The 57671-nt window shown below is 31.8% G+C and carries 59 protein-coding genes and 1 riboswitch (2 of these 60 cut by a window edge); of the genes, 19 read left to right on the top strand and 40 right to left on the bottom strand.

What is annotated here, in order from left to right; genetic code table 11:
* The 3 genes in view from MHH94_RS05825 to MHH94_RS05815 are tightly spaced (at most 15 nt apart) and all read left to right on the top strand, a layout consistent with a single transcriptional unit that may run on beyond the window.
* Nucleotides 1-172, top strand: partial view of a GNAT family N-acetyltransferase gene (locus MHH94_RS05825; RefSeq protein WP_078355911.1) — the end only. The gene continues 464 nt to the left of window position 1, outside the view; only the last 172 of its 636 coding nucleotides appear in the window; its start codon lies off the left edge, out of view; it ends in the stop codon at nt 170-172.
* A gap of 15 nt (nt 173-187) precedes the next feature.
* A complete protein-coding gene (locus MHH94_RS05820) occupies nt 188-832 on the top strand; it encodes a CBS and ACT domain-containing protein (protein WP_075578034.1) in 645 nt (214 codons plus the stop codon).
* Nucleotides 825-1970, top strand: coding sequence for an acetoin utilization protein AcuC (locus MHH94_RS05815; protein ID WP_058592024.1), 1146 nt, complete (start codon nt 825-827; stop codon nt 1968-1970). The genes MHH94_RS05820 and MHH94_RS05815 overlap by 8 nt, the downstream gene beginning before the upstream one ends.
* Nucleotides 1971-2157: 187 nt before the next feature.
* Here MHH94_RS05815 and ccpA read toward each other — a convergent pair whose 3' ends face one another.
* From ccpA to MHH94_RS05745, 14 genes are all read right to left on the bottom strand, one after another.
* Nucleotides 2158-3147: a catabolite control protein A gene (ccpA, locus tag MHH94_RS05810; RefSeq protein ID WP_107609297.1), complete on the bottom strand. Its 990-nt coding sequence runs from the start codon at nt 3145-3147 to the stop codon at nt 2158-2160.
* Nucleotides 3148-3405: 258 nt separating this feature from the next.
* Nucleotides 3406-4485, bottom strand: a complete 1080-nt coding sequence (locus MHH94_RS05805) for a bifunctional 3-deoxy-7-phosphoheptulonate synthase/chorismate mutase (RefSeq protein WP_232202287.1) — start codon at nt 4483-4485, stop codon at nt 3406-3408.
* Nucleotides 4486-4742: 257 nt separating this feature from the next.
* Entirely contained in the window at nt 4743-5405 is a 663-nt protein-coding gene (locus MHH94_RS05800) for a YtxH domain-containing protein (RefSeq protein ID WP_048539567.1), read from the bottom strand.
* A 92-nt stretch (nt 5406-5497) separates the two neighbouring features.
* Nucleotides 5498-6049, bottom strand: coding sequence for a DUF948 domain-containing protein (locus MHH94_RS05795; RefSeq protein WP_048539566.1), 552 nt, complete (start codon nt 6047-6049; stop codon nt 5498-5500).
* Between the two features lie 84 nt (nt 6050-6133).
* Entirely contained in the window at nt 6134-7447 is a 1314-nt protein-coding gene (murC, locus tag MHH94_RS05790; protein WP_048539565.1) for a UDP-N-acetylmuramate--L-alanine ligase, read from the bottom strand.
* A 22-nt stretch (nt 7448-7469) separates the two neighbouring features.
* A complete protein-coding gene (locus MHH94_RS05785) occupies nt 7470-10688 on the bottom strand; it encodes a DNA translocase FtsK (protein WP_445668860.1) in 3219 nt (1072 codons plus the stop codon).
* Between the two features lie 7 nt (nt 10689-10695).
* Complete coding sequence (gene ytpR, locus MHH94_RS05780; RefSeq protein WP_058592020.1) at nt 10696-11301, bottom strand: YtpR family tRNA-binding protein; 606 nt, start codon at nt 11299-11301, stop codon at nt 10696-10698.
* A 12-nt stretch (nt 11302-11313) separates the two neighbouring features.
* The gene (locus MHH94_RS05775; RefSeq protein ID WP_078355912.1) at nt 11314-12192 is read right to left on the bottom strand and encodes a DUF1444 domain-containing protein; all 879 of its coding nucleotides are present in this window, start codon (nt 12190-12192) and stop codon (nt 11314-11316) included.
* A gap of 155 nt (nt 12193-12347) precedes the next feature.
* On the bottom strand, nt 12348-12662 hold the full coding sequence (locus MHH94_RS05770) for a thioredoxin family protein (protein ID WP_037588574.1): 315 nt from the start codon (nt 12660-12662) through the stop codon (nt 12348-12350).
* The gene (locus MHH94_RS05765) at nt 12659-13675 is read right to left on the bottom strand and encodes a PTS transporter subunit IIC (RefSeq protein WP_048539562.1); all 1017 of its coding nucleotides are present in this window, start codon (nt 13673-13675) and stop codon (nt 12659-12661) included. The genes MHH94_RS05770 and MHH94_RS05765 overlap by 4 nt, the downstream gene beginning before the upstream one ends.
* An 87-nt stretch (nt 13676-13762) precedes the next feature.
* On the bottom strand, nt 13763-14491 hold the full coding sequence (locus MHH94_RS05760) for an amino acid ABC transporter ATP-binding protein (RefSeq protein ID WP_340840079.1): 729 nt from the start codon (nt 14489-14491) through the stop codon (nt 13763-13765).
* On the bottom strand, nt 14488-15207 hold the full coding sequence (locus tag MHH94_RS05755; RefSeq protein ID WP_048539560.1) for an amino acid ABC transporter permease: 720 nt from the start codon (nt 15205-15207) through the stop codon (nt 14488-14490). The genes MHH94_RS05760 and MHH94_RS05755 overlap by 4 nt, the downstream gene beginning before the upstream one ends.
* Nucleotides 15188-15967 carry an amino acid ABC transporter substrate-binding protein gene (locus tag MHH94_RS05750; RefSeq protein ID WP_048539559.1) on the bottom strand — a complete coding sequence of 260 codons (780 nt, stop codon included), beginning with the start codon at nt 15965-15967 and terminating at the stop codon, nt 15188-15190. The genes MHH94_RS05755 and MHH94_RS05750 overlap by 20 nt, the downstream gene beginning before the upstream one ends.
* Nucleotides 15968-16054: 87 nt before the next feature.
* Nucleotides 16055-17131: a M42 family metallopeptidase gene (locus MHH94_RS05745; RefSeq protein WP_048539558.1), complete on the bottom strand. Its 1077-nt coding sequence runs from the start codon at nt 17129-17131 to the stop codon at nt 16055-16057.
* Between the two features lie 79 nt (nt 17132-17210).
* Between MHH94_RS05745 and MHH94_RS05740 the strand changes: the two genes are divergently transcribed.
* Nucleotides 17211-17525 (top strand): hypothetical protein, encoded by a 315-nt coding sequence (locus tag MHH94_RS05740; RefSeq protein WP_078355915.1) that lies wholly within the window; start codon nt 17211-17213, stop codon nt 17523-17525.
* 63 nt (nt 17526-17588) lie between these two features.
* On the opposite strand, the gene MHH94_RS05735 is transcribed toward MHH94_RS05740, so the two are convergent.
* From MHH94_RS05735 to MHH94_RS05695, 9 genes are all read right to left on the bottom strand, one after another.
* Nucleotides 17589-18788, bottom strand: a complete 1200-nt coding sequence (locus MHH94_RS05735; protein WP_106417884.1) for a MalY/PatB family protein — start codon at nt 18786-18788, stop codon at nt 17589-17591.
* Entirely contained in the window at nt 18778-19620 is an 843-nt protein-coding gene (locus MHH94_RS05730) for a YtnP family quorum-quenching lactonase (RefSeq protein ID WP_228065235.1), read from the bottom strand. The genes MHH94_RS05735 and MHH94_RS05730 overlap by 11 nt, the downstream gene beginning before the upstream one ends.
* Nucleotides 19621-19753: 133 nt before the next feature.
* Nucleotides 19754-20389, bottom strand: coding sequence for a tRNA (guanosine(46)-N7)-methyltransferase TrmB (gene trmB, locus MHH94_RS05725; protein WP_058611993.1), 636 nt, complete (start codon nt 20387-20389; stop codon nt 19754-19756).
* A gap of 13 nt (nt 20390-20402) precedes the next feature.
* Nucleotides 20403-21194 carry a phosphotransferase family protein gene (locus MHH94_RS05720; protein WP_025905270.1) on the bottom strand — a complete coding sequence of 264 codons (792 nt, stop codon included), beginning with the start codon at nt 21192-21194 and terminating at the stop codon, nt 20403-20405.
* A gap of 263 nt (nt 21195-21457) precedes the next feature.
* Nucleotides 21458-22306, bottom strand: coding sequence for a D-amino-acid transaminase (dat, locus tag MHH94_RS05715; protein ID WP_048539554.1), 849 nt, complete (start codon nt 22304-22306; stop codon nt 21458-21460).
* Nucleotides 22303-23721 carry a dipeptidase PepV gene (pepV, locus tag MHH94_RS05710; protein WP_340840070.1) on the bottom strand — a complete coding sequence of 473 codons (1419 nt, stop codon included), beginning with the start codon at nt 23719-23721 and terminating at the stop codon, nt 22303-22305. The genes dat and pepV overlap by 4 nt, the downstream gene beginning before the upstream one ends.
* 252 nt (nt 23722-23973) lie before the next feature.
* Nucleotides 23974-24399 carry a YtxH domain-containing protein gene (locus tag MHH94_RS05705; protein WP_048539552.1) on the bottom strand — a complete coding sequence of 142 codons (426 nt, stop codon included), beginning with the start codon at nt 24397-24399 and terminating at the stop codon, nt 23974-23976.
* A 63-nt stretch (nt 24400-24462) separates the two neighbouring features.
* On the bottom strand, nt 24463-25170 hold the full coding sequence (locus MHH94_RS05700; protein ID WP_058592092.1) for a pseudouridine synthase: 708 nt from the start codon (nt 25168-25170) through the stop codon (nt 24463-24465).
* A 3-nt stretch (nt 25171-25173) separates the two neighbouring features.
* The gene (locus MHH94_RS05695) at nt 25174-26808 is read right to left on the bottom strand and encodes a putative polysaccharide biosynthesis protein (RefSeq protein ID WP_049318619.1); all 1635 of its coding nucleotides are present in this window, start codon (nt 26806-26808) and stop codon (nt 25174-25176) included.
* A gap of 122 nt (nt 26809-26930) precedes the next feature.
* Between MHH94_RS05695 and MHH94_RS05690 the strand changes: the two genes are divergently transcribed.
* Both MHH94_RS05690 and MHH94_RS05685 read left to right on the top strand, forming a co-directional pair.
* Nucleotides 26931-28190: a BaiN/RdsA family NAD(P)/FAD-dependent oxidoreductase gene (locus MHH94_RS05690; protein ID WP_078355919.1), complete on the top strand. Its 1260-nt coding sequence runs from the start codon at nt 26931-26933 to the stop codon at nt 28188-28190.
* A gap of 321 nt (nt 28191-28511) precedes the next feature.
* A complete protein-coding gene (locus MHH94_RS05685) occupies nt 28512-29864 on the top strand; it encodes an IS1182 family transposase (RefSeq protein WP_232202269.1) in 1353 nt (450 codons plus the stop codon).
* A gap of 141 nt (nt 29865-30005) precedes the next feature.
* Here MHH94_RS05685 and MHH94_RS05680 read toward each other — a convergent pair whose 3' ends face one another.
* The 3 genes from MHH94_RS05680 to MHH94_RS05670 form a co-directional block, all read right to left on the bottom strand.
* A complete protein-coding gene (locus MHH94_RS05680; protein ID WP_048539549.1) occupies nt 30006-30317 on the bottom strand; it encodes a rhodanese-like domain-containing protein in 312 nt (103 codons plus the stop codon).
* Nucleotides 30318-30338: 21 nt separating this feature from the next.
* Nucleotides 30339-32723 (bottom strand): leucine--tRNA ligase, encoded by a 2385-nt coding sequence (leuS, locus tag MHH94_RS05675; protein ID WP_078355920.1) that lies wholly within the window; start codon nt 32721-32723, stop codon nt 30339-30341.
* A 291-nt stretch (nt 32724-33014) separates the two neighbouring features.
* Entirely contained in the window at nt 33015-34190 is a 1176-nt protein-coding gene (locus MHH94_RS05670) for an MDR family MFS transporter (protein WP_078355921.1), read from the bottom strand.
* A gap of 119 nt (nt 34191-34309) precedes the next feature.
* Here MHH94_RS05670 and MHH94_RS05665 point away from each other — a divergent pair, with 119 nt between their 5' ends.
* Both MHH94_RS05665 and MHH94_RS05660 read left to right on the top strand, forming a co-directional pair.
* Complete coding sequence (locus MHH94_RS05665) at nt 34310-35269, top strand: TIGR01212 family radical SAM protein (protein WP_048539546.1); 960 nt, start codon at nt 34310-34312, stop codon at nt 35267-35269.
* Nucleotides 35266-35823, top strand: a complete 558-nt coding sequence (locus MHH94_RS05660) for a class I SAM-dependent methyltransferase (RefSeq protein WP_340840062.1) — start codon at nt 35266-35268, stop codon at nt 35821-35823. The genes MHH94_RS05665 and MHH94_RS05660 overlap by 4 nt, the downstream gene beginning before the upstream one ends.
* A gap of 755 nt (nt 35824-36578) precedes the next feature.
* Here the strand turns inward: MHH94_RS05660 and MHH94_RS05655 are convergent.
* Entirely contained in the window at nt 36579-36986 is a 408-nt protein-coding gene (locus tag MHH94_RS05655) for a transcriptional regulator, SarA/Rot family (RefSeq protein ID WP_025905249.1), read from the bottom strand.
* Between the two features lie 81 nt (nt 36987-37067).
* Nucleotides 37068-37886, bottom strand: a complete 819-nt coding sequence (locus tag MHH94_RS05650; protein ID WP_025905248.1) for an alpha/beta fold hydrolase — start codon at nt 37884-37886, stop codon at nt 37068-37070.
* 84 nt (nt 37887-37970) lie between these two features.
* On the opposite strand from MHH94_RS05650, the gene MHH94_RS05645 reads away from it, so the two are divergent.
* On the top strand, nt 37971-38480 hold the full coding sequence (locus MHH94_RS05645) for a gamma carbonic anhydrase (protein ID WP_106417427.1): 510 nt from the start codon (nt 37971-37973) through the stop codon (nt 38478-38480).
* Nucleotides 38481-38522: 42 nt separating this feature from the next.
* Here the strand turns inward: MHH94_RS05645 and MHH94_RS05640 are convergent, their stop codons facing one another.
* Nucleotides 38523-38858, bottom strand: coding sequence for a hypothetical protein (locus tag MHH94_RS05640; protein ID WP_048539542.1), 336 nt, complete (start codon nt 38856-38858; stop codon nt 38523-38525).
* 861 nt (nt 38859-39719) lie between these two features.
* Here MHH94_RS05640 and MHH94_RS05635 point away from each other — a divergent pair.
* A complete protein-coding gene (locus tag MHH94_RS05635; protein WP_048539540.1) occupies nt 39720-40724 on the top strand; it encodes a proline dehydrogenase family protein in 1005 nt (334 codons plus the stop codon).
* 40 nt (nt 40725-40764) lie between these two features.
* On the opposite strand, the gene ribH is transcribed toward MHH94_RS05635, so the two are convergent.
* The 5 genes from ribH to MHH94_RS05610 form a co-directional block, all read right to left on the bottom strand.
* Entirely contained in the window at nt 40765-41235 is a 471-nt protein-coding gene (gene ribH, locus MHH94_RS05630; RefSeq protein ID WP_058592006.1) for a 6,7-dimethyl-8-ribityllumazine synthase, read from the bottom strand.
* A 20-nt stretch (nt 41236-41255) separates the two neighbouring features.
* Nucleotides 41256-42428: a bifunctional 3,4-dihydroxy-2-butanone-4-phosphate synthase/GTP cyclohydrolase II gene (locus MHH94_RS05625; RefSeq protein ID WP_058592005.1), complete on the bottom strand. Its 1173-nt coding sequence runs from the start codon at nt 42426-42428 to the stop codon at nt 41256-41258.
* 11 nt (nt 42429-42439) lie between these two features.
* Nucleotides 42440-43072 (bottom strand): riboflavin synthase, encoded by a 633-nt coding sequence (locus tag MHH94_RS05620; protein WP_340840060.1) that lies wholly within the window; start codon nt 43070-43072, stop codon nt 42440-42442.
* Between the two features lie 4 nt (nt 43073-43076).
* Entirely contained in the window at nt 43077-44123 is a 1047-nt protein-coding gene (gene ribD, locus MHH94_RS05615; RefSeq protein WP_058592003.1) for a bifunctional diaminohydroxyphosphoribosylaminopyrimidine deaminase/5-amino-6-(5-phosphoribosylamino)uracil reductase RibD, read from the bottom strand.
* A 143-nt stretch (nt 44124-44266) separates the two neighbouring features.
* Nucleotides 44267-44399, bottom strand: a riboswitch (FMN riboswitch).
* A 242-nt stretch (nt 44400-44641) separates the two neighbouring features.
* Nucleotides 44642-46156, bottom strand: coding sequence for an FAD/NAD(P)-binding protein (locus MHH94_RS05610; RefSeq protein ID WP_340840059.1), 1515 nt, complete (start codon nt 46154-46156; stop codon nt 44642-44644).
* A 252-nt stretch (nt 46157-46408) separates the two neighbouring features.
* Here MHH94_RS05610 and MHH94_RS05605 point away from each other — a divergent pair, with 252 nt between their 5' ends.
* The 5 genes from MHH94_RS05605 (at nt 46409) to MHH94_RS05585 (ending at nt 50873) form a co-directional block, all read left to right on the top strand.
* Nucleotides 46409-47563, top strand: coding sequence for a betaine/proline/choline family ABC transporter ATP-binding protein (locus MHH94_RS05605; protein WP_048539534.1), 1155 nt, complete (start codon nt 46409-46411; stop codon nt 47561-47563).
* Between the two features lie 13 nt (nt 47564-47576).
* Nucleotides 47577-48212: an ABC transporter permease gene (locus MHH94_RS05600; protein ID WP_025905237.1), complete on the top strand. Its 636-nt coding sequence runs from the start codon at nt 47577-47579 to the stop codon at nt 48210-48212.
* 15 nt (nt 48213-48227) lie between these two features.
* On the top strand, nt 48228-49181 hold the full coding sequence (locus MHH94_RS05595; RefSeq protein WP_058592001.1) for an osmoprotectant ABC transporter substrate-binding protein: 954 nt from the start codon (nt 48228-48230) through the stop codon (nt 49179-49181).
* Nucleotides 49181-49870: an ABC transporter permease gene (locus MHH94_RS05590; RefSeq protein ID WP_058592000.1), complete on the top strand. Its 690-nt coding sequence runs from the start codon at nt 49181-49183 to the stop codon at nt 49868-49870. Before MHH94_RS05595 ends, MHH94_RS05590 begins: the two co-directional genes overlap by 1 nt.
* A gap of 169 nt (nt 49871-50039) precedes the next feature.
* Nucleotides 50040-50873: a DUF6612 family protein gene (locus MHH94_RS05585; protein ID WP_048539531.1), complete on the top strand. Its 834-nt coding sequence runs from the start codon at nt 50040-50042 to the stop codon at nt 50871-50873.
* 403 nt (nt 50874-51276) lie between these two features.
* On the opposite strand, the gene MHH94_RS05580 is transcribed toward MHH94_RS05585, so the two are convergent.
* Together MHH94_RS05580 and MHH94_RS05575 are read right to left on the bottom strand one after the other, a co-directional pair.
* Nucleotides 51277-52206: an N-acetylglucosaminidase gene (locus MHH94_RS05580; RefSeq protein ID WP_048539530.1), complete on the bottom strand. Its 930-nt coding sequence runs from the start codon at nt 52204-52206 to the stop codon at nt 51277-51279.
* A 187-nt stretch (nt 52207-52393) separates the two neighbouring features.
* On the bottom strand, nt 52394-52615 hold the full coding sequence (locus tag MHH94_RS05575) for a hypothetical protein (RefSeq protein WP_025905232.1): 222 nt from the start codon (nt 52613-52615) through the stop codon (nt 52394-52396).
* A 278-nt stretch (nt 52616-52893) separates the two neighbouring features.
* On the opposite strand from MHH94_RS05575, the gene MHH94_RS05570 reads away from it, so the two are divergent.
* Both MHH94_RS05570 and MHH94_RS05565 read left to right on the top strand, forming a co-directional pair.
* Nucleotides 52894-53370 (top strand): sigma-70 family RNA polymerase sigma factor, encoded by a 477-nt coding sequence (locus MHH94_RS05570; RefSeq protein WP_084755485.1) that lies wholly within the window; start codon nt 52894-52896, stop codon nt 53368-53370.
* A gap of 74 nt (nt 53371-53444) precedes the next feature.
* Nucleotides 53445-53933 carry a competence protein ComK gene (locus MHH94_RS05565; protein ID WP_232179746.1) on the top strand — a complete coding sequence of 163 codons (489 nt, stop codon included), beginning with the start codon at nt 53445-53447 and terminating at the stop codon, nt 53931-53933.
* A gap of 25 nt (nt 53934-53958) precedes the next feature.
* Here MHH94_RS05565 and MHH94_RS05560 read toward each other — a convergent pair whose 3' ends face one another.
* Complete coding sequence (locus tag MHH94_RS05560; RefSeq protein WP_084755484.1) at nt 53959-54780, bottom strand: DUF5996 family protein; 822 nt, start codon at nt 54778-54780, stop codon at nt 53959-53961.
* Between the two features lie 24 nt (nt 54781-54804).
* Entirely contained in the window at nt 54805-55260 is a 456-nt protein-coding gene (locus MHH94_RS05555) for a hypothetical protein (RefSeq protein ID WP_078355930.1), read from the bottom strand.
* A gap of 97 nt (nt 55261-55357) precedes the next feature.
* On the opposite strand from MHH94_RS05555, the gene MHH94_RS05550 reads away from it, so the two are divergent.
* Nucleotides 55358-56029 (top strand): helix-turn-helix domain-containing protein, encoded by a 672-nt coding sequence (locus MHH94_RS05550; RefSeq protein WP_158258787.1) that lies wholly within the window; start codon nt 55358-55360, stop codon nt 56027-56029.
* Here MHH94_RS05550 and MHH94_RS05545 read toward each other — a convergent pair.
* Together MHH94_RS05545 and MHH94_RS05540 are read right to left on the bottom strand one after the other, a co-directional pair.
* Complete coding sequence (locus MHH94_RS05545) at nt 56020-56652, bottom strand: HAD family hydrolase (RefSeq protein ID WP_058591995.1); 633 nt, start codon at nt 56650-56652, stop codon at nt 56020-56022. The genes MHH94_RS05550 and MHH94_RS05545 overlap by 10 nt on opposite strands.
* Nucleotides 56653-56718: 66 nt before the next feature.
* Nucleotides 56719-57108 carry a hypothetical protein gene (locus tag MHH94_RS05540; RefSeq protein WP_058591994.1) on the bottom strand — a complete coding sequence of 130 codons (390 nt, stop codon included), beginning with the start codon at nt 57106-57108 and terminating at the stop codon, nt 56719-56721.
* Nucleotides 57109-57319: 211 nt separating this feature from the next.
* On the opposite strand from MHH94_RS05540, the gene MHH94_RS05535 reads away from it, so the two are divergent.
* Nucleotides 57320-57671, top strand: partial view of a PepSY-associated TM helix domain-containing protein gene (locus MHH94_RS05535; RefSeq protein WP_107609569.1) — the 5' end (the start) only. It continues 998 nt past the right edge of the window; only the first 352 of its 1350 coding nucleotides appear in the window; its start codon is at nt 57320-57322; its stop codon lies beyond the right edge, outside the window.

Genomic DNA, 57671 nt, shown 5'->3' with positions numbered 1-57671 from the left:
AATCATGCATAAAATGATGGCTGAAGGTGGATTAGAAGTGTTTGCAACAGACGACCCTGAAATAATTAGTCATCCAGCTAATAGCCTAATGGCAAGGATTGGACAAAATATTCAACAAGAACAAATGGAAGCATTTGATAAACTCAGATTTATGAATAGATTTTTCTTTTAGAGGGGGTTTGAATTTATGTTAGTTGAAAAAATTATGACATCACCTTGTACAACAATACAAAGTGATAAATCTATTGAAGATGCTTTAGTATTAATGACACAAAAAGAAATTAGACATTTACCGATTGTTGATGAAGAAGATCATTTACTCGGTATTATTTCTGATAGAGATATAAAAATGGCTCTGCCTAGTATATTATCTGATGACGAGCCCAACAAAAGTTTGTCATTATCTGTTTCAAAAATAATGAGACGTAATGTGATACGTTGCCATCCACTTGATTTCGTAGAAGATATTGCACTAGATTTTTATGAAATGTCTATTGGTTCAATTCCAGTTATTCGAGATAATAAAGTAATTGGTATCGTTACCCAAAAAGACATGCTCAATACATTTTTAGAACTTACAGGTGTGACTATGCCTGGTTCTATTATTGAAGTACATATTGATGATAAAGTTGGCGCACTTCATGATATTACTAGAATATTTAAAGAACAAAATATTGATATCTTAAACGTTTTGGCTTATGCAGATCAACAAGATATTAATAAGAGATACCTGATGTTACGAGTGAAATCAATGAATCCAGAGAAAATATACAAATTATTAGAAGAACAAGATTACCATGTCATCTATCCGTTTGGTATAAAAAATGACTAATGTTAAATATGTATATTCTGAAGATTTATTGAAATATCGTTTTTCAGATAGTCACCCTTTCAATCAAATGAGACTTAAATTAACAACTGATTTACTCTTTGATTTAGGTGTATTAACCGAAGCACATATTATTTCACCTCGGGTAGCGACTGATGAAGAACTTCAACTCGTACATGAACCAAATTATATAGAAGCAATAAAGAAAGCTGGTAATGGTGATTTACCATTAAAAGAATATGATAAATACGGATTAAATTCTGAAGACACGCCACAATTTATAAATATGCATGAAAATAGTGCACGTGTTGTTGGTGGAACTTTAAGTGCAGTAGATGCCGTTATGACTGGAGAAGCAACAAGAGCATGCCATCTTGGCGGTGGCTTACATCATGGCTTTAAAGGTAAAGCGAGCGGATTTTGTATATATAATGACAGTGCTGTTGCCATTCAATACATGCAATCAAAGTATAATCAACGTGTCTTATATATTGATACAGACGCACATCACGGCGATGGCGTACAATGGTCATTTTATACAAACGAAGATGTCATGAACTATTCTATACATGAAACTGGTCGATACCTATTTCCAGGCACTGGTGCGTTAACAGAACGCGGTGATGGCAAAGGATTTGGAACGACTGTCAATGTACCATTAGATGCTTATACAGAAGACGATTCATACATAGACGTTTTTAAAGATACAGTAGAAGCAGTTTGTAAAGCATATAAACCAGATGTCATACTAAGTGTAAATGGTGTGGATATACATTATTTAGATCCACTCACACATTTAAGTTGCACACTTGATACATTGTATAAAATACCATATATCGTTAAAGGTTTAGCTGATAAATATTGTGATGGCAAAATCATTATGATTGGAGGCGGTGGCTATAATATATGGCGCGTTGTACCTAGAGCGTGGTCACATGTATGGTTTGCACTAAATGACCTAGAAACACCTCAAGGATCAATACCAGATTCATGGTTACAAAAATACCAACCACACGCACCATTACCACTACCTTCAACTTGGATAGATGAAAAAGAAGACTATACTGACATACCTAGAAGAAAAGAAATAACAGAAAAAAATAATAATACTAAACTAAGAATATTAGATTGGTTTGATTAAATGTTAAAAAAGACGAGACTGGGACATAATGTAATGTCTCAGTCTCTTTTTGCAACTTGGCAGTAGATGTCTGAACCCGAAATGCGCTTGTACCAAGCTTTTTTCAACTCTAGTCATCCTTGCCGGGGCGGGACTACGAAATCATTTTATATAAATTAGATTTCTGTCCCGCTCTCGTCTTTCTATATTATTTAGTTGTACCTCTATATTCTACTCTATAAGGTAGAATCACATTAGGTTCATCAATTTGTTCATCATTCATATATTTAGTTAATAATCTCATACCAACTGCACCAATATCATATAATGGTTGTGTCACACTTGATAATTGAGGTCTAACCATATGAACTAATCTTGTATTATTGAAACTTACAACTTGTAAATCATTTGGTACATTAACGCCTACATCTTGTGCTGCGTGTACAATACCAATTGCTTGTTCATCACTAATACATAAAATAACATCCGGCTTATCTTGAGAAACAGCCTCATAAGCACGACTACCATCTTTATATGTTTCATTACCAACAAATTTAGCATTGTCTTCGATTTCAAGTCCAGCTTCTTGAAGTGCAAGTTCTAATCCTTTAAAAGCATCATCTTGCGCTTTTTCTGAATATCCTCCACCTACAAATGCAAATTTCTTAGCACCTTTCTTAATCAATGACTCAGCAATTTCTTTACTAGCTTCTGTATAGTTAATGTTAACTGAAGCAAGTTTAGAGTCTTTATCATTCGTACCTGATACGACTACTGGTACTGATGATTTATCAATAAGGTCTACTGTTTCATCTGTTAAAGTACCACCTAAGAAAATAATGCCGTCAACTTGTTTACTTAATAAATTATTAAATATCTCTTGTTCTTTTTCACTATCATTATCAGAATTTGAAATGATTGTATGATATTTATACATAGTAGCAATATCTTCTAAACCACGAGCTAATTCAGAATAATAAACATTTGAAATGTCAGGAATAATTACCCCAACAGTTGTTGTTTTCTTACTTGCTAAACCTCTAGCTACAGCATTAGGTCTATAATTTAATCTTTTAATTACTTCATTTACTTTATCACGTGTTGAAGGCTTTACATTTTGGTTGCCATTCACGACACGTGAAACTGTTGCCATTGATACTTTTGCTTCTCTTGCAACATCATATATTGTTACAGTCATAATATCCTCCTATCTTGAAAACGTTTTCTACTTTATTCTAGCACGTTTTCATAATGTTTTCAAAATATATGAAAGCGAACTCACAATTAACAATTATAAAAGATTATAGAGGTGTTGTCGATACAATTGCTCTAATATTTTTGAGTATTGTGTAAATTGTAAATAGTTTTTCAGAAAACAAACGAACATGTATTGATTTACAACATAAAAACTGGCGAAAAGTTATGATAACTTTTCGCCAGTCGATGTATATGAAAATTATTTTTCGTATAATTTAGCAGCTTCAACGATTTCTTTGTAGAATGCGTCAAATTCATTTAAGTCCATTTGTTGTCCAGCGTCACTTAACGCTACTGATGGATCAGGATGTACTTCTGCCATTACACCGTCAGCTCCAACTGCTAATGCAGCTTTAGCACATGGTAGCATGATGTCTTTACGACCAGTACTATGCGTAACGTCTACCATAACTGGTAGATGTGTACCTTGCTTTAAAATTGGAACTGCTGAAATATCTAATGTGTTTCTTGTAGCTTTTTCATATGTTCTAATACCACGTTCACATAAGATAATATTATTGTTACCTTGTGAATGAATATATTCTGCAGCGTAAATGAATTCTTCGATAGTTGCAGAAAGACCACGTTTTAATAAGATAGGTTTGTTTGTTTTACCTGCTTCTTTTAATAACTCAAAGTTTTGCATGTTTCTTGCACCAATTTGGAATACATCTAAGTATTCATCAGCCATTTCAAAGTGTGCAGGATTTACAATTTCACTTACGATATTTAAACCGTATTTATCTTTAGTATTTTTAAGAATTTTTAATCCTTCTTCACCTAAACCTTGGAAGTCATAAGGAGAAGTACGTGGTTTAAATGCGCCACCTCTAATGAATTTTTCGCCTCTATCAGCTAATTCTTTCGCAACAGTATCAACTTGTTCTTGTGATTCTACAGAACATGGCCCGAATACGAATGATTTTTTATTATTACCAATAATTGCACCATTGTCGAATTGTACAATAGTATCTTCTGGTTTTAATTTACGAGAAACATATAAATGTTTTTCATTTTCAGATTTTTGTAAGTCAGTAGAAGCTTTAAAGATCTCTTTAAATAATTGCTTAATAGTATTGTCGTTATATGGTCCTTGGTTAATATCAATTAAATGATTTAACATTTCTTTTTCACGTTGTGGATCATATACTTGAGTACCTTGTTTACGTTTTTCTTCACCAATTTTTTTAGCTAAAGTACCACGCTCTTGTAATAAAGCTAAAATTTCATCATTAATACCTTCAATTCTTTTTCTTAAATTCTCTAATTCATTTGACATCCTTTTCACCTCATGTAAACAATTTAACTCACATACTTTAAAGCGATAAAATATATAAGTAATTAGATGTTAGTATAACAATTAAAATGATCTGATTCAACCCCAATATCTCAAAAATATTAAAGTTTATTACTAATCAGACTAATAAAGTATATTTTAATTTATAATGGTGTTCATTACAATATAAAAAACTACCGAAAAGTTATGTTATAACTTTTCGGTAGTACAAATAATATGCGTTATACATCACTTATTTATTATTTTTTATCGAAAGTTTTTTTCTCTACAACTGTTTTTGGACCTTTTAAGTCTTCATTTTCTACTTCAGATTTAATCGCACCTTTTTGTGCTTTTAATTCTTCATCGCCTACATCGTCAGCTGTTACAACGCCTTTGTTAGCTTTCTTTTCAGCTTGTTTAGATTTTACTTCTTCTGCTTTTTTCTTAGTTTCTGTTTTCTTTTCTGAAGCTTTTGTTTTAACTTCTTCTTTTTTATCTGTAGCTTTAGCTTTTACTTCTTCCGCTTTTTGACTAGCTTCTTCTTTTTTATCAGCAGCTTTAGCTTTCACTTCTTCTGCTTTTTCGCTCGCTTGTGCTTTTTTATCTTCAACTTTAGTTTTGACTTCTTCTTTCTTTTCTTCAGCTTGTGTTTTGATTTCTTCAGCTTTAGATTGAGCTTGAACTTTTAAGTCGTCAGTTTTAGTTTTAACGTCATCGATAATTTTGTTTGATTTCTCACTTAAATCATCTTGTAGTTCTTTCCCTGATTTAGGTGCTAGTAATAAACCAACAATTCCACCTACTACTGTACCTAATACTACACCAAATACAAAATCTCTACCGTTTGTATTTTTTTCATATTCAGCTTCATATGTTTCTAGACCATGTGTATATAAATCTCTATTGTATTTGTTTTCCATTTTATTTTCCCCCTAATTTTATTAAAGAAATCAGGCTGTGACATTTTTTATATGCCTCAGCCTGAAAAGATTGTTATTTGCTTCCATGCACTTTATTTTTTCAAGCCTGCACCAATTTTATCTTCATCTAAGTTGTCACCTGATGTTGTTTTTTCATTGTAGTCTTTCGGCACTTGCGCTTCAAAATCTTTAGAAGCATTTACATTATTTTTGTACGATACATTACTTCTACGATCTCTTCTTAATTGCCATTTATCTGCAACTTCCATTGCAACATTTGACCATTGAATAACTTGAGAAATCTTATCTTCATTTTGTGAGATATTGTGTGTAATAGAGTTTGTAACTCTATCTACTGAATTATTAAGTGTTTGTACAGAATCTCCAACACCTTTAACTGCATCTACTACTGAGTTTAAGCGTAATGATTTATCTTGAATATCTTCAGTTAAACGATTTGCTTTATGAAGTAAATCTGTAGATTCACGAGTGATACCTTGTATTTGGCCTTGAATGCCATCTAAAGTTTCATTAATTCCTTTAACTGTTTTTAATAATTGCATTAAAAATAGTGCTAAGACAACACAAATAATTAAAAATGCAACCGCAGCAATTATGCCTGCTATTGGTAAAATCCAATCCATACTGAACGCCTCCTAATAATTATAAAACTATTCTTTATTCGATTTACTAATATTTAATACCCTCACTATTAAAGTATAAACATATTATATTAAATGTGATAGTGAAGTAACATAGGCTTTTTGAACTTTTTGAATATCTCCAGCACCCATAAATAGTATAACACCATTATCATGCTTTTGTAGCTGAGAAACAGATTCTTCACTAATTAAATCCGCATTAGGAATTAATGCTTTTAAATCATGTATTGTCAGCTCACCTTGTTGTTCTCGAATAGAACCAAAGATGTCACACAAGTATACTTTATCAGCAAGGTTTAAACTTTCAGCAAATTCGTTTAAGAAAGTTTCTGTTCTTGAAAATGTATGTGGCTGAAATACTGCAACTACTTCATTTTCAGGATATTTTTTTCTAGCTGATTCAATTGTAGCATTTATTTCTCTCGGATGGTGAGCATAGTCATCGATTAAGATTTGATTATCGTAAAAACTTTCACTAAATCTTCTTTTTACACCACCAAAAGTTAATAATGCTTCTTTAATATTTTCAATATCAAGTTTTTCTAAATGGCAAATTGCAATAACAGCTAATGCATTTAGAACGTGGTGATCACCATACATAGGTGTTGTAAATGTACCTATGAGTTCGTTTTTAGATTTGAAGTATACATCAAATGTTGTACCTTTAGAAGACGTTTGAATATTTTCAGCATAGACATCATTGTCGTGTTCGAAACCATAAAAGTAAATTGGAACATCCGCTTTAATTTTTCTAAGTTCAGCGTCATGTCCCCAAGCAACGATTGCTTTTTTTACATTACTAGCCATCTCTTGGAATGCATTTGTTACGTCTTGTAAATCTTTAAAATAGTCTGGATGATCAAAATCAATATTTGTCATAATCGCATAATCTGGATAATAACTTAAAAAGTGTCTTCTATATTCACAAGCTTCAAAAGCAAAGTATGAGCTATCAGGTAATCCCATACCTGTTCCATCACCTATTAAGAATGATGTCTTTTGATCACCATTCATGACATGTGATAATAATCCAGTTGTCGATGTTTTACCGTGTGCACCTGTAACAGCGACTGATGTATATTGAGACATAAATTCACCTAGGAATATATGATATCTTTTTACTTCAAGTCCCATGTCGTAAGCTTTTGCTATTTCAGGGTGTGTATCTGGAAAGGCATTACCTGCTATAACAGTCATGCCTTCTTGAATATTTTCTACATCAAAAGGTAATATTTTAATGCCTTTATTTTTTAATGCTATTTCAGTAAATACTGTATTCTCTATATCAGAACCTTGTACTTTATGTCCCATGTCGTGCATGATTTGTGCAAGTGAACTCATACCTGCACCTTTTATGCCGACAAAATGAAATAATGTCATTTCATGTCACTCCTTCTATTTCTTAAATGTTAGTTTCTCTTTCTTCTATCATATCTTTAGTAATAAGTACATCTCTTGGTTTAGAGCCATTAGGTCCTGATATATAACCTCTCTCTTCAAGATTATCAATCATTCTCGCTGCTCTATTATATCCAATTTGGAAATGTCTTTGTATAAGTGAAGTTGAAATATGACCTTCGTTTAACATAAATTCACAAACTTCATCAAATAGTGCATCAGCAGGTTGTTCATTTACCTTTTTCAACAATGTTTCTTCTTTGAATAGATAATTAGGTTTCATTTGACTACTAACATTTTCTACTGTTTCATCAATTTCATCATCTGATACAAATGCACCTTGAACTCTTATCGGTTTATTCATACCGTTACCAAGATATAACATATCACCATTACCAAGTAATTTCTCTGCTCCACCAACATCAAGAATTGTTCTAGAGTCAATAGAAGACGATACCATGAATGATATTCTTGTTGGTACGTTTGCTTTAATTAAACCTGTAATCACATTGACGGATGGTCGTTGTGTCGCAAGAATCATATGTATACCACATGCTCTAGCTTTTTGTGCAATTCTAGCAATAGATTGTTCAACTTCTTGAGGTGACATCATCATTAAATCAGCTAACTCATCTATAACTATAATGATTTTTGCCATTCTTTGCTCGTAATTTGCTTTCTTATTAAATGCAGTAATATTTCTGACATGTAATTCAGCAAAACGCTTATATCTACGTTCCATCTCTTCAACTGCCCATTTTAAACTAGCAGTTGCTGCTTTAACATCCGTAATAACTGGCGCAACTAAATGCGGCAAATTATTATATGGTGCAAGCTCTACCATTTTCGGATCAATCAGTAATAGTTTCAGCTCATCTGGATGATTTTTATAAAGTAAACTTGTTAAGATAGCATTAATACATACTGACTTACCAGAACCTGTTGCACCAGCAATGAGCGCATGAGGTGTCTTAGCAATATCCATTAATAGCGGTTCGTTATTAATTTTAAAGCCCATTGCTACAGTCAGTTTACTTTCTGCTTGTTGAAAAGGTTTAGACGTGATCATTTGGCCTAATGGAATCTTTTTAGGACTTTGATTAGGCACTTCGATACCTACTAAACTTGTACCTGGAATAGGCGCTTCAATACGAATATCTTTAGCAGCTAATGCCATCTTAATGTCATCTTGCAACGCAGTAATTCTAGATACTTTAACACCTTTTTCAACAGATAATTCAAACCTTGTAACAGTTGGCCCTTGTATCATATTGACAACATGTGCAGGCACATTAAAATGATAAAAAGCTTCATCTAGTTCTTTTTTCTTTTCCTCTAACCATTCACTATTATCTTCTTCCTCAACTAGATCATCTAATATAGATACTGGTGGAAGTACATAAGATGGTCCTTTACGTTTAACAGCTTGGTTAGACTCATTTTGTTCAGTGTTGTTTTCATTTTCTGTTTCTTGAATGTTAGATGTTTGCGTCTTGTTGATATTTGATGAATTCTTAAATGCTTGATGTTTGCGTTTATCTGAAGGTGTCATCATCACGTTAAATGGTGAAGACTTTCTAACAGACTTAGGTTTCAAGATAGGTTCGTGAGAAGTTGTTTCTTTAGGTTCTTCAGGTTCTTGAATCGTGTCTTCAGTTTCTATTGGATTATTATTTGATTCTTCTTCTGCAATAACATTATCCGCTTCTTGTTTTTCTGTATCACTTTCCACTTCAAAATGATCAGACTCGAATAAGTTTTCATTATTATCTTCTTCATTTTCATCAAATGTTAATACTTCTTCAGCATGATCGATTTTTTCTATTTCTTCATCTTCAGAATCTTCTACTTCTTCAAAATGTATATCATCCTCGACAAATTGATCAGATTGTGTAATCGATGCATGATCATCTTCTTCAAGAGAATCATGCGTCTCTATTATTTCTGATGGTTCGATAACTTCTTCATTTGAAACTTCATTATCTTCTTCAAAATGTTGTATTGCTTCAGCTTCAGTAATATTTTCGGCTCCAATAATGTCTTCTACTACATTGCTCGATTCTACTTCTTCAACCTCTGAAGCTTCCTCTTCAATTGAATCATGAGTTGAATTGTCTTCTTCATGTTCAGTCTCAACTTCTTCAATGATATCATCAACATTGTCTTGTTTAATGTCATCTTCTGTATCATCAAAATCTAAGTCTATCTCTTTAAATTCATATGTAGTTAAATCATTGACGTCTGGCTGTAACGCATTAGAATTAACCGTCTCTTCTTGAGAGTCGCTTGATTCTTCTTGGGGTATGTCATTTTGTAATTCATCTTGCAATTCATCTTCCACGTCTTGATAATCTTTTGGATCTTTTTTAATATATGAAGCTTGTTGTTTTAAGTAATAGTCTTGGTTTTTAATTTGTGACTTTGTTTCTTCTGAATCAAGACTGTTAAGTTCTTGTTCTCTTTTTTCTCTTAAAGCTTTTTCAAATTGTTTTTTCTTTTGAAGTTTCTTCTCGCGTTCTTTTCTAATTTCAGAAACAATTTGTGAAGCATAAATATTTTCAATGTTAATCGTATTATCCGTCTTTGAATAAGTAGGGACTTCTTGTACGATTTCACTACTTGGTTTACGTTTATTTTCTTTTTCAGTATCATTATCTGATTTAGTTGAATAATCTTTCAAACCACTATTAGGAACTTCTTTTTGTTTTCTCATACCGAATATTGCTGAAGGCACTTCAGAAGCTTTAAATTTTGGTTGATGTAATGCATTCAATCTTTCTTCAAATTGATAGTCATCATTATAACGTTTACTGTTGTCGTAGCGTTGAGAAGATTGTTTACTTTTCGTATCGTAATGATGTGTTACATCCTGATCATAACTTCTTGACTTCTTAGCAGGTTCATATGCATCCACATTACGATTTCTTCTACGTCTTCTTCTATTTGTTGGAAAAGAAGCTGAGCTTTCATCATAAAATCTACTATCATGATATTTCTCTTCTCGTTGACTTGTTTCATTATCATGTTGATGGTGCTCTTCATTAGATTGTTCTTCATATTCCATTTGTATTGGAAATCTAAATTTGCCTTTAGGTCTTCTATAAATTTCTTCATTAGTTGAATCGTCATCTGGATGATGATCAAAAGACACTTGATCGCTTTTTTGCTTTTCATTTTTTTGTTCATTTTTCGATTGCCCGAATATATCATCAAACCAACTCATAGGTTCACTACCTTTCGTCTTCAAAGAATGGTGTTCCTACAGTATAACTATCATCTAGTACCATTATACCTTTTTCTTTTGGAGCACCTTCTAAATCAAGTTCTTTCATTGAACAAATCATACCACTAGAAGGAACACCACGTAATTCTGCATCTTTAATAATCATTCCACTAGGCATTACGGCTCCTACTTTAGCAACAACAACTTTTTGTTCTTGATCAATATTTGGAGCACCACATACAATTTGTAATGTTTCATTACCAACATCAACTTTACATACTGATAGTTTATCTGCATCAGGATGTTTTGATTTTTCAGATACGTATCCTACTACAAACTTAGGAGATAAATCAACGACTAATTTATAATTAATATTACTTTTCTCTAGTAAGTCTTGAATACTATTAATGTGTTTCTCTTCAACTTTAATATTGCCATTGCCTTCTATTTGAACATATTTAGAAGCATTGAATATATTAAATCCAACAATTTTATCTTCACTTTTAATAATTGTTAAATCATTTTGATAATCATATTCTAATTCTTCAAATAAAGGTTCTAAAGTAACCATTAATACATCGCCAACACCATTTTTATTATAAAATAAATTCATTTCTCCTACTCCTTACAATCTTTTTTGATTATTTTTCATTTTTTTAAATATTTCTCTATTTTTTTCTAATCGCTCAATAACTTCTTGGTTTCTCTTACGAGAGTGATTTTTACCTAAAATAAATATTGGTTCCAAAGGTTTATCAGGTGTATAAGAGAATGATAATGATGTTATTGGCACTAAGCCATTTTGGAAGAATTGCATCGTCATTTGCGCTACAATATCATACCCAATTTCATTTTTAATATCACAAATCACCAGTACATCTTGGTGAGGTGTAGCTAATAACATTTCCCCTTCAATATTTTGATAAACATCTTTTAGGAATGTCTGATTGAGAATACGTGAAGCATCATATCCGTCATTCGTATTAATGAAATAGAATGTATTGCCTTGAACTTCATCAGACTTGTAAGTTGTTTTTCTCTTTTTAATATTGAATAACGCTTGCTCTTTAATTTGTTCTTTCGTTAAATTAAGTTCACTGAGCATAGACTCATCTATTAGTCTATAAGTATTACCTAAATCAAGCGCATAATATATATTTGTTTCAGCTGTATGTTCATCAATGACAAAAGGTGTAGCTTCTTTCGTTTCTTTATGAAAACTAGTAGACCTTATGACAGGCAAGATTTCAATTTTATTAATTTCTTTATTGGATTCATCTTGCATTGCATTTATTGTTTCAGTGACGTAATAAACAATTTCGTCTATTGTTTTATTACCGTTATTTTTATATTTAGCAATAATCGGAGCTAATTTAACTGAAAGCCCTTTTTGATTATCAGTACGTTCAATTCTTAAACTTTCATTTTCCCTATCAAACTTAAAATTTGCATCTAAAGTTTTCAATCGGTCTTTTAATAAATCTCTCATTTGAAAGACATTCATACTTAACACTCCTATTTTTATACCTCTATATAGTTTACAACAAATCGCAGTTATGTAACAGTGATAAACATATTTAAATGAAGTTAAATAAAATAAAAAAGCAGGTAATTCGAAAATAAAAGAAACTTTTTTCGACCTGCTTTTTTTATATAATTTTAATTATTTAATCCATCAATAAATGCACTAATTTGTGGAATTGTTTTTCTTTCTTTACCAACGTATCTACCAAGTTCTTGACCGTTGTTATAAGCAATAAAACTTGGAATACCCATAACATCAACTTCTTGACATAAATCAATAAATTCATCACGATCAACTGATACGAATTGATATTGATTGTATTTCTCTTCAAGTCCAGGTAAATCAGGATCTATAAAATGACAATCCGGACACCAAGATGCTGTGAACATAAATATTGTGGGTTCGTTAATCAATGATTTGTATTCTTCGATTGACGTTAATTGTTTCATTTCTTTGCACTTCCTATCATTAATGTTTGTTGACCATCTTTAATTATATGATACTTCTTCAACAAATGATAAACAAATAAACTGATTACTGCAGGTAATAAGAAATGGAAGAAAGCAATTTGTAAGTATACTTCTGTCGTACTACCCATTGTTTTAATCGTCATAATTTGCCCTACAAGTCCACTTGAACCCATTCCAGCACCAGCAGCATTATTTTCCATTGGCCAAAAGACTGTCATAATTGGTGCTACAACAATACTTGCTACGACTGGTGGTATTAATATAAAGGGTTGCTTTAAATAATTTGGAATTTGAAGTTTACTTGTACCAATACCATGTGCAATAACGCCTGAAATACCATTATCCTTATAGCTTGTTACTGCAAATCCGATCATATGACAACATCCACCTATCGTAGCTGCTGCTGCCGCTGTTCCACTTAAGCCGAGCATTAACGCTAAAGCCGCACTTGAGATTGGACTACTTAGTGTAAGACCAACAATAAGACTAACGAATATCCCCATTAATAAAGGTTGTTGATCAGTACTTAATTGTATCCAATTTCCTAATGCTTTCATAAATGCATCGATAAAAGGCGCTATAAACTTTGCAATAGCTGCACCTATAAATAACGTTAAAATCGGTGATAAAATAATATCTATTTTAGTTTTGCCTGAATATAATCTTCCGAGTTCACTCGCAAATACTGAAGATAAATAACTTCCTACAGCGCCACCTTGTTCATATCCATACATGCCTGTTACTGCAGTTGTAAATATAATGAGTGGTGATGCGCCTAAACCATAACTAACTGCTACCCCTACCCCAGCACCTGTTAAAGTTTGAGCTAACTTTCCTATTTCTATCATAATTGATGTATCAAAATATGTATTTAATGATTGGCCTAAAGTTTCAATAATAAGTCCAACAATTAATGTACTAAACAAACCTAAAGCCATATAACTTAAACCATCTATAATTGTTCGATTAAAAAAAGATTTTACGCGTTCCATTTATTCACACTCCTTAAATGGATTATACAATAAAAAATACACGTGTCATTATTTAAATTAAAATAATAACATGTGTATTTAGAAACTTTATACTTCTATAACATTTAGAAATTTCTTCAATGCGTCTGTCTTCGGTTGAGTAAACATCTCTTCCGGTTTACCTTCTTCACCAATTAAACCATCATGAATAAAAATCATTCTATCAGAAACTTCTCTTGCAAATCTCATTTCATGTGTAACAATGACCATCGTCATACCTTCATTAGCTAAATCTTTAATAACTTTTAATACATCATTCACTAACTCTGGGTCTAATGCTGATGTCGGTTCGTCAAACAACATGACTTTAGGATTCATTGCCAATGCTCTAGCAATCGCCACACGTTGTTGTTGACCACCAGATAAAGCATGAGGTCTTTGATCTTTAACACTTTCTAATCCTACTTTTTCTAAAAGTTGAAGTGCTTCGTCATATGCTTTTTGCTTATTTACTTTTTTAACAGTAATTAAACCTTCCATAACATTTTCAATTGCTGTTTTATGTGGAAACAAGTTGTAATTTTGAAACACCATACCTGATTCTTTACGTACTTTAATTTGTGACTTCTTATTATCTGCTGTGTACGTTTCGCCATTAACAACTACAGTACCTTCAGTCGGAATTTCCAATGCATTCATCATTCTCAATAAAGTTGTCTTACCAGAACCTGATCTTCCAATTAAAGTAATCACTTCACCTTTATCTACTGAAAGATTAATCCCTTTGATGACTTCTTTATCATTAAATGATTTTTTAATATTTTGAAGTTCAATCATGAACGATACCCTCTTTCAATATAAGATTCATAGTAAGATTGAACGATTGATATGATAAAACATACAATCCAATATAATATCGCTACTAGTAAATAAATCGTTAAGAATTCATATGTTGTAGATGCTACTTCTTGCGCTTTTCTAAACATTTCTGCTACTAAAATAAACCCAAGTAAAGACGTATCTTTAATTAAGCTTAAGAATGTATTACCTAATGCAGGTACTGAAACTCTAATTGCTTGAGGTAATATGATTCTTTGTACAGTTTGTTTATAATTCATACCAATCGAGTAGGCAGCTTCAGTTTGACCTTTCGGAATAGACATAATTCCACCCCTTAAAATCTCAGATGCGTATGCACCTACATTAAGAGAAAGGCCAATTATCGCAGCTATGACAGGTGACAAAGTCAATTGATTGTCTGCATTTCCTGTTGCCAATCTACCAATTTCAGGGATTCCGTAAAAGATAATGAATAATTGAACAATCATAGGTGTACCACGAATGATTGAAACATAAAAACGTGCAATCCCTTTTAGAACTTTACTACTTGATATACGCATTAATGCTGTAACTAATGCCAAGATTAAACCAAGCACAAAAGTAACTAAAGTAATAGGAATAGAATATTTAACTAGACCCTCTAACATCGGTAGAAATGCTTGTTTGGCAGCATTTAATGCATGAAGTTGCTCATCATTTAGGCTCTGAAACATTAGCGCCAAACCATTTCTTACTTATTTTCTCTAATTCGCCATTATCTTTTAAAGTTTTTAGACCTTTATTAAAATCTTTAATCACTTTGTCATCTTCTTTTTTACTAAATGTAAATGCAGATTGACTTTGTTCTGCATCACCTTGAATTGCTTTTATTTTAGCGTTAGGTTTTTGCTTTTTATAATCTAAATATGAAATATTATCATTAAAAGTACCTTCAACACGATTTGATTGTAATAAATCCATCGCTTGGTTGAAGCCGTCTACTTTAGTAATATCTGCACCTTTAGACTTTGCAAGTTTACCATAGTTAGATGTTAAAGTTTGTGCTAATTTTTTACCTTTAACGTCGTCGAATGATTTAATGTCTTTATTATTCTCATTTACTACTAATACACCATTTGAATAAGTGTATGGATCTGAGAATTTATATTTTGCTTTTCTTTCATCGTTGATACCAACTTGGTTAGCAATCATGTCAAAACGTCCTGAATCTAACCCAGCAAACATTGAATCCCATTGTGTTTCTTTAAATTCAACTTTGTATCCCATTTCTTTAGCAACTGCTTTTGTTACTTCTACATCATATCCAGTTAACTTATCATTTTTGTCATGAAAGCTAAATGGAGAATACGTACCTTCTGTACCTACTACAATTGTTTTATCATCTTTCTTACTACTTTCTTTCTTGTCGTTGCTGTTTCCACATGCAGCTAACACAACAATTAATGCAATAATTAAAAATATACCCTTTTTCATATATACATCCCTCTATTCTTAGTATCCAAATCGGAATAAACATATTTTAGACCGAATTACAACTACTGTCAATTACTAAAATCTGGACTATTTAAATTTCAAATATTCAATCTTTTCTGAACTTAAATTTAACACGATTTCATTAAGTAATAATTTTGCACTTTCATAATCTCTTGCATCGTAAATAGCTTTACTTGTATGGATATATCTAGCACAAACACCTATTACCGCAGTTGGGATACCTGTTAGAGCTTTATGAATTTCTCCACCATCAGTACCACCTGGTGATTGGAAGTATTGATGATTAATTTCTTTTTCTTCAACCATTTCAATTAAATAATCTCTCATTCTTTCAGATAAAATCATCGTACGATCTAATATTCTAATTAATACACCTTTTCCTAAAGCACCAGATAAGCCGACATGTCCTTTCATATCATTTGCAGGTGAACAATCCACAACTAATGCTAAATCTGGTTTGATTAAATTCACACTTGCTGAAGCACCTCTTAAACCAACTTCTTCCTGAACATTTGCACCTACATATAAATCGACATCAAGCTCTTCATCTTTAACGGCTTCCAATAACTCTAATCCAACTAAACAACCATATCTATTGTCCCATGCTTTAGCGAGTATTCTATTCTCTGTAAGTTGTTCAAAATTCGTACTTGGAACAATTGTATCACCAATTTTAATGCCCATTTCTTTTAATTGATCAATGCTTTCTGCGCCAACATCTAAAAGCATATCTTCAATAGATACACCTGACTCTTTACCAGTTCTAAAATGTTTAGGGATACTGCCAACTACGCCGTTATAGTATTTACCGTCACGAGTTTTTAACTGTAGTGTTTGTGATAACCATACATCTGATGACACACCGCCAAGTGGTGTGAACTTTAACATGCCCTCTTTTGTCATTTCAGTAACCATAAAGCCAATTTCATCCATATGAGCTGCTACTAATACTTTAGGAGCATTTTCCTTTTTAGATTTTTTCACACCATAAATACTGCCCATATTATCACCGATAATTTCATCAACAAATGGTGCCATTTTTTCTTTTAAATATTCACGTACTTCATTTTCAAATCCAGGTACAGCATGTAATTCTGTTAATACTTTCATTCTATTAAGTGTTTCTTGTCTAATTTGTGTCATTGTAAATCTCCTTATTGAAATATTTATCTATCATTCAGTCTTTGTGTTAAACTTAACTTAAATAGAAGGAGGCATGGTCATGCAGAACAATAAGTTACGCTTTTTCATTTTATTATTGTCCGTTTTTACTGGTATAGGTATTGTTGCTTCTATCCTATATGCTAAGCAATATAAGCCATATAGTTGTGAAGAAATCCTTAAACAAGTCAAAGCACAATTTAATAATGTTGAAGCCTCTTATATATTACATATCCCAAAGACCTACCAAAAATTCGGCATTGAAACTAAAGTTGTACATGGTGGTATTACCGTTAATAATGATGGTAAACAAGTTCACTATGAATTTATCGCCGATGCCTTTAATGGCCAAGTTATTGATATATTTGAAATTTAATAAGCTTAAAAAGATGAGTCTGAGTGATTAATTTAAACCTCAGACTCTTTTTTTAACTGAAAATTATTCAACTTCACCGTGATCTAGTGCATCGAATGATTTTTTAATAGATTCTAAACCACTTCTTAATTTTTCTTCGCTACAAGCTAAATTCATTCTGAAATGATGACTTTCTCCGAGCTCGTAGGAATGGCCGATCCCTGTTGCAAGTTTCCCTACAGATTGCAATGCTTTTTGAACATCACTTTCTATGTAACCACTTTTAGAAAAGTCTACCCAAGCTAAATATGTCGATTCAGGTTTGATAAACGATAACTGATCAGACATTTCACTTTTAATAAATTCATCTAAGATAGTCATATTCTTTTCAATATGATTATTTAATTGATCTACCCATTCACCTGCTTCATTATAGGCTACTTTAACTGCTTCAACAGCCAATGTATTTGCAGCTGACAATCCATAATATGTTGCCAATTTACGATTGAATTGTAATGTGAAATAACGATGTTTTGTAATCATATAGCTACTTGCTAAACTTGCTAAATTAAATGTTTTACCTAAACCAGTGACAACAAGAATTGGAGAATCTAAAGTCATTTCATTTGTCATGGAATAGAATCCATTTTCACTTCTCACAAAATCCATATGAATTTCATCAGAAACAATAAAGACACCATATCTTTCACACACATCTTTCATAAATGCACATTCTTCTTTCGTCCAAACTTTACCTGTTGGATTATGAGGGCTACACAGTACTAACACTTTAACATCATCACGTGCTGCCATTTCTTCAAATTGTTTTTTATCTAGCTCATAACCATTATCCGTTGCAACTAATGGAGATTCAACGGCCACTCTTTTATTACCTTCAATTAAATTTAAAAAGGCATTATATGAAGGTGTATGTATTAACACACCTTCACCTTCTTTCGTAAACTCACGTATAACTTCAGTTACAGTAAACAAAATACTCGGAACATAATATATATCATTCTTTTGGATATTTACAGAAAATCTCGTTTTGTACCAATTTTTAATCGCACTTAAGTATGCTTCTTGTTTCCACACTAAATACCCGAAATGTGCTTGATCTAATTTGTTTTTCAAATGGTTGATAATAAAATCAGGTGTCTTAATATCCATATCTGCAATCCAAAATGGTTCTAAGTTCTCATAATCATAAACTTTACGTTGTCCATCATATGCTACTGTTGCTGTTCCCCTTCTATCAATCACTTCATCAAAATTATATTTCAATTAAATCATCCCTTCTCATTTCTTTTTTAATTCCCTTCGTTTGTTCATCAAGTTTGAGCGCAAAATAATTGGCATCATGATAGAACACGAACCAATAATCTTCTTTAATATATCTTTGTAAAAGTCTCTCCTTAGCATTTATGGAATCCATTGGATAATCATCATAGGCTGTAACCCATAAAGGATTAAGATGAGCTAATGTAGGCAAGATATCAGCCATATGCACAGCTTTCATATCATTACTTTCAATTTCAATGACACTATGACCAGCACTATGACCACCAGTATGTATCATTTTAATACCTGGAACGATTTCCATCGAATCCACAAATGTTACGACTTGATGTTCAATACCTTTATAATTTTGTTCCCAATATGTAGCGCTACTTCTTATATTTGGGGCTCTCAATTCATTCCATTCAATTTGTGATGTATAAATTGTTGCATTTTTAAATACTGATTGACCATCTGTAGTTGTCAGGCCACAAGCATGATCAAAATGCATATGAGACATTAAAACTATATCAATATCATCAATGGTCAAATTAAATTGCTTTAATGAGTTACTTATATCACTTTCATAAGTTGTACCATAGTTTCTTTTTTGTTTGTCCGTTAATTTACCATTACCTATCCCAGCATCAATTATTATATTGTGTTCATCTGTTTGAACGAATATTGGATGTGTTACGAGAGGTATTTGATTAAGTTCATTAGGTGGGTATTTTTTACTCCACAACGCTTTTGGGACCACACCAAACATTGCACCACCATCCATTTGAGTAATACCACCTTGTAATGGATATAATTTAAATTCACCTATATTTAACAAGAAATTCCCCTCCAATCATTTATTATTATTTTATCACTAATTAGAGTAATGAACATCTTTCATGATTACTACAACACATTAGTTAAAAAAGACGTAAAAAAAGAAGTTAGAATCAAAAGCGATTCCAACTTCCTTATTTAAAACTTGCTTCCATACGATAGATTCTAAAGCCTCTACTAGAGAATTTATCTTCATATTCAGTACGGATATTATCTTCAGGCTCATCTTCATGTAAATTCAAATTAATATAATCAAATGACATACCATATTGAGACATACTTTCTAAACTATACTCAAATAACCCTTGATTATCTGTTTTGAAATGTATTTGCCCATCTTTATTCAAAATGTGTTGATAAATTTCTAAAAAGCTAGAAAAAGTTAATCTTCTTTTAGCATGTCTTGTCTTAGGCCATGGATCAGAAAAATTCAAATAAATTCTAGAAACTTCATTCTCAACAAAATACTCTGTTAATAATTTAGCATCTTGATTAATCAATTTAATATTGTTTAATTCCATTTCTTTAACTTTTTCAAGAACACGGACCATAACATTTTTATCTTTTTCAATTGCTACGTAATTGATATTAGGATTCTGTTTAGCAGTCTCAGTAATAAATCTACCCATACCAGTTCCGACTTCAATATGAATGGGTTGATCTTTATCAAACCATTCTGCCATCTTATATTGATGATTAAGATCTACATCTACTATATTGGGATGATCCTTTAAGAAATCGTCAGCCCAAGGTTTATTTCTCATTCTCATTCAAAGTTACTCCTTATATAAATACATTTCTTGTCATCACTTCATTTAAGAAGTGTAACCAATCATTCATATCTTTATAACGTTTTTTCTCTTCATACCACTCTACCATTGCGATAGCTTGAATTAATGTATACCACTTCATACGTTTCTTTAAATCGTGGGTATCATTAATGCCATACATACTTAGCCAATCTGACCAATCTTTCTCATCAACATAAGTATATAATATCATTCCGATATCAATAGCAGGATCAGCAATCATTGCACCTTCCCAATCTACTAAGAAAAGTTCGTCTTGATCAGATAAAAGCCAATTATTGTGATTTACATCTCCATGTATGACTGTATAGAATCTACTGTCTAATGTTGGCATGTTATCTTCTAGATATAACAATGCCTTTCTCACAGTGCGATTAGACAATACATGTCGTGACAATGAGCTGTTAATTTTATTAAATAAAATCTCTGGATGCATAGGTTTCATTTCCATACGTTTAAGCATATTTAATAATTGTTTAGAAGAATGTATTTTTTTCAGAAGTTTGGCAACACGGTTAGAATTCATTTCATCTTGGACTAACTCTCTACCATTTTTCCAATGTTGTGCAGTCACAACTTCTCCTGTTTCGATTCTTTTAGTCCAAACTAATTTTGGTACGATACCTTCAGCAGATAACGCTGTTAAGAAAGGACTTGAATTACGTTTTAGGAAGAGCTTGCGGCCATCTTGTTCTGCCATATATGCTTCACCAGATGCACCACCTGCTGAGTCTAATGTCCATCCTAACTGATAAAAATGTTCCAACCTATCCACCTCACTTTCAATTAAAGAAAAAGAAAAAGACTCAAGAATATTGTTTTTCAAGAGTCATATTTTAATCTTAAAAATTTTTGTTTTATTTTTGTAATTTTAGTGCGCTTGATATAAATTTTATTATCTTTCGGTTAAGATTTCAACCTCATAAATGAAAACTTTGGAGTATTTTGAACCTATTCATATACAATAAGTCTTATAAATTCAGTATCCACTTGAATTACTTAAGATATTAAAATTACACTAAAAAATTTTTATGATTTTGACTCTATATAATTATTAAATGCATTTTGTAATTGCTTCGTAATTTGTCCGACTTTTCCGTCACCTATTTTTTGATCATTTACTTGCACAACTGGCATTACTTCAATAGATGTACTTGAAATAATCACTTCATCAGCATCATTTAAGAAATCTAATGTAAATGATTCTTCAATAAATGGAATATTTAAATCGTCAGCTAATTCTTTTATAACACGTCTAGTAATACCATTAAGAATTAAATTATTTGCAGGATGTGTATAAATTTTGCCACCTTTGATCGCATAAACATTGCTTGAACTACCTTCAGTAACTGTTTCACCTCTATGCATGATCGCTTCAGCTGCATCATTTTGTGTAGCTTTCTCTTTTGCTAACACGTTACCTAATAAGTTCAAACTCTTAATATCACATCTTAACCATCTGATATCTTCAACTGTTATAGTTTTAACGCCATTTTCTAATTCGTCGTATGGTCTGTCATAGCTTTTAGAAAAAGCTGAGAATACAGGTTTTGTACTAGCATCAGGAAACGGGTGATTTCGAGGCGCAACACCACGTGTCACTTGAATATACACACCACCATTTACAACATTATTCTTTGCTGCTAATTCTTTCGTCACTTCTGTTAAACCTTCAACAGAGTATGCGTCTAAATTAAGTCCAATTTCTTTGGCACTTCTAAATAATCTTTCATAGTGCTCTTTAGATGTGAATACCTTGCCTTCATATATACGTATGTATTCATATATGCCATCACCAAAGTTATAACCTCTATCAGAATAGCTAATCTTACCTTCAGATTCATCAACAAACTCATCATTTATATAAATATAATTCATTCATCATCACCCTTTACACAGACATTGTATATAGCTTCTAAATAAATTGCAGTTGCATTAAATAATTGTTTTTTCGTGATATATTCATTTTTTTGGTGCATTAAATCTTCAGATTCTTTAAACATGGCACCAAATGCCACACCTTTATCTAAGTTTCTAGCATATGTCCCCCCACCGATTGTAAATGGCTCGGACTGATCACCTGTTTGATTGCGATATGCTGATAATAGTTTTTCGATAAATGGATCGTTTTTATCTACATAATGCGGAACTTGGTGTTTATCCATTTCAATTTCGAAGCCTTTTTCTTTCACTTCTTCAGAAAAACGAGACATTGATTGGTCGAAATTAAAGCCTTCGGGATATCTTAAATTAATACCAAATTGACCACCATCTACATCTGTATAACTCATAATACCTGTATTAGTCGTCACTTCCCCCATTTCTTCCGTAGCAAACTTCATACCCATTTTTTCACCTTTTGGAGAATCAACTAAATATTCATTTGCAAATTTCACATATGAGCTCGCGTATTTATCTAAATTTAATTCATTTAAGAATTGAATAAGATATAAGCCAGCATTCACTCCTAATGTAGGATCCATACCATGAGCTGATTTACCGTGAACAACGATGTTTAAGAAACCTTCATCAATTGTCGTTTCGCCTTCAATCTCATGTTCATTTAAAAATGATTCGAATTTCTGAACAACATTCGTCATTTGTTCTTTTATAAGTAATTTAGCTTGAGCAGTATCTGGTACCATATTGAATCTTTCACCTGAGAAGAATGCTTTGAGCTCTACTTCAGGCTCATCATTATCTTCCACATATCCAGATTGAGTGATGTTGAATGTTACAATCCCTTTTTCTCCATGAATTAAAGGGAATTCTGCATCTGGTGCAAAACCTACAGAAGGCATTTCTTCTGTTTCAAAATAACGATCTGTACATTTCCAATCAGATTCTTCGTCAGTACCTACAATAATATGTATTCTTTTTTTCCATTCGACTTTCATATCTTCAAGTATCTTAACGGCATAGTATGCTGCAATTGTTGGTCCTTTGTCATCAAGTGTACCTCTTGCAATGATTGCATCTTCAGTTTCTACAGGTTCAAACGGATTAGAATCCCATCCAGCACCTGCTGGCACAACATCAACATGGCAAAGTATACCTAATAAATCATCACCTTTACCCGCTTCAATTCTACCTGCAATATTATCTATATCAACATGAGAAAATCCATCTCTTTCTCCTAACTTGTAAATATAATTTAACGCTTCTTTTGGACCTGGTCCAACTGGCGCATCGTATGTACTTGCTGCATCATTTCTAACACTTTCGATGCTTAATAGCCCCTTTAAATCATTTATAATATCTTGTTCATATTCTTTAATTTTATTTCTCCACATCGAAAATCATCTCTTTCTTAACTTGAATAGTTATCTATATAATACATGATATTTTTGTAAATATGAAATAGAATTACCGATAAATTTTTATTTTTTTATACATAAAGTTATTTCCTTTTACGTACGACTAAAGTCTTATATAAAAATATTTTTTTGAATCTTATTATTTCCCGACAAGATGAAAGTTGTTAACAAAAAAACTAGGACAAATAAGTTGCCCTAGTTTTAGTCAATATTGAACATAAGGAGAAATTATTTCTTCAAATCTTCTTCTGTAACAACTCTTAAATTGTTGTTTGCAGTTCCGCCTTCATCATCAAATTTAGCTTCTCTTTGTTCAGTTGGATCTTCATCTTCTTTTTTTAGACGAGATTTAGCATTTGATGCATAACCTTTTGGATCTTCTTTTGCTTTTTGGAATTCATTTTTCGCTTTTTCTTTAGCTGACTCTTTATAAGAAGTTGGATCTTCTTTATATTTAGAGTACTCGTCTTGTGCTTTACCTTTTAGTTCGTTTGCTTTTTGCTTAGCATTTTCTTTGTAGTTCTCTGGATCTTCTTTATATTTCCCGTATTCATTTTTTAATTTATCTCTATTTTCTTTTTTAGATAAGACAACTGCTGCTGCAGTTCCACCTAATACTACTAACGTTCTAAATAATCCTGCTTTTTTAGCCATTTGTATCCACCTCTATTTAATTAATAGTTATTATAATACCCCGAGAAAATCTTTCTAAACATTTTAAACAGATAAATTTAAAAGTTTAAAATCTTCTTCTAACAAATGCCTATACTCACCAAGTTCTAAACGTTCATCAAGTTCTAAATCAGCTATTTGAACACGTTTTAAATACGTTACTTCACAACCAATCGCATGAAACATTCTCTTAACTTGGTGGAATTTACCTTCATAAATCGTAACATAAGCTATAGACTCTTCTCCATTTTCTACAATTTCTAATTCACTTGGAGAAGATGTAAAGTCACCTAAATCTATTCCTGCTTTAAAAATATCTATTGCATCATCTGAAATGTGAGCAGACACTTCAACATAATACTTTTTAGCAACTTTTTGTTTTGGACTCATAAGTTGATGCGAGAATTTACCATCGTTTGTTAGAAGTAATAAACCTTCTGTATCTTTATCTAAACGACCAACCGGAAATAAATCTAAGTGCATATATTCTGGGACAATATCAATGACTGTTTCATGTTCATCATCTTCTGTCGCTGAAACAAATCCAGCTGGCTTATTCATCATTAAATATACAACTGGTTCATATTCTATCGGGATATCATCAAATGTTATAACATCATCTTCTGGATTAATATGCATTTCAGGTTTCTTAACGATCTCATCATTAACGGAAACAAGATTTTTCTTTAGAAACTTTTTAACTTCTTTTCTTGTTCCGATACCTGAATTTGCTAAAAATTTATCTAATCTCATCATTTACACCCACTTAATTTTGCGTCTAATTTTAGCAGTCAAATCACCTAAAAATTCATCCGCTAGACGTGAACGCATTGTTAAATAACCATATACAATTACACCTACACATCCACCGACAATTAACGTAATCAGCGCACCTAATTTTGATGTTGGATCAATGATTAGTGACACAATAAAGAAACTTAACTCAACGAATAATACCATGATTATAGTATAGAAAGTAATTCTTAACGTATGGTAAATTGTGATATTAAATTTAAAGTCTGCATATTTATATAGGACGACACAATTTAATATAACAGCTACTAGTAATGCGATTGCCGTACCGATGACAGCACCTAATGTATGAAATACCATAATTAGTGGTAAGTTTATAACTGCTTTGATGACTAATGAAGCAATAACGATCCAAACTGTTAAAGCTTGTTTATCAATACCTTGTAACATTGAAGCTGTTACTGATAATAATGCAATTAAAATACTAACTGGTGCATACCAGAATAATATTTCTGTACCCATTGGATTATAACTATAGAACACATTATATAAAGGCTGTGCTAATACCATAATGCCAAGTGATGCTGGAACTGTTAAATATAGCAATACGCCTAATGATTTTCTAATTTGATGATGCATTGCATCAATTCTACCTGAATTATATGTGTTCGTAATAAATGGAACTAAACTCACTGCAAATCCTGCTGCAAGAGATGTTGGAATCATAACAATTTTATTAGTTGTCATGCTCAGCATTGTGAAATAAATATCTTGTAATTCACTACCTACACCTGCCATCGCTAATCCAGTATTATGTGTAAATTGGTCGATTAAGTTTATAATCGGGAAACATAAACTTACAATTACAAATGGTATACTGTATTTAATGATTTCTTTATATATTTTGATATACGAAACATCAATATCACTTGTATCTTGTTCAACTTCTGCTTTTATTAAATGTCTTCTCTTCATCCAAAAATAAAGTAAAGTCAATAATGCAATAATTGCACCGATACCTGCAGCAAATGTTGCAACTTGGTTGGCCATTAACACAGAACCGTCCATTACATTTAATACAATATAACTTCCGCCAAGTATAAATGCGATACGCGCTACTTGTTCAGTTACTTCAGATACAGCTGTTGGACCCATTGAATTAAATCCTTGGAAGATACCTCTCCATGTTGCAAGTAATGGAATAAATAATACAACAAAACTAATTGTTCTAATAACAGTTGTAATATCTTCTATACTCCAACCGCCTTCTATGCCACCTTTATTTGCTAATGTTAATTGAGCAATAGTTGGTGATAAGAAATAAAGTAATAAAAATCCGATAAATCCAGATACTGTCATAACTAAAAAGCTTGACCGGTATAATTTTCTACTTACTTTATAAGCACCTAATGCGTTATATTTAGATACATATTTCGCAGCTGCTAAAGGAACGCCCGCAGTTGCTATTGTTATCATGATTGTGTATGGTTGATAAGCATATGTAAATGGGGCAAGATTTTTTTCATCGCCTATAATAGCGTAAAAAGGTATTAAATAAAGAATACCAATTACTTTTGTTATTAAAATACTTGCAGTAAGCAGGAAGGTTCCCCTTACTAGCGCTTTACTTTCTGACATAATTTCATCCCTATCTAATTTACTTTTAAATTTAATAATAACAGGTTTATTTCTATTCTACTACTTTTTTAAAGACACATTATTCGTTAAAATATTATTACATCGATTTATGGAGGTAACTTATGTATCATACAATAATTATCGGCGCTGGACCTAGTGGTTTAATGGCCGCATATAGTGCAAGTTCAAATGGTAAAAACGTCTTGCTACTCGAAAAGAAAAAAGGCTTAGGACGAAAGCTCCGCATATCTGGTGGCGGTAGATGTAATGTTACGAACCGCTTACCTTATGAAGAAATTATAAAAAACATTCCTGGTAATGGAAAATTCTTATATAGTCCATTTTCAACATTCGACAATGAATCTATTATACAATTTTTTGAATCTAGATCTGTACAATTAAAAGAAGAAGATCACGGTCGAATGTTCCCTGTTTCTAATCGCGCTCAAGATGTTGTTGATGCACTAGTTGATTCCATTAAACAAAATGGTGTAGAAATACGCCAAGAAACTACAGTATCATCTATTGAAAGTGAAAATCAACGAATAACAGGCGTCACACTACAAGATGGTACATTTATTCCTTCAAAGGCTGTTATCATCGCATCAGGTGGTTGCAGTGTGCCACATACTGGTTCGACAGGAGATGGGTATAAATTCGCTGAGAATTTAGGACATTCTATAACAGAACTATTTCCAACAGAAGTACCGATCAAATCAAGTGAACCATTCATTAAAAACAAAACACTACAAGGATTAAGTTTACAAAATGTTGGACTATCCGTACTCAAAAAAAATGGTAAACCTAGAATCACACATCAAATGGACATGTTATTTACACATTTTGGTATTTCAGGACCTGCAGCATTAAGATGTAGTCAATTTGTGTATAAAGAACAAAAATCTCAAAAGAAAACAGACATACAGGTGTCTATAGATGCCTTTCCAGAAATCAAAACACATGACTTAGAACAACAAATTGTAAAAAAACTAAAAGACGAACCAAATAAAGCGATTAAAAATGCACTAAAAGGACTAGTCCAAGAAAGATATTTACATTTTATCGTACAACAGTCAAGTATTGATTTAGATGTGACATACCATCACCTATCCCAACAAGCCATCCGAACATTCGTGGAAAACCTTAAATCATTTACATTCACAGTAAATGGTACACTCCCACTTGATAAAGCTTTTGTAACAGGTGGTGGTGTTAATATTAAAGAAATCGAACCCAATACAATGGCATCCAAAATATGTGCTGGGCTTTACTTCTCAGGTGAAGTACTAGATATCCATGGGTATACAGGTGGCTATAATATTACGAGCGCTCTTGTCACTGGGTATGTAGCAGGCTATAATGCCGCACAATTTAATGATTAAAATTCTATAGAATGTATATAGTTTGGTGTTTGTTATGTGGCCTCCTTATTTACAAAACTACTTGGAATTGTTACTAACTTTAACCTATATTATATTCACACATTATTTAAGGCTGAGACATTTTAAATGTCTCAGCCTCAGAGTGTCGACAAAGTCTTAGACTTTGCCGGCACTTTTTTTATGCGCATGCTTTCCGCGGGCATGTTCTCAGCCTGTAGTCTTCGAATCATGCTGTTCCCGCAGGAGTCAGCGCTAAAAAAATACCAAAAATTAACAATCCGTTTTATAATATAGTTGAAATTTTATTTAGGAGTTGATTCTATGTTAAATAAATCTGAGAATAAACGTGACCAATATGAAATGATTTCTGTTTCAGAGTTAGTACCTAAAAATCATTTATTGAGAAAAGTTGATAAAGTATTAGATTTAAACTTCGTTTATGAACTTGTTGAAGATAAATACTGTTTAGATAACGGACGTCCTTCTATTGATCCTGTTATCTTAGTTAAGATCTTACTGATTCAAAGATTATTTGGCATAAAATCAATGAGGCAAACTATTAAAGAAATTGAAACTAACGTAGCTTACCGTTGGTATTTAGGATTTAGCTTTCTTGATAAAGTCCCTCATTATGGTACATTCAGTAAAAATTATACAAGACGCTTCCATGATACTGACCTGTTTGAACAAATATTCGAAAGAATATTAGAAATTGCGATTAAGAATAACTTAATTGACCACTCAACGTTATTCATTGATTCAACACATATCAAAGCTAATGCGAATAAAAATAAATATATTAATCAGGTTGTAAAAAAGGATACATTACATTTCCAAGAAGAACTTAATAATGAAATTAATCAACAGAGGTTAGCGCAAGGAAAAAAGCCTATAAAAAATAAGAAAAAGGAGGAGTTTAAAAATAAGAAAGTCAGTACTACTGATCCAGAAGCTGGTTACTATGTTAAAGGTGAAAGAGAAAAACAATTTGCGTATAGCTTACATAGTTGTGTAGATAAAAATGGTTTTATAATTGATCAACATGTCACACCTGGAAATGTTCATGACAGTACACAGTTGAAACCTATGGTTGAAAGATTAGAAGAAAAAAATATGTTACCTATCACACTAGCAGTAGACTCCGGATACAAAACGCCATTCAATGCGCATTATTTACTTGAAAAATCAATTGTACCTGCAATGCCATATACAAGACCAAAAGGAAAGCCAGGAATATTTAAAACTAACGAGTTTATTTATGATGAATATTACGATAGTTATATATGTCCGAATGATAAATTACTAACTTTTAAAAGAACTATGCCAACAGGGCATAGATTATACAAATCTAATCCTATTATATGTAAATCATGTCCACTACTAAATGAATGTACAGAAAATAGAAGTTATACTAGAGAAATTCGAAGACATGTATGGCAAGATGATTTAGATATAATCGAAGATTTAAGGTTTGTAGATACAATTAAAAAAGCATATAAACTAAGAAGTCAAACAGTAGAAAGACGATTTGGTGATGCGAAAGAACAGCATGGTATGAGATGGACTAGATACAGAGGAATTAAAAAAGTTTCCATGGACACCACGCTTATTTGTGCTGCCATGAATCTTAAAAAGTTGGCAATGTGGCTCGTAAAAGAGCCACAAATAGCCTAGATTAAACATAGTTTAATCATGATTTTAGTGAAAAAAATTAATCTATATAAAAAAACAAACTGAACTTATAAATTTAAGTTCAGTTTGTCCACAGTCTGAGGCTGAGACATTTTAAATGTCTCAGCCTTATTTATTTCTTCATTAAACTCTTTTGTTTTCTAAACCATCGTCGCCCCACTCATTCATGCCGCCTTCTACGTTTACTGCATCAATGTCGTGGTCATTTAAATAATCAACTACTCGAGCACTTCTAACGCCACCTGCACAAACAATATAATATGTTTGGTCTTTAGAGAAATGATTTAATTCATTTGGAATTTCTCCCATTGGAATATGCTTAGCGCCAGGGATTACACCTAATGCTACTTCATGATCTTCTCTCACATCAACTATATTAATTGGATTATTAGATGTAATTTTGTTTGCTAATTCTGTTACTGTAATTTCTTTCATAACTAGAACACTCCTAATTGATTAATTTGCTACGATATTAACTAACTTTTGTGGAACTGCAATCACTTTACGGATTGTTTTACCTTCAATCGCTTCTTTGATTTTTTCATTATCCATTGCTACTGCTTCCATTTCATTTTTAGTTAAATCTTTAGAAATTTTGATTTTGTCTTTTAGTTTACCGTTAACTTGGATAACAATTTCTATTTCGTTATCTACTAGTAGTGACTCATCAAATGTTGGCCATTCTTCATAAGATAAAGAATCGTTATGACCAAGTTTTTGCCATAATTCTTCAGAAATGTGTGGCGCAATTGGTGATAACATTTTTACAAAACCTTCAGCATATGCTTTGCTGATTTGATCTTGTTTATAACAATCATTGATGAATACCATCATTTGACTGATTGCAGTATTGAAGTTTAGTGTATCGAAGTCTTCAGTTACTTTTTTAACTGTTTGGTTATAGACTTTATCTAGGTCTGGTGTTTCGTTTTCAACGACCTTATCCGTAATTTTCCCTTCTTCTGTAACAAATAAACGCCATACTCTATCTAAGAAACGACGTGAACCGTCTAGTCCATTTTCACTCCATGCAATTGCAGCATCTAAAGGTCCCATGAACATTTCATATAGACGTAATGTGTCAGCACCATGAGAACGTACAATATCATCAGGGTTAACGACATTACCTTTTGATTTACTCATTTTTTCATTACCTTCACCAAGAATCATACCTTGGTTAAATAATTTTTGGAAAGGCTCTTTAGTTGGAACTACACCGATATCGTATAACACTTTATGCCAGAATCTTGAATATAATAGATGAAGCACTGCATGTTCTACACCACCGATATATAAATCAACTGGTAACCAGTGTTTAAGTTTTTCAGGATCAGCTAATTGTTCATCGTTATGTGGGTCGATATATCTTAAATAATACCAACAGCTACCTGCCCATTGTGGCATCGTATTCGTTTCACGACGCCCTTTCATACCTGTCTTAGGATCTACAACATTAATAAATTCATCAATATTAGCTAAAGGTGATTCTCCTGTACCTGATGGTTTAACTTGATCTGTTTCAGGTAGAATTAGTGGAAGTTCTTCTTCAGGAACTGTTGTCATTGTACCGTCTTCCCAATGTATAACTGGAATTGGTTCACCCCAATAACGTTGTCTACTAAATAACCAATCTCTTAATTTATAGCTTACTTTTTTATGACCGATACCTTTTTCTTCAAGTAATTCAATCGCTTTAGGTACTGCTTCTTCTTTTGTTAAGCCATTTAATGCATCTGAATCAATCATTTTACCATCATCATCATATACAGTGATGATATCTAAATTGAATTTCTCTGCAAACTCAGCATCTCTTTCATCATGTGCTGGAACTGCCATAACAGCACCTGTTCCATAACTAATTAACACATAATCTGCAACCCAAATCGGCATTTTTTTGCCAGTGAATGGGTTTGTCGTAAATGCTCCAGTGAATACACCACTTTTATCTTTTGCTAAATCTGTCCTTTCTAAGTCAGATTTACGAGAAGCTGCTAATTTATATGCTTCAACCGCTTCTTTTTCATCTTCAGTCGTAATTAAATCTACTAAAGGATGTTCTGGTGATAGTACAGCAAAAGTTGCACCGTAAATCGTATCTGGACGAGTTGTGAATACTTCAAATGATAAATCTGTATTATCAATATTAAATTTTAATTCAGCACCTTCAGATCTACCAATCCAGTTTCTTTGCATATCTTTAATAGATTCTGGCCAATCTAATTCATCTAAATCTTCTAATAGACGATCCGCATATTCAGTGATTTTTAATACCCATTGTCTCATAGGTTTGCGAACAACTGGATGTCCTCCACGTTCTGAAACACCATCAACAATTTCTTCATTAGATAACACTGTACCTAGCGCTGGGCACCAGTTTACAGCTACTTCATCAACATATGCTAATCCTTTATTATATAATTGAATGAAAATCCATTGTGTCCATTTATAGTAATCTGGGTCAGTTGTATTCACTTCTCTATCCCAGTCATATGAGAAACCTAGCTCTTGAATTTGTCTTTTAAAAGTCGCTATATTTTTAGCTGTAAATTCTTTAGGATCATTCCCTGTATCAATAGCATACTGCTCAGCTGGTAAACCAAATGCATCCCATCCCATTGGGTGAAGTACATTATACCCTTGCATTCTTTTATATCTTGAGACGATATCTGTAGCAGTATAACCTTCAGGATGTCCTACATGTAAACCAGCGCCAGATGGATATGGAAACATATCTAAAGCGTAAAATTTCTTTTGTCCAAGATTATCGTTAGCTTTAAATGTTTTGTTAGCTGCCCAAAAATCTTGCCATTTCTTTTCGATTTGTTGATGATTATAATTCATTTGTTCGTTCCTCCTATAAAATAAAAAAAAGCCATCCCAACCATCATAACAGTTGGGACGACTTGAATAAATATGCCGCGGTACCACCCAGAATTCACAATTAAGTGCGCTTCATTTATATGGTTTAAGATTGCTTTTAATAAATAATGAATCGTTCATAAGTTCACTTAATGGATATCATCAGTTCTCAGCACCACTGACTCTCTTAAGATTCGCATTAAAGCTACTTTTCTTATATACAACCTAATATTATGCAATTTCAATATATTTTGCAAGTCTTATTTGTTAATATCATGTATCTTGCTTTGAAATACCTCTATCATAAATGTATAAAAAGTAATAACCTATTAAAATAAGTAATATCATACTGTAAAACATCATTTTCATATCAAACATATCAACTATTACGCCACCTATAACTGGCCCAAATGCTTTTCCTATTGTTGAAGATGCGTTTACAATACCTTGATATGCACCCATTCTGCCTTTAGGTGCTAATTTATTTGCAATTGCAGGTACTGCTGGCCATACAAACATTTCTCCAAATGTTAAAATAACCATCCCTACAACAAACATTGTAAATTGTTCAGCAAAGCTTGTAATCACATAACTTAAAATAAAAATCGTTAGCCCTATAAACATTTGTAATTTCAATTTCTCTTTGAATCTATTGATAAACGGTGCAATTAAAGGTTGTCCTGCTAAAATCAATACACCATTTATTGTCCAAAGGAAACTATATTGTTTCAAGGATATACCAACTGATTGTGTATAAGTCGCAATTGTCGTTTGCCACTGAACATAACCAATCCAACATAAACTAAACATAACACATAGAAGTATAAGTGCAGTAAATTTACTTTTATCTTTAACTTGCATAGCACTCGTGATGCCTTCATCATTTTTCAAATGAATATCTAAATCTATGTTGTAATATTTTAAAGCAATTATGATAAATAAGACATATAGTAGTAAGTTCGCCATAAAAATATAATTAAAGCTAAAGTCCGCTACAAACCCACCTGCTGCAGCTCCAATAGAAACACCTAAGTTTTGAGCAAGATAAATTGCATTAAATGTTGTGCGTCCTCCGTTTGGCCAACTTGCAGCAGCCATTGCATAAATAGCTGGCACAATCACGCCTCCACCGAAACCAAGTATCACAAGCCAAAACGGATACCATGGCCAATCATTTAAAAAGTTTAACCCGATTAAACTTAAAATATTTAAAATAGAGGCAAAAATTATAGAACGAAACCCACCAATTTTGTCGAATAAACTTCCGCCTAATAAATTCCCGATTACACTCCCGAATGCATTAATCATTAAAACGATACCAGCTGTACTTAAACTCTTACCTAATTCTTCATTCATATATATTGTATTAAGTGGCCATAAGAAACTTGATCCTGTAATATTGATCGCCATTCCTATGATGAGCATTTTAACAATTTTCGGCATTCTCAAGGATTTCAACCTCCTCTCAAATTTTGTCAATTTTAATAGTCTAAACCTTTTTCTGCAAAAGTTCAATATTATATGTTAAAATGCTTTAGATAAGTTTGTAGAACAGGATGTGAAATATAATGACAGAACAATTCCGTTATGCATTTGATAACAAAAGATATCATACATGGAATTATCATTTAAGAAATAAATTTGGTGAGAAGATTTTTAAAATAGCATTAGATGGTGGATTTGATTGTCCAAACCGTGACGGCACAGTAGCACATGGGGGTTGTACATTTTGTTCAGCAGCCGGGAGTGGAGACTTTGCAGGTAACCGTGCAGAACCAATCCATGTACAATTTAAAGAAATTAAAGACAAAATGCATGAAAAATGGTCCGAAGGAAAATATATCGCTTATTTTCAAGCTTTTACAAATACGCATGCGCCAGTTGAAGTATTAAGAGAAAAATACGAAGCTGCTTTATCAGAAGAAAATGTAGTTGGACTATCAATTGCAACAAGACCAGACTGCCTACCAGATGATGTTGTAGAATACTTAGCAGAATTAAATGAAAGAACATATTTATGGGTAGAACTTGGATTACAAACCGTTCACCAAGAAACTTCAGATTTAATTAACCGTGCACATGATATGAAATGCTATTACGAAGGTATTGCTAAATTAAGAAAACACAATATCAATATATGTACACATATCATTAATGGTTTACCTGGTGAAGATTACAATATGATGATGGAAACAGCAAAAGAAGTCGCACAAATGGACGTTCAAGGGATTAAAATTCATTTGTTACACCTACTTAAAGGTACACCAATGGTTAAACAATACGAAAAAGGTATGCTTGAATTCATGACTCAAGATAATTATACGCAACTCGTTTGTGACCAATTAGAAATTTTACCAGAAGAAATGATCATTCATCGTATTACAGGTGATGGCCCTATCGATTTAATGGTTGGACCTATGTGGAGTGTAAATAAATGGGAAGTCCTTAATGCTATAGACAATGAACTTAAAGAACGCGGCACAATGCAAGGATCTAAATTCAAGAAAGCAGAACAAGTTCAAAAATGATTGTTCAAGGAATTTTACCATTCGCAAGAGATTTAATAGCAACACATATAACGGATAAAAGTATCGTAGTTGATGCAACATGTGGGAATGGCAACGATACACTTTTCCTTGCTAATCAAGTTCCAAACGGCGAAGTATACGCGTTCGATATACAAGAAGAAGCCATTAATAATACTAAAATCAAAACAGAAGCATATAGTAATATTCATTATTATCAAACAGGTCACGAAAATGCAGCACCTATAATAAAAGAACGTCATGAGCAAATAGACGCATCAATATTTAATTTAGGCTATTTACCAAAAGGCGATAAACATATTACAACGAATGCACCGACAACAATTAAAGCAATTGAAAGTCTATTCGAAATGACAAGTAAAAATGGCATCATCGTATTAGTCGTATATCCAGGACACCCAGAAGGACAGATAGAATCTAACGAAGTCATCAATCATGTTATTTCAATAGATCAACAATCAGCACACGTGCTCCACTATCAATTTATAAATCAAAAAAACAATCCACCATATATAATAGCAATTGAAAAAAGATAAAAATGAGTGAAATGACAGAACGCAAACCTTGGGAATGGGTTTGCGTTTTTTATGTGATATTGGAGGTTTTTGGATATATCCGGTGGTTAAGGTATGACTTGGATCATCTCTTAGCTTTATTCGGTACTTAAGCCATGACTTGGTCGATCTCTTGGGTTTACTCATCACTTTAGACATGACTTGGTTCATCTCTTGGCTTTACTCTCGACTTAAGCCACGACTTGGTCAATCTCTTAGCTTTATTCGGTACTTAAGACATGACTTGGTCGATCTCTTGGCTTTACTCTCGACTTAAGCCATGACTTGGTTCATCTCTTGGCTTTATTCAATACTTAAGCCATGACTTGGTCGATCTCTTGGCTTTACTCGGTACTTAAGCCACGACTTGGTTCATTTCTTGGCTTTACTCTCGACTTAAGCCACGACTTGGCCAATCTCTTTGCTTTACTCGGTACTTAAGCCATGACTTGGTTCATCTCTTGGCTTTATTCAATACTTAAGCCACGACTTGGTTCATTTCTTGGCTTTACTCGGTACTTAAGCCACGACTTGGTCAATCTCTTAGCTTTATTCGGTACTTAAGACATGACTTGGTCGATCTCTTGGCTTTACTCTCGACTTAAGCCATGACTTGGTTCATCTCTTGGCTTTATTCAATACTTAAGCCACGACTCGTGTGCTTACTTCACCTTTAACTCACATGTTTCTCAATCTAATGACAAAACGCAAACCTACTCAACAGGTTTGCGTTTTAATTAAATATTACAAGTATTAACGATTGACTCAAATTGTTTTTCAAAATGTTCTTTTCTATTTTTGATTTCTTCACAAGCGAAATCGATAATTGCATCTTTCTTGTCTTCGAAGTCTTTATTCACTTCAACAATTACAGTTCTTTCATCATTCTCTGGGCGCACTTTCTTAATCCATCCTTTTTTCACAAGGTTATTGTATAATCTTGTTCGTTTGTATGGCTTAATATCTATATAACCATCCAACTCTTTCAAACTCATCGATCCGTTATTCCATAACATGATTAATGTAAGAAACTCTTCTTTTTCTATATCAAACTTTTCTTCAATTTTATAAAAAATAATATTTATATTTTTTTGGATATCATCTAATAAAATTAAATCACTTACGTTATTTACTTTTTCTGTCATAAACTCGCCTCCAACGCTCTCTATATGGGTTATATACCCGATATAGTATCGTTTAAGCTTGTTTGCATTATATTTTATAAATTATTCAGTTTCATCATCAATAAGTAATCCTACGTAGTGAATGCGATTATTCATAAATGATATGATATATTTCATTACATTTTCTCGTTCTGGTTCATTATGTACTTCATGATTAAGTCCGTGCCAAGCTTTAAAATATAATTCGTTAGTATTGATTGTTTTACCGATTTGACGAATTGATTCTGTATCTACTATTTTATCTTCTGTACCTAGCATAAGTAATGTAGGAATTGGAGATATGTGGTGAATATTTTCCATTGTTGCTTTCATTGTTTCTAAGATAGTCTTGTACCAGTGGTAACTCACTTTATTTAACATTAAAGCATCTTTATTCGTATCATCTATTACTTCTTTGTTTCTTGTTAAGCTTTCTACTTTAATGCCCGTATCAAACTTAGCATCTTTCGCAACTGTACCGAAACTTGAAGCTAAGAAATTACGTCTTGTTGAAATATTTTGTTGAAAAGCAACTAATGGTGAAATCAATAGTACGCCTTCTACTTTTAAATCTACTTTTTCTAATAAATTAAGTAGAATAAGTCCACCTAAACCAACACCTAACGTAAATACTGGTAAGTGATATTCTTCTGCAATAGATATCCATTCAAGTACTTGTTCATGGTATTCTTCAAATTTATCAACATGTCCTCTATGTACACGGGAAGTTTGTCCTTGTCCTTTTAAGTCACCCATAATAACATGGTAACCTTCTCGTCGTAGCTTAGTGATTACGTATGCGTATCTTCCTGTATGTTCTAGCATATTATGTACAATTACTACAATTCCTTTAGCTTCTTTCTCAGTTTCCCATTTCCACATAATATATTACTCCTTTTACCTATATAGCTACTTTTTTGTTAAACTTAGTATAACAAAATTTTTCAAAAGAATGGAGAATCTTGAATGATTAAATCTTTTAAAGGTCAAAAACCACAAATCGATCAAAGCTGTTATATTGCTGAAAATGCAACTTTAATTGGTGATATTACAATCGGTCCTAAAAGCTCAGTATGGTTCAACTCAGTTATTAGAGGTGATGTTGCCCCTACAATTATAGGTGAAGGTGTTAATATCCAAGATTTATGTTGTTTACACCAAAGCCTTAATCAACCACTTATAATAGAAGATTTTGTAACAGTTGGTCATAAAGTGACATTACATTCTAGTATTATTCGCAAGCACGCGTTAATCGGAATGGATTCAACTATTCTTGACGGTGCAGAAATTGGAGAATATGCATTTATCGGTGCTGGATCACTCGTTCCACCAGGAAAGAAAATCCCACCACATACGTTAGCATTTGGTCGTCCTGCAAAAGTCATTAGAGAATTGACAGAAGATGACTATAATGAATTAAAAAGAATCAATGCATCTTATATTGAAAAAGCTGAGATTTATAAAGCAGATCAATAAATAATAAAAAGGATTGAGACGCAATGTCCCAATCCTTTTTTGTTACGCTATTTTAAATTTGCTATGCATAAACGGTAATTTTACAACGATATAAGCGATAATAATTTCATAAAACATTGAGAAGAACTTCTCAAAGAAGAAGACAACATTCTGAACTAATATTGTGCCTATACCTGCCCCACTAAAGTGGTAGTTAACGAGTAAGAAATTATCAATAATATTTAAAGCAATGATTGTAACAAAAACTGTCCATGACTTTTTAGTAATCATCGCCACTAAAATTGCTATAATACCAATCACAATTGGCTCAAAAATAAACAATTGCACGAAACTATCTAAAGGTTTCCCAAACATATAAAATGCCATATCCCTAAACATCCCGATTTCTCCTTTACAGTCATTTCTAATACATTAATTGTATCACGATAAACCAGCTATAATTATTAAGATATTATAAAGATTCATTGCTTTCCTTAACATAAAATTAACATTAATAGCCATTAAATCTTTACATTGAATTAGCAATCAATTCATATTGTCGTGTTACTTTAAAGATGTAACATAAGACGCCTTTAAAGGAGCATGATAAAATGCATTTCTTTAAAAAAATAATTATTTCTTTGTTTATATTCACATTTCTACCACATGCAATTAGCATAGCAGCAGAACCCATTTTACCAAACTATGAGCAAGTCAATCAATCAACCCCCTAAACCATAATAAGCAATATTAAAAAAATTTAAATAATAATGAATTAAAAAAGAAACTGATTTTCCCAATCAGTTTCTTTTTTACTATTACATATGCACTTACTTTTATTTTAGATATTTTATATAGTTTATTTAAAGATTCAGTTACAAGTACTTCTATGACTGTACTATATGCCGTCTTATTGATTATTTGTTTATTTTTAAATCTTGCAATTCTACTTATGGCATGTGGTGACGGACATAAAGCACCAAACAAATATGGAGAAAATCCTAAATACGTTTAAGATTTAATTGTTCAAAGGCATTATACAAATCCAATTAAACTACAATAATATACATGTATATAATTTTTAATTTCGGACAAAATATTGTCAATATTATGGAAAGCCTTACGGGGGCGTTCTTTTTCGTGTCAGAATTCATAATTAGTATAATTTTACATTATATTAAAAATGTAAACGCTTAACTAAATTTGTATTTCCATGATAAAATAAATTAAATGAATAAATATATTTAAGGAGGACTTGCTATGCCTGTCGTAAAAGATTTTTTTATTGCATTATCTAACAACAAATTCATGAATGAATCAGCTAAGAAAATGGGTCCTGCACTAGGTGCAAACAAGGTCGTAGCGGGCGTTGATATTGATTCAACAATCGATACAGTTGAAAGATTAAATATGAAGGGAATTTCATGTACGTTAGATAATTTAGGGGAATTCGTAACATCACGTCAAGAAGCTTTAGAAGCTCAACAAAATATTGTTGAAATTATGCGAAGAAACTACAATGCTAATATTGATGCGCATGTTTCGATTAAGCTTACACAATTAGGTCTCAATATTGATAGAGAGTTTGCTTATCAAAATACGAGAGAAATTTTGTTAAAAGCTCATGAATACGGAAATACATTTGTGAACATAGATGCTGAAAAATATGAAGATTTAGTTGGTATTACGGAAATAGTTGATAAACTTAAGGGTGAATTCAAAAATGTAGGGACTGTTATTCAAGCATACTTATTTGATGCTATGAATATTATGGATAAATACGATGATGTGCGATTACGATTAGTTAAAGGTGCATATAAGGAAGCACCTCATATTGCTTATCAAACTAAAGAAGAAATTGACAAAAATTATATAGCATTGATTGAAAAAAGATTATTAACTGCTAAAGCATTCACTTCAATTGCAACACACGATCATAATGTTATTAATCATGTTAAACAATTTGTTAAAGATCATAACATCTCAAGAGATTCATTTGAATTCCAAATGTTATATGGTTTTAGAACAGATTATGCATATCAAATCGCTAATGAAGGCTATAATTTCTGTATGTACGTACCATTTGGGGAAGATTGGTTCGGTTACTTCATGAGAAGATTAGCAGAAAGACCACAAAATATTAATTTAATGTTATTAGATATCTTTAGTGAAAAGAATAAAGGAAAAATCGCTATCGGAGCTAGTGTAATAGCTGGCTTAACCTTATTAAGTATAGGCGGAATCGCTAAAGCGAAGAAAAAATAATACATAAGAAGCCAGAACGCTTGTCCTGGCTTCTTTGTTTTTATATTTGTGTTTCAATATTTTTAAGTAAGTTTGCCATTTCAATTGCAGCTAAGGCAGCATCTCCACCTTTATTACCTGCTTTTGTTCCTGCTCTTTCAATCGCTTGTTCAATTGTTTCTGTTGTTACGATTCCAAATATTACTGGTACATCTGTTTCATCATTTACTTTAGAAATACCTTTAGCAACTTCATTACATACATAATCATAATGTGTAGTCGCCCCTCTAATTACACAGCCTAATGTTACGACCGCATCGTATTTCCCTGACTTCGCTAATTTTTTAGCTACTAAAGGAATTTCATACGCGCCTGGTACATATGCTACATGAACATTTTCTTCATCCACGTTATGTCTAATTAAAGTATCTTTAGCACCATCTAATAAACGACCTGTTATAAAATCGTTAAATCTACTCACGACGATTGCTACTTTTAATTGTGATCCATCCATTTTACCTTCAAATTTCATTTTAAAAACTCCATTCTATTTTATATTAAATGACCCATTTCATGCTTTTTAGTATTGATATATGATGCATTTGTTTCATTCGGTTCAATGACAACTGGAACTCTATTAGAAACACGTATACCTAAATCTTGTAATTGATTAAATTTATCTGGATTATTACTGATGAGTTGAATTTCTTCTATATTAAAGTATTTCAAAATTTGACTCGCTTCAGTATAATCTCTTAAATCCGCTTCAAAGCCTAAAGCTTCATTAGCTGTAATCGTATCATAACCTTGTTCAATAAGTTCATATGCTTTAAGTTTATTGATCAGTCCTATTCCTCTACCTTCTTGAGGTAAGTATAAAATCATGCCACCATGTTCTTGAATGTATTTCATTGAATATTCAAGCTGTTCTCCACAATCGCATCTAGCACTATGGAAAATATCACCTGTCACACATTCAGAATGAATACGTACATTCATACCTTCTTTAATTTCTCCTGAACTAATGACAATATATTCTTTATCATCTAATTGCGATGTAAAGCCATACATATCAAATTCACCATATGAAGTTGGCAACTTAACTTTAGATTCAAGATGAATAATTTGATCATGACGTTTTCTATACTTTACAAGTTCATCAATTGTTATCATTAATAAACCATGTTTACGTTTAAATTGATATAAATCATCTCTACGAGCCATCGTGCCATCATCATTCATAATTTCACAAATAGCACCAGCTGGTTTCGCTCCAGAAAGTTTCGCTAAATCTACACAAGCTTCTGTATGACCTATTCTTTCAAGAACACCATTGTCTTTAGCTATTAATGGAAATACATGACCTGGTTGAACGAATGCTGTTGGTGACGTTTCATTAATTAATGCTTTAATCGTATCCGCTCTTTCAAAAGCACTTATACCTGTCGTACTTGATGCATGATCAATACTTACAGTAAATGCAGTCTTATATTTATCACCCGTTTCAGTCATCAATTTCAAACCAAATTGTTGGGCAATTTCGCTGCTTATCGGTGCACAGATTAAACCTCTCGCATGTGTAGCCATAAAATTAATCGTTTCAGCTGTTAAATACTCAGAAATTGCGACGAGGTCACCTTCATTTTCTCTATCTTCATCATCTACTACAATAATCGGTTTACCACTTTTAAGTTCTTGTATGGCATCTTCTACGTTATCAAACATGTTATAGCCTCCTAAAATCCTAGATTAAGTAATTTCTCTTCGGATAAATTTGAATGATTTTGTCCTGTTGCTTTCTGCACATATTTAAATAACAAATCCGTTTCAACATGTACGCTGTCACCTTGTTTCTTATTAACAAAGATTGTTCGATCTCTCGTTTCAGGGATTAAATGAATTTCAAATTTTTGAGGATATAATTTAAAAATTGTCAAACTAACACCATCAACTGTGATAGATCCTTTATCAATCATTTGATTTAATAAATGCGCTTCTGTAGATATTTCAATAATCCATTCATCTTGTCTCTTTGAAATATGTTTAATAATGCCTTGACCATCTACATGCCCACTTACAAAATGACCACCAAATCTTCCATTTGCTAACATCGCTCTTTCAAGATTTACTTTGTCATTCATTTTCAAATGTTCTAAATAAGTTACTGAGATTGTTCCAGTAATCACTTCCACTTTAAAAGTAGAACTTGCTTTCTCAGTAACGGTCAGACAAACACCATTAACAGCAACGGAATCACCTAAAGATAAATCATCCATTATTTCATTGGCTTCAATTGTTAATGTTTTAACGCCTTGGTTTGTGCTTGTATTCTTGATCACACCAACTGTTTCAATGAGTCCTGTGAACATCTTGTCACTTCTTTCTTAATGTTATTTTAAGATCTCCACCAATGATTTCTGTTGATATAATTTGAAATAATTTACTATTGGATAAAGGAACGACATCTTGCGTTTGATAATATTGATATTTTCCTTGACCACCAATCATCTTCGGGGCTTGATAAATAATTAATTGGTCTACTAAGTCTTGTTCAATAAACTGACTTACAAGTTTAGGACCTGCTTCAACCATCACTTGAGCATATCCATCTTCATATAAATCTTTTATAATCGTTTTTAAATTTGATAAATCACTGTTCTTAACTTTAATATGCTGGTACTCGTACGTGTGAAATGATTCCGAACTCGTTACAACAATAACAGGATTATCTTCATCTTTGAATATTTCATAATCACCACCAAAGTGTGATTGCTCTGTTAAAACAATTCTAGTTGGATTACTTAAATTGGGATTACGAGTAGTTAATAATGGATTATCTTCACGAACTGTCATCCCACCTGTAATAATTGCATCATGTTGTGAGCGCAATTTTAATACATCTTGTTTAACTTCTTTAGATGTAATCCATTTACTTTCTTTGTAATCTGTCGCAACTTTACCATCTAGACTCGTAGAAATTTTCAAAGTAATAAATGGTAATTTCGTTTGTTGTTGATGAAAAAAAGCCTCATATAAGTCTTCTGCTCTTTTAGAAGGCTCATGTTTTACATCTATTCCAGCTTCGTACAACATTTCATGACCACTATTTTTAAGAGAACCATCTTTGACTGCATATACAACTGATTGAATACCGTTGTCGATAATCGCTTTAGCACATGGTGGTGTTAAACCATAGTGTGAACAAGGTTCTAAAGAAACATATATTGTTGCACCTTGAGCTTCTTCACCTGCCATTTTTAAAGCTTGTATTTCAGCATGTGCTTCACCTTTTTTTAAATGTGCACCAAAACCTATGATTTTATGATTTTTAACAATAACTGCACCAACAGAAGGATTCGTACCCGTCTGTCCTTGTACACGTTCAGCTAAATCAATTGCAAAATCTAAATATTGATTCATTTCTTTACCTCCTAAAAATAAAAACCACCGAAAATCACTTTTCGGTGGTTGGGAGTAAAAATGTATCACGAAATAAGCCTTTTATGAAAAAAGACTTTAACATTTTAAGTATAACGAAATAAGCGTATAGCATACGCTGTCGTCTATTCTTTCTCCCATCCAGACTATACTGTCGGCTTCAGAATGTTACTGAATCAGCCATAAATGAAAATTCACTTATGGGTCGCGGGCTATTATACCGCCGGTTGGGAATTTCACCCTGCCCCGAAAGAATATATTATTAAATTATATATCAGTAATCACTGATGACATCATTCTATACCATTTCACTAAGAATTACAAATGAAGAAGTTAAATTTATATAGTTAGTATTTGTATGATGGTTTTAAAATGCTGATAACGACCCCAGTATTTGCACTTCGTAACAAAACTGCTTCTAACTACCCAATCATCCGTACATAAAATGAAGCTTGAGACATTAAACACTATCTCAAGCTTACATTTCAACTTCCTCTATACTATTTCTTTTTAGATTTCGCCTTTTTAACTTTTTTTCTTTCTTCTAATTCAACGTATAAATCATTTACGGCTCTTACGGATTGATCGACTAATAATGAAACGCCATTTACATCAAAATTAACACCACTTGTTAATTGTCCAATCACTTTTAAATTAGGCATTGTACCGAATTTAGGACTAATAACTTCATTTGAATATGGCATTACTAGAATACCTCCAAATGGATGTGCAGCTATAATTTGCTTGTTCTCTAATCCTTTAATAAAATGCTCTTCTTCTGTCAATTCTGATAAATGTTTTTTAGGACCAGTCGCATTAATAACATAATGATAACTTGCTTCTTCTTGTTCGCCTTCATATTTAATTCTAAATTTACCGTAATATTTTCGTACATTTTCTAATCCTTCTTTAACGACAATGTCTCCATTTTCAATCCATTCGATTAATTGCTTAGCTGATGATTGAGGCATTGGATTCGCATTACGTTTAAAGTGATGCCCATACTTTTCTAAAAATGTCGTTTTATCATCGATTGTCATGGCATTCCATACTGGAATCATATGATGTTTTACTTCTTCAACAAATGATTGAAAATGCCCTACTTCATCTTCATGTCTTAAATCATATTTCATATTCGCTACATTATCTTTTTTAAATCGATAAAGCATTTTTTTCAAGTTAATATTTTGATATTCACATTCTTTCGCAAAGAGGTTTTCTATTTCTTTTAATGGTGCGATACCTTTATGCGTCTTTTTTAACTTTTCTATTGAATCTTTCGTAATATACTTCAAATTGATTTCATGTTTAATACCTCTAACTGTCGGAAATTGAGCATGTCTTGAAGCTACAGTTATTGGAAGTTGTTTATGATTTTCCATTACAAATCTAATGACATCTATTGAACTAAGTCCTGTTCCAATTATCGCAATATCATCATTTTCTTTAACATCACGTAATGCTTTAATTGTTGGATATGGTGATTCAATATACCCTTTTAATCCAGATAAATTGTACGGATCTTTATAAGGTAAAGTACCAATAGTCAAAAAGACATAGTCATACTTTTGGCATACCGCTTCATCATCTTCTATATAGCAGACATCTATTTTATATTGTCCTCTTTCATCTTTAATTTCTTCGACATAGCAACTATCAACTTTATGCTTATGTACGAATATATTATCGTGTTTATTTAATAAGTCATTTAAAATAGACTTCATATAATGGCCAAATACTAATCTTGGTAAATATTTCGCTTTACCATAGTCAAAATCATCATTTTTCTTATACCATTTCTTAAAATCTTTCGTATCATCTGGACTTAAAGACATTTGATTAGCTGGTAAGTTAATGAGTAATCGATCACTATCATTTTGAAATGGCTTACCCATACCCATATCTTCGACACTATCAAATATATCTATCGTAATTTTTTTGAATTTTTTATGTTTTGCTAATTGGTTTAATGTACTAACACCAGCAGTTCCCATTCCTATTATTGCTACTTTCAAATTGTACCCCTCCAAATCTCTCGATGCATAATATGCAAAAATCATTCAATTTTATAAATCTATTATACATGTGAAAAACATAACATGTCTTTATATATAACATTAGTCTCATTCACACTTTTTTTATTTATTCCTTTTTTTAAATAACAATAAACATAAATTACACGATTTGGGCGATTTTCATAATTATGCAACTATTGTGTTATAATAATAAACGTCATTATTATAAATTTCAAAAAAAGGAGAAGTATTATGTTATCAATCCAAGACTTAACTAAAGTTTATCGTGGCGGAAAAAAAGCCGTAGACAGCATCAATATGAAAATTGAATCTGGTGAATTTATCGCTTTTATCGGTACGAGTGGTAGCGGGAAGACAACTGCTTTAAGAATGATTAACCGCATGATAGAGCCAACTAGCGGGACAATTACGCTTGACGGGAAAGATTTAAGCAAGATGAATCCAGTTAATTTAAGAAGAAATATAGGTTATGTCATTCAACAAATTGGTTTAATGCCACATATGACGATACGTGAAAATATCGTTTTAGTACCTAAATTACTTAAATGGACTAAAGAAGAAAAAGAAAAAAAAGCTAAAGAACTTATCAAATTAGTAGACTTACCAGAATCATATTTAGATTTATATCCATCTCAATTATCTGGTGGACAACAACAACGTATTGGTGTTGTAAGAGCACTTGCAGCAGACCAAGATATCATTTTAATGGACGAACCATTTGGTGCTTTAGACCCTATTACAAGAGATACATTGCAAGACCTTGTAAAGACACTACAACAAAAACTTGGTAAAACCATTATATTTGTAACGCACGATATGGATGAAGCGATTAAATTGGCAGATAGAATTTGTATTATGTCTCAAGGTGAAATCATTCAATTTGATTCACCAAACAATATTTTAAAAAATCCAGCTAATGATTTTGTACGCGAGTTTATCGGTCAAAACAGACTTATTCAAGATAGACCTAACATACGTGTTGTTGATGATGCAATGAAAGATCCAATTGCCATCACTTCTGAGAAGACAATAGACGAAGCTGTTTCAATTATGAGAGAGCGACGCGTAGATACCCTATTTATTACAAATGTAAAAGGTAAACTTGTTGGATATATTGATATTGAAGATTTAAACGAAGGATATCGTAAAAAATCAGACATTATCGATATTATGCATCGAGATATTTATACAGTTAAGACAGGTACGATGCTTCAAGACTCTGTTCGTACAATTTTAAAACGAAATGTGAGATTAATCCCTGTTGTTGATGAACAATATTACATAAAAGGTGTTATAACAAGAGCAAGCTTAGTAGATATTGTTTACGATTCTATATGGGGACAAACCGAGGAAACAGAAGCAACTGAAAAAAGTGATATCAAATAAGGAGTGAAAAATAGTGATTGAATTCTTACAAGTTAACGGAAACGAACTACTTCAGAAGACACTGGAACACTTCTATATTTCATTATTAGCTTTACTTTTAGCAATGATCGTAGCGATACCGCTTGGCATTTTATTAACACGAACTAAAAAGTTAGCCAAAGTTGTATTATCTATTGCAAGTGTTCTACAAACCGTTCCGTCATTAGCAGTATTAGCACTTATGATTCCTTTCTTAGGTGTTGGTAAATTACCTGCCATTTTAGCATTATTTATTTATATCTTATTACCGATTTTAAACAACACATATATCGGCATTAATAATGTTGATAAAAATGTTAAAGCAGCCGGACTAAGTATGGGTATGACAAAATTCCAAGAAATGTTCATGATTGAATTACCACTTGCTATATCAGTCATTATGAGTGGCGTTCGTTTATCAAGTGTTTATGCAATCAGTTGGGCAACATTAGCAAGTTTCATTGGTGCTGGTGGTTTAGGTGACTTTATCTTTAATGGTTTGAACTTATACCAACCTGATTTAATTATTGGCGGTGCCATAAGTGTTACATTAATCGCGCTTATTATGGACTTTGTACTTTCTAAAGTTGAACTATGGGTTACACCTAAAGGGTTAAAAGTTTCAAGATAAGGAGGAAATATAAACATGAATAGATATTTTAAACTGTTATTGCCTATCATGGCTTTATCTGTCATTTTATCTGGATGTTCATTACCTTTTCTTGGCGCTTCAGGTGATGAAAACTCAATAAAAATAGGTATGCAAAATACAAGTGAATCACAAATTATGGGACATATTGATAAATTGATGATAGAACATGAAGCTAAAAAAGATAACGTAAAAGAAAATAATATACAGCTTATCAATAATTTAGGATCATCAACTGTTACATTTAATGCTCAAAATAGTGGAGATGTTAACATTTCAAGTGCTAGATATACGGGAACTGATTTAACGGGTGCATTGGGTAAAGACCCTATCACTGATCCTAAAAAAGCTTTAAAAGTAGTAAGAGAATCGTTCAATAAAGATTATGATCAAAAATGGTATGGTTCATATGGTTTCGAAAATACTTATGCCATGATGGTTACGAAAGAAACAGCTAAGAAATACAATCTGAAAAAAGTTTCAGACATGAAAAAAGTAGCAAATAAATTAGAAGCTGGCGTTGACTCATCTTGGATGAAACGTCCTGGAGATGGATACCCAGCATTTAAAGAAAAATATGGTTTCGATTTTAAACGTACTCGTCCAATGCAAATTGGCCTTGTATATGATGCGTTAAACACAGGTAAAATGGACGTTGTTTTAGGTTATACAACAGACGGAAGAATTGCGAGCTATGATTTAGTTGTGCTTGAAGATGACTTGAATTTCTTCCCTCCTTACGATGCAAGTCCATTAGTTACAAAATCTTTAATTAAAGAAAAACCTTACGTTGATCGCGCAATGAATAAATTAAGAGGAAAAATCTCTACAGAACAAATGCAAAAATTAAACTACGAAGCAGATAATAACCTTAAAGAACCTGCTGTAGTAGCTGAGGAATTCCTTAAAAAGCACAATTATTTTGACGATGAAAAGGATGGTGAGAAATAGTGGTTGATAATCATGTATGGTCACAATTAGTCGATTATTACGCAACAAATGGTGGATATATATTTCAACTTTTTCTAACTCATTTACTTATTTCTGTTTATGGTGTGTTATTTGCGGTTATAATAGGTATACCAATAGGCATTTTCATTGCTAGATATTCTAAATTATCTGGCTTTGTCATTTCGCTAGCTAATATTATTCAAACAATCCCAGCACTTGCCCTACTTGCGATATTAATGCTTGTGATGGGACTTGGTTCAAACACTGTTGTAATGACAGTATTCTTATACGCGTTGTTACCGATTATCAAAAATACGTATACGGGTATTAATAACGTAAGTTCTAGTATTAAAGATGCTGGTAAAGGTATGGGTATGACATCCCGTCAAATCTTAACGATGGTTGAACTTCCCCTTTCGTTATCAGTAATGATTGGGGGTATAAGAATCGCATTCGTTATTGCAATTGGTGTTACTGCAATCGGATCATTTATTGGATCGTCTACACTTGGTGATATCATTATTAGAGGTACAAACGCTACTGATGGTACATCACTTATTTTAGCCGGTGCAATCCCTACCGCTTTACTAGCAGTACTAAGTGATTTAATATTAGGCTTTATTGAAAAGAAATTAGACCCAACAAAGAGAAAGCAAAAAGGTCCACAACCTCAAACACTTTCGGAGTGATATTAAATGAAATTTATATTAAAAGTAATTGTATCAACTATTGTTATTTTAATACTTTCACCTAAGAAAAAACTTAAATAATTTACATTAATAACTTATGTAATTATATAATTTTTTGCTATTATGAATTGCATAGTGTTAGTATAGTTAAAACAAAGGAGGAAGTAATATGAAATATAGAATACTTGGAAGTTTATTTTTATCATCAACACTTATTTTAGCAGCATGTGGGAATGGATCAGACAGTTCAGATTCTGATACAAAATCAGAAAAGAAAGATGACACTAAAAGTTCTAGTCAAGTCGTAAAAGACTTACAAAGCAATGCTAAAGATGTTAAAAGCTATCACACTGATAACAAAATCGAAGTTTCTGCTAAAGGCGAAGATAGTCAAACTGTAGAAGTTGGCATGGATGTTGATGAAAAAGAAACAGCAAAATTAGATATGGACCAAGCTGGTCAGAAAATGTCAATTTATGTACAAGGCGATAAAATGATTGCTAAAGTAGATGACCAATGGGTAGACTTATCTTCTCAAGTAGAAAATATGAATATCGATAGTTCTCTAGATCAATTAAATTATGAAAAATACGCTAAAACTTTAAGTGCTTTTAAAGATGCGAAAGCTAAGAAAGTTGACGATGGATATGAACTTACATATGACATCAAAAACAAAGAAGATTTCACTAAATTAGCAAACGCCTCAGGTAACAAAGATCAACTAGAGCAATTTGAATCACAAGTTGATAAAGTTAAAGGTAACGCTATATTGAAAGTAAATAAAGATAATCAAATTGATTCATACAAATTAAATGCTAAATTAACTAAAGATGACGAAACTGCTGATATGAAAACAAACGTCACTTATAATAAGTTAAACGAAATTGATGAAATTAAGATTCCAGATGAAGCAAAAGACGCTAAAAAGATAGAAGACTTACAAGGCGGATCATCTAGCTCATCAAGCAGTAGTTCATCTAACAGTTCAGATAAAGCATCATAATTAGTAAAGACTCGAGGTAAATGCCTCGAGTCTTTTTTGATTTGGACAGGTGTGTTGTGAACATATTTCGCTAAACTTGTTTATAACGAGTGCCTTATGAACAGTTTTCGCTATACTTGTTCGTAACGGGTGCCTTGTGAACACTTCTCGCCAAACTTGTTCATAACAGGGGTGTTAGTTACAATAGTCAGCCGAAGTGTTACTACGGACCGTTATAGTTACAAAAGTAAGCTGAACTGTTACTACGGATGGCCTTAATTACAAAACTCGACTGAAGTGTTACTAACACACTCAGTATTTACACTTCTCACCAAATCTGCTTATAACAGTCTTCCATTACGACTACTTCTATACTCATTTCACAAAAAAGACTCGAGACAAGTGTCTCGAGTCTTCTTAATTACTATTTTTCTTCTTGTTTATCTAATTTTTCATCTAATGCTTTGATTGAAAGTGACTTATCTGTATCTTGGTATTTATATACGATATAGTACTTTCCTTCTGTTTTAAGTTCGTTATAGAAATCTGCTATTATACGTGCATTACTTTGTGCCCATTTAATATCTGTTGCGTATTGATGTACGCCAGGTTTCTCTGGGTTCCATCTCATACTATATAATGTATTTTGCTCTGGGTTTGATAAATAATGATCATGTATAAACTTCGCGCCACCTGATATGGCTTTTTGAGGTGTATCCCAGCCTCTTTTTTTAGCATAATTTGCGCCAGTTCCGATAGGATCACTGTCTAAGGCACCGACACCATAAAAGTTATAATACTTTTTACCATCAGATTCTTCTTTAGATTTCGTTACTTTCCCTTTGTCGGTTAACATGACACCATTTGCTAACTCACTTTTGTTATTACCTGTTTCTAATATAGCGTGAGAAATTAAATACACTTCATTAACATGCTCTTTCTTAGCAGCATTTAAAAATTCTGTTGTATAATTTTCTAATACTTCTTGTTTTCTTAACATATGATGAATTCGTTTTTCTTCAATTCCTTGATACTCTGATAAGTTCAAGAATTGATATACTTGTTTTTTATCATTTAAGATTTTTTCTACATCCATCACTTCATAAATTTCGCTTCGTGTTGCATTTTTCCAATTGCCTGACTCTGTTGCTACTTGCATTTTCGTATCATTTTTATATTGTTTATTTACTGCTTTACTTAAAGTTAATGGAACTTCTACATTATCTTCTTGTTTATCTACTTCATAAAATTTTAAATGATCTGAAATCAAATAATAAAACAGGCCAACAATAACTAACAAGACTATTGATAATATGACTAAATTTTTAATGGTTTCTAGCCTGGCATTTTTCATCGTTTCACCTCTAAATTTGTAAACCACCATCAATCATAATTTATTACCTAATTTTTACAATTGTATTAAAGTTTACTCTTTATATTCTATAGGATAAGAGCTTATTATTCAAAAATAAGAATGTTACGTTTTAATTACTATTATATTTCAACAAAAAAAAGCAAACATGCTTTGAAAGTATGTTTGCTTATTTATAAGTTGAATAATTCATAAATATAAATGACATTGCCGCTGATCTATTCTTATAGTTATAGTGGCTTAAATTGATTGTACCCTCTTCTTCGCCATTTCTATAATTCATAAATCTGTTTACGTTGTTAATCATTACAAAATCTGCGTTATCTCTTATCGTATTCAAGTCATTATTTCTTGCAAAAAAGTGTTCTAAATTTAGATGTTCGTAATCCATATGATGAGCCTCCTAATCTTTGCCCCAATAAAACATATGTCCATATATATAACCAAATATACACGTTTGAAGCGAAAATGTAAATCATTTCAATCTATGTTTTTATAAGATATTTTCGAGAAAAAGTCTTTATTTTTTCAAAATAATCTCATAAATTATGTTCTATTTTAAAGTTTGTCCATTTTTTTAATATATAACTGATTTTTAAAGTGCTTATTTATTATTTACAATGCGTTTATCCGGAAATAACCGTGTGCATGCTCACCAAAGAGGACAACATGAAACAACACAAATTTGAACATTATTATAAGCAATATAAAAATATGATTCATTATTTACTTCATCGATATCAAATCAAATATGGTTACGAAGATTATTATCAACTGTTATTAATTAAACTATGGACTGAAATTGAGCGATACGATTTTTCAAAGACCGCTTCACTAGATAAATATTTATATACGAAATTAAAGTATTACCTCATTGACTGCATCAGAAAGCAAAGTAAAGATTCAAACCGTGTATCACCCACTTCAAATCATGAAATGTTAGACCAAAGCTTTATTGAATCTCATCAATTTGAAACATTTAGTATGTTAGAGATTTTATCTCAAGATGAACTCATGTGGTTAAAGCTAACATTACAAGGATTCTCAACCCAAGAAATTGCGATATATTTAAATAAAAGTGAATCCTCCATTAAGTATTATCGTAAAAATGCGCGACGTAAATTGAGATCACATTTTTTAATTTAATTACAAATATTTCTTCAAAAATTACAATATTTTTCCCAAAATTCAAGTAACATGTTATATAGGAGGTGCAACATATGAATTTGATCAATCCTAATATGACATTACTGAAATACTCTGATGATTCAGCTTATAGATTCCAAATTGAATATTTAAATCAATCAACTGTTTATACCAATCACTCTATCCCCTATCTTATTAATGAAGCACTAAAAATTGAAGGGGCAAGTTTAAAATCAAGAGAACATTACGCTAAATATGTCTTAAACATTTCTAAACTTCTTCCCATTCTCATATATGCCTCTGAAGATTTCGTATTATTTCCAACAAGCGCAAAATCTAACTATAATTATATGCTCATTAACAGTAAACACATTGTTCATATCGACGCATACAAACATTACACTAAATTGTTATTAATTAATCAGCAAACTAAAGTCATATATCATGAAAATCATATAATCAGTAGGAAACTCGGTGAATCATTAAGACTCATTCAGTTTCAAAAGCATCATCTTTACAGTCAAAATCCTTCTGTAAATATTAAAAAAGTCGTTACGCACTAATTGCGTAACGGCTTTTTTTGTCATTCTATATTAACTTGCTACTTACACCTGATAACAATGCTTGGTATGCACTATTAAAGAATGTCAGTAGTACTTCATCTCTTCTAATAATACTTTCTAAATCTTCTTCATAGATTAAAAAGCTTCCATCTTTACCATTATATTCAGCATATGATGGTTCTACTTGTTTCAAGTTGATTTTATCTTGTTTAAAAGGATTAATCTTTATAATATAATAAGGAGACTCTCTATATTTATCTCCAAAGTAATAACAAAGTGATACAGTATACTCATCATTACCTTCTACATAAAAAATAGATGTTACATCAAATTTATCCCAAAACAAACCTGTTTTGACATCTTTAATATTCCTTGAATGTAAAAATTGATAATGATCATATTGAGCTTGCTGCATTAATCTAAGTGCATGATATGCAGTCTTTGGATTAAAGATTCGTTCTTTGTCATCTTCATCTAGCGTTTTTTCATATGGAATATTATATGGCTTCGTATTGATTGTGATATCAATGCCGTTATCATGCAATGTATCAAATATAAATTGATAATATTCTTGAATCGTACGTCCTGATTTGACGATCATAGTTTCTTCTTTTTCATCTATTTTAACGACTATTAACTGATCAATTAAATCTAAGTTAATTTCAAATGTATGATTGTCTTTTTTTAATTCGCCTGTAGATAACCCAACTTGATTAACTGTTAACATGACGTGCTTATATAACGGTTCAGGTGTATTCACAGCTAAACAACATTTCCCCATAATTTGAACAATATATCTTATTGTTGCACGTGTATCACGCCATTCATCAAAATATAACAAGCTCATCTACAACACCCCCTAGTCAGTAATCTATGAAAATTCTTTAAATCTTCTAGCAATTAGCAAACGCCTTGTAAAGAATGCATTTACCCATTTGATACCTTTATAACCTATATAAAATAGCACAATACCTAAGACAAGATATAAGGCTTGTAATGTTAATGCTTCACCAATTGGTTTTGTAAAATATAAAGTAAATGTCCCCAATATCAACAAAGCAGCTGTTATTAAAATGCCTGCCATTAAGACATTTCCAAATAATAAGCCACCTAACGTAATCACTTTATACAAACTACTTGGTGGTGTTGCTTTATCTATAATTTCTTTTTCAACAAATTCATTCACAAATTTACTTGGTTTACCATATTTATCGATTAAATTTTTATCTGCATGATGGTTTAATTTTTCATGCGCTAAATTTTTTTCTTTTTTATTTATAAACCAAAGCTTTTTATAAACAATAGATTTATATTGTTCGTTATTCATTACACACCTCTAAAATTCATTAATATTTTAATTATAACATTAATCAATCTATACGTTGATTATTTTTCAAAATTGCTATTTTGAAGGAGTGAAAATGATGTTTAATTTTAATATCAACCATATTTCACACGAAAATAAATGGATTTATCATAATGAAGATGCATCAATCATATATGTCACAAATGGCTATATTAATATTTTTTATCATACATCGAATTACATGATGACATTGGATAAAGGATTTTTGTGCATTGTACCATTTGATGAATATAGCTTTATTTATGCAATTAATGGTCAAATATGTATACTTAATATTAATAAATTAATGGTATATACATTAGCTTCAAATATTTATGAATATTTCTTACTCAAAAATTTCTTTCCCATTATTCAATCTTACAAATTTGATAAAGTAAGTAATCACTTAAATATTCTTAACCTACTTGCACCGTATCATAAGGAAAGATTAACGACGAATGTTTCAACGAGTATCATTACGCTATTAGATGATGTTAAACAACCACCCTATTCTGAAATTCCAACTAACGATTCTTATGTAAGATATAACCACCACAATCATTATTGGCAACGTCATTTATTTGAAGCTACTGTTGCACTTATATTCAATACAAATCAATCTATTTCAGACATAGCTATAGAATATGGTTTTTATGACCAAGCTCACTTTACAAAGGTCTTTAAAAATCATCGAAACATGACGCCGCTTCATTTTAGAAAAAGATACAATATATATTCACATTATAAATAGCGATTGATGATTTCTTCAGCCTCAATATTCTTCGCTAAAATATTTAATGAATCAAAATTCAAATCTTCTGTAATTTCATGCGTTATAACGATTACATCCATTCCAGCTTCTATTGCAGCTTGTGCACCATTCGTCGTATCTTCAATTGCTAAACACTTATCTGGTTCTACATTAAGATCATGTGCTGCTTGAATATATAATTCTGGATTGGGTTTAACAAAAGCAACATCTTCACGCCCTTTTATAACATCGACATATTGATCCAATTCTAATCTTTGTATGTTAGGCATAATATGCGCTTTATAACTACTAGTTGCTATACCCATTTTTTTCTGGTTTTCACGACCATAATCTATTAATTCTTTGACCACTGGTTTTATAGGTAAAGATTTCGTACCTTCATAATGATCTTCAAACATCTCTTCTAAAGCCTTTTTCGAACCTAATGCATTTAATATTTTATCATTTAATTCTTCTGATACTGATCCGATAGAAGCTTTATATTCATCTAAACTTATTTTTTCGTTATTCTTTTGATCAATATGTTTATTTAGAGTATTAAATAAATTAATTTCTGTATCTATTATCGTACCATCAAAATCAAATATTATTGCATCGTACATGTTTAAACACTCCATTCTAAAAAATAAGAGACTAGGACTATTCTTAATCCCGGTCTCTTATTTCGATTATAAATCTTCTGATTTAAGTGTCAATTCTAAACGATCGATAATGTTCTCTAATTGAATTAAACTCAGTGATTTTTCCAGTGCAATGCGTTCTCTATTTGTCGCTAAATATTGCACGATTTCATGTAATGGAATAATGGATCCTTTTTGGGACCCGTTCTCTTCAATTATAAATAAACCATCTGACTCATTTAAGTTTAATTCATCTTGTTTAGCATTAGATAAATCATTCTTGAAATATACTGAACCATGCGGAAAATCATGATACTTTCTCTCTTCTAAAGAAATAACAGCATCGTGTATATTCTCTTGATTTAATCCTGTGTAAAATTGATTAATAATTTGTGTACGATTATCGTTATCGTTGAATAATTTTAGGTTTGTTAACATAGTCATTCACCTCATCCCGTTGCTTATATTTTAACATTTTAAACTGAATATTTAGAGTATTTTATTATTACATTTTCAAGTCATTTATTACATAATTTTTTCGGTTTTCACGAAAGGTTCAAAAATTACGTCGTTTCCATATTGTAATTTATTTCAAAAAATAATAACGTTAAATAGAACTTATATATTATTTGAAATAGAGGTTGAGTACATGAACAAAAGTTTTAATCCATTGAGAAGGTTACATTTTTATGCTGCTTTCTTTATTACACCTTTATTATTAACACTCTCACTTACTGGTATTGGTTATTTATTTTTTACAAATGTAGAAAATAACATTTACCATGATGAATTTTTCAATGATAGCGTAACAAAGGGTCATCAATCATTAGATGATGCTATTCAAGAAATTAGAGATGTATATAAAGGATTCGACATTCAAAAAATCAGTATTATGGACGAGCCATACAATAACAGAGTTACCATCGGGAATGAAGATGGTGATTCACGCTATATTTTCTTGGACGAACATAACCAAAGAGTTGCAAATCAAAACGCTAAAT

Origin of the sequence: Mammaliicoccus sp. FSL K6-3158 (genome assembly GCF_038005105.1) — a bacterium.
Lineage (GTDB): Bacteria > Bacillota > Bacilli > Staphylococcales > Staphylococcaceae > Mammaliicoccus > Mammaliicoccus sciuri.
The sequence above is the reverse complement of the archived record's forward strand: the minus strand, read 5'-3'. Positions and strand labels throughout refer to the sequence as shown.

What these genes read in the sequence shown, in the direction of transcription:
- MHH94_RS05650 (WP_025905248.1), bottom strand. Translation starts at nt 37,886, where the DNA reads ATGTGGAAATGGGAAACTGAGAAAGAAGCTAAAGGAATTGTAGTAATT.
- pepV (WP_340840070.1), bottom strand. Translation starts at nt 23,721, where the DNA reads ATGTGGAGAAATAAAATTAAAGAATATGAACAAGATATTATAAATGAT.
- MHH94_RS05805 (WP_232202287.1), bottom strand. Translation starts at nt 4,485, where the DNA reads ATGTCAAATGAATTAGAGAATTTAAGAAAAAGAATTGAAGGTATTAAT.
- MHH94_RS05565 (WP_232179746.1), top strand. Translation starts at nt 53,445, where the DNA reads ATGAATTTGATCAATCCTAATATGACATTACTGAAATACTCTGATGAT.
- MHH94_RS05620 (WP_340840060.1), bottom strand. Translation starts at nt 43,072, where the DNA reads ATGTTCACAGGACTCATTGAAACAGTTGGTGTGATCAAGAATACAAGC.
- MHH94_RS05775 (WP_078355912.1), bottom strand. Translation starts at nt 12,192, where the DNA reads ATGAATGTCTTTCAAATGAGAGATTTATTAAAAGACCGATTGAAAACT.
- MHH94_RS05605 (WP_048539534.1), top strand. Translation starts at nt 46,409, where the DNA reads ATGTTATCAATCCAAGACTTAACTAAAGTTTATCGTGGCGGAAAAAAA.
- MHH94_RS05760 (WP_340840079.1), bottom strand. Translation starts at nt 14,491, where the DNA reads ATGATTGAACTTCAAAATATTAAAAAATCATTTAATGATAAAGAAGTC.
- MHH94_RS05555 (WP_078355930.1), bottom strand. Translation starts at nt 55,260, where the DNA reads ATGAATAACGAACAATATAAATCTATTGTTTATAAAAAGCTTTGGTTT.
- MHH94_RS05800 (WP_048539567.1), bottom strand. Translation starts at nt 5,405, where the DNA reads ATGGAAAACAAATACAATAGAGATTTATATACACATGGTCTAGAAACA.
- ytpR (WP_058592020.1), bottom strand. Translation starts at nt 11,301, where the DNA reads ATGAATTTATTTTATAATAAAAATGGTGTTGGCGATGTATTAATGGTT.
- MHH94_RS05700 (WP_058592092.1), bottom strand. Translation starts at nt 25,170, where the DNA reads ATGAGATTAGATAAATTTTTAGCAAATTCAGGTATCGGAACAAGAAAA.
- MHH94_RS05690 (WP_078355919.1), top strand. Translation starts at nt 26,931, where the DNA reads ATGTATCATACAATAATTATCGGCGCTGGACCTAGTGGTTTAATGGCC.
- MHH94_RS05705 (WP_048539552.1), bottom strand. Translation starts at nt 24,399, where the DNA reads ATGGCTAAAAAAGCAGGATTATTTAGAACGTTAGTAGTATTAGGTGGA.
- MHH94_RS05585 (WP_048539531.1), top strand. Translation starts at nt 50,040, where the DNA reads ATGAAATATAGAATACTTGGAAGTTTATTTTTATCATCAACACTTATT.
- MHH94_RS05575 (WP_025905232.1), bottom strand. Translation starts at nt 52,615, where the DNA reads ATGGATTACGAACATCTAAATTTAGAACACTTTTTTGCAAGAAATAAT.
- MHH94_RS05680 (WP_048539549.1), bottom strand. Translation starts at nt 30,317, where the DNA reads ATGAAAGAAATTACAGTAACAGAATTAGCAAACAAAATTACATCTAAT.
- MHH94_RS05580 (WP_048539530.1), bottom strand. Translation starts at nt 52,206, where the DNA reads ATGAAAAATGCCAGGCTAGAAACCATTAAAAATTTAGTCATATTATCA.
- MHH94_RS05750 (WP_048539559.1), bottom strand. Translation starts at nt 15,967, where the DNA reads ATGAAAAAGGGTATATTTTTAATTATTGCATTAATTGTTGTGTTAGCT.
- MHH94_RS05815 (WP_058592024.1), top strand. Translation starts at nt 825, where the DNA reads ATGACTAATGTTAAATATGTATATTCTGAAGATTTATTGAAATATCGT.
- MHH94_RS05625 (WP_058592005.1), bottom strand. Translation starts at nt 42,428, where the DNA reads ATGTTTGATAACGTAGAAGATGCCATACAAGAACTTAAAAGTGGTAAA.
- leuS (WP_078355920.1), bottom strand. Translation starts at nt 32,723, where the DNA reads ATGAATTATAATCATCAACAAATCGAAAAGAAATGGCAAGATTTTTGG.
- MHH94_RS05540 (WP_058591994.1), bottom strand. Translation starts at nt 57,108, where the DNA reads ATGTTAACAAACCTAAAATTATTCAACGATAACGATAATCGTACACAA.
- MHH94_RS05560 (WP_084755484.1), bottom strand. Translation starts at nt 54,780, where the DNA reads ATGAGCTTGTTATATTTTGATGAATGGCGTGATACACGTGCAACAATA.
- MHH94_RS05655 (WP_025905249.1), bottom strand. Translation starts at nt 36,986, where the DNA reads ATGACAGAAAAAGTAAATAACGTAAGTGATTTAATTTTATTAGATGAT.
- MHH94_RS05645 (WP_106417427.1), top strand. Translation starts at nt 37,971, where the DNA reads ATGATTAAATCTTTTAAAGGTCAAAAACCACAAATCGATCAAAGCTGT.
- MHH94_RS05795 (WP_048539566.1), bottom strand. Translation starts at nt 6,049, where the DNA reads ATGGATTGGATTTTACCAATAGCAGGCATAATTGCTGCGGTTGCATTT.
- MHH94_RS05770 (WP_037588574.1), bottom strand. Translation starts at nt 12,662, where the DNA reads ATGAAACAATTAACGTCAATCGAAGAATACAAATCATTGATTAACGAA.
- MHH94_RS05550 (WP_158258787.1), top strand. Translation starts at nt 55,358, where the DNA reads ATGTTTAATTTTAATATCAACCATATTTCACACGAAAATAAATGGATT.
- ccpA (WP_107609297.1), bottom strand. Translation starts at nt 3,147, where the DNA reads ATGACTGTAACAATATATGATGTTGCAAGAGAAGCAAAAGTATCAATG.
- MHH94_RS05660 (WP_340840062.1), top strand. Translation starts at nt 35,266, where the DNA reads ATGATTGTTCAAGGAATTTTACCATTCGCAAGAGATTTAATAGCAACA.
- MHH94_RS05755 (WP_048539560.1), bottom strand. Translation starts at nt 15,207, where the DNA reads ATGTTTCAGAGCCTAAATGATGAGCAACTTCATGCATTAAATGCTGCC.
- MHH94_RS05640 (WP_048539542.1), bottom strand. Translation starts at nt 38,858, where the DNA reads ATGTTTAGGGATATGGCATTTTATATGTTTGGGAAACCTTTAGATAGT.
- dat (WP_048539554.1), bottom strand. Translation starts at nt 22,306, where the DNA reads ATGAATTATATTTATATAAATGATGAGTTTGTTGATGAATCTGAAGGT.
- MHH94_RS05785 (WP_445668860.1), bottom strand. Translation starts at nt 10,688, where the DNA reads ATGAGTTGGTTTGATGATATATTCGGGCAATCGAAAAATGAACAAAAA.
- MHH94_RS05740 (WP_078355915.1), top strand. Translation starts at nt 17,211, where the DNA reads ATGCAGAACAATAAGTTACGCTTTTTCATTTTATTATTGTCCGTTTTT.
- MHH94_RS05820 (WP_075578034.1), top strand. Translation starts at nt 188, where the DNA reads ATGTTAGTTGAAAAAATTATGACATCACCTTGTACAACAATACAAAGT.
- ribH (WP_058592006.1), bottom strand. Translation starts at nt 41,235, where the DNA reads ATGAAATTTGAAGGTAAAATGGATGGATCACAATTAAAAGTAGCAATC.
- MHH94_RS05695 (WP_049318619.1), bottom strand. Translation starts at nt 26,808, where the DNA reads ATGTCAGAAAGTAAAGCGCTAGTAAGGGGAACCTTCCTGCTTACTGCA.
- MHH94_RS05545 (WP_058591995.1), bottom strand. Translation starts at nt 56,652, where the DNA reads ATGTACGATGCAATAATATTTGATTTTGATGGTACGATAATAGATACA.
- ribD (WP_058592003.1), bottom strand. Translation starts at nt 44,123, where the DNA reads ATGAATCAATATTTAGATTTTGCAATTGATTTAGCTGAACGTGTACAA.
- MHH94_RS05635 (WP_048539540.1), top strand. Translation starts at nt 39,720, where the DNA reads ATGCCTGTCGTAAAAGATTTTTTTATTGCATTATCTAACAACAAATTC.
- MHH94_RS05765 (WP_048539562.1), bottom strand. Translation starts at nt 13,675, where the DNA reads ATGGAACGCGTAAAATCTTTTTTTAATCGAACAATTATAGATGGTTTA.
- MHH94_RS05685 (WP_232202269.1), top strand. Translation starts at nt 28,512, where the DNA reads ATGTTAAATAAATCTGAGAATAAACGTGACCAATATGAAATGATTTCT.
- trmB (WP_058611993.1), bottom strand. Translation starts at nt 20,389, where the DNA reads ATGAGAATGAGAAATAAACCTTGGGCTGACGATTTCTTAAAGGATCAT.
- MHH94_RS05745 (WP_048539558.1), bottom strand. Translation starts at nt 17,131, where the DNA reads ATGACACAAATTAGACAAGAAACACTTAATAGAATGAAAGTATTAACA.
- MHH94_RS05665 (WP_048539546.1), top strand. Translation starts at nt 34,310, where the DNA reads ATGACAGAACAATTCCGTTATGCATTTGATAACAAAAGATATCATACA.
- murC (WP_048539565.1), bottom strand. Translation starts at nt 7,447, where the DNA reads ATGACATTATTTCATTTTGTCGGCATAAAAGGTGCAGGTATGAGTTCA.
- MHH94_RS05595 (WP_058592001.1), top strand. Translation starts at nt 48,228, where the DNA reads ATGAATAGATATTTTAAACTGTTATTGCCTATCATGGCTTTATCTGTC.
- MHH94_RS05570 (WP_084755485.1), top strand. Translation starts at nt 52,894, where the DNA reads ATGAAACAACACAAATTTGAACATTATTATAAGCAATATAAAAATATG.